Here is a 57,671-nt window from a genome sequence, read left to right as displayed (position 1 = left end):
TCCGACAATTGTCGTCGGGTGGTGTGCCGCAGCAGGAGGCGGGCAGGCGGGCAGGCGGTCGTGCGGGACGGTGGGCCGGGCGCGCGGTGCACGCCACTTGCGTCGAGGGGCGGCGGTACGGCTCCGGTGGTGCAGGGGCGACGGCATCCCCCCCGGGGGGGGCGCCCGAACGTCTTGTGCGCCGCGTCGGCGTCGTCGGCTCCTGGGGGCTGGGGTGCGGGGACACCGTCGTCCGTAGGGCCTCATAGGGGTTGCCAGACCCGGGCGAGTGCCGGGGGAGTGAGGAGTTGCTCGGGGTGCCCCTGGCCTACCAGGCGGCCCTCGCGCAGCAGGAGGCAGGCGTCGGCCGAGCGGGCGGCGGCCAGGTCGTGTGTGGCGTGGACGACGGTGACGCCGTCGTCGGCCAGGTCCGTCAGCAGTGTCGCCATGCGTTCCCTGGCCTCGGGGTCGAGTCCGGTGGTCGGCTCGTCCAGCAGGAGCAGGTCCGACTCCTGCGCGAGTCCTTGGGCGATCAGGGCGCGCTGCCTCTGTCCGCCGGACAGTTCACCGAGCTGCCGTGCGGCCAGGTCGGCGATGCCGAGGCGGTCCAGGGCCGAGTCCACCGCCACCCGGTCCCGACGGGTGAGCCGGCGCCACGGACCGCGTTCGCCCCAGCGTCCCATCTCCACGGTCTGGCGGACCGTCAGCGGCAGCGTGTCGCCGACGGCGCCGCGCTGGGGAACGAACGCCGGTGGCCGACCACCGAAGTGACGGAGTGTGCCGGCCGTGGGCTGGATCACACCAGCCAGTACGCCGAGCAGGGTGGACTTTCCGCTGCCGTTGGGACCGACGAGTGCGGTGGTGGCCAATGCGCTTATTTCACCGTTGAGTTGATGAAGCACGGGGTGGCCGGCGTAGCCCGCGGACAGCTCCGTGAAGCGGATGCGGAGAGTCGCGTCCTCGGCGGTGACGGGCAGGGGGCCGTGGCGAGTGAACATGATTTTCATTGTAGTGTGCTCCGCATGGAGTGGTTGACAGGCCCTTTCGAGGTGACCTTCGTGCAACGGGCGCTGTGGGGCGGCGTCCTGGTGTCGGCGATCTGCGCCCTGGCGGGAACCTGGGTGGTGCTCAGAGGGATGGCCTTCCTCGGCGACGCCATGTCCCACGGGCTGCTGCCCGGAGTCGCACTCGCCTCGCTGCTGGGAGGGAACCTGCTGGTAGGGGCGTTGCTCAGCGCGGCCGTCATGACGGCCGGCGTCACCGCCCTCGGCCGCAGACCGCGGCTGTCGGAGGACACCGGGATCGGGCTGCTCTTCGTGGGAATGCTGTCGCTCGGCGTCATCGTCGTGTCGCGATCGCAGTCCTTCGCGGTGGACCTGACCGGCTTCCTCTTCGGCGACGTCCTCGCCGTCCGTGAGCAGGACCTGGTGCTGCTGGGCGGGGCGCTGCTGCTGGCACTGGCCGTGTCGGTCCTCGGCCACCGGGCCTTCCTGGCCCTGGCCTTCGACCCGCGCAAGGCCCGGACGCTCGGCCTGCGGCCCCGCCTGGCCCACGCCGTGCTGCTCGGCCTGTTGGCGCTGGCCATCGTCGCCTCGTTCCACATCGTGGGGACGCTGCTGGTCCTGGGCCTGCTCATCGCTCCGCCGGCGGCCGCGCTGCCGTGGGCGCGGAGCGTGCGGGGCGTGATGGTGCTCGCGGCGCTGATCGGTGTGACCGCCACGTTCGGCGGCCTGCTGCTGTCCTGGCACCTGAGCACCGCCGCCGGTGCGACCGTCTCGGCCCTCGCGGTGGCCCTGTTCTTCCTGTCCCACCTGGCATCCGGCATCCGCCACCGTCGCCGCGTCCACTCGACCGGCATCCGTCCGGCGACAACCGACTGAGAAAGACCTGAGGCGATGTCCTTGTTCGTTCGAAGAAACGTCACTTCATGGGGGCCTGCCGCGCTCGCGGCCCTCGCGCTCCTCACCACGAGCTGTGCGGGACAGGACGGCGAGGCGTCCGCATCGAGGCAGAGCCCGTCCGCCTCCGCCACCCCGCACGGTTACGTCGAGGGAGCGCGGGAAGCGGCCGAGCAGCAGTCCCGGCTGCTGCTCAACGATCCGGACACCGGCGACACCCGGGTGCTGGACCTGATCACCGGGAAGGCGCACGAGGTGTCCCGGACCACCGGTGCCTCGGGGCTCACCACGGACGGCCGGTTCGGTTACCTCCACACCGCAAACGGCACCCGTGTCCTGGACGGCGGTGCCTGGACGGTGGACCACGGCGACCACGTGCACTACTACCGCGCCGCGATACGCGACGCCGGCCGCATACCCGCCGGCACCGGCGCGCGGATCCGCAGCGACGCCGCCGTGACCGCCGTGACCGGCGGGGACGGCCGGGCCGCCCTCTACCGGCGGAACGAGCTGGAGAAGGGCGAGGTGGGCAACCCCCGCACGCTGCCCGGAACCCACGCGAGCGCCGTCGTGCCGTACGCGGAACACCTCCTCGCCCTCACGGCCGACGGAGGCGGAGCCGTGAAGGTCGTGGTGCGCGACCGGAAGGGCAGGCGGGTCGCCGCGCCGGAGGCGGAGTGCGAGAGCCCGCGCGGCGACGCCGTCACCCGGCGCGGAGTCGTCTTCGGCTGCGCGGACGGAGCCCTGCTGATCAGTGAGGACGACGGCGGCTTCGCGGCCGAGAAGATCTCGTACGGCGCCGACGTCCCCGCGCGGGAACGCGCCGCGTCCTTCCACCACCGGGCGGGGAGCGACACGCTCACGGCGCGGGCCGGAAGGGGTGCCGTGTGGGTGCTGGACGTCACCGAACGCACCTGGACGCGGGTGAGGACCGGACCCGTCGTCGCCGTCAACACCGCGGGCGAGGGCTCACCGCTGCTCGTCCTCCAGGACGACGGAGCCCTGCACGGCTACGACATCACCACGGGCAAGCGGGTGTCCAGGACCGAGCGGCTCCTGACCGACGTCCCCGAGGCCCGTACCGACGGCACCGCAGGCCCCGCCATCGAGGTCGACCGCAGCCGCGCCTACCTCAACGACCCCGCAGGCAACCGCGTGTACGAGATCGACTACAACGACAACCTGCGCGTCGCCCGCACCTTCGGCCTCGACATGGAGCCGACGCTGATGGCGGAGACCGGACGATGACGACACCGAAGCGAACCGCTCTGCGGTTGCGCCGCCTGCTGCCGTCCCTGCTCGCCCTCGCCTGCGCCGCCACGGCCACCGCCTGCACGAGCACCGAGGACCAGCCCAGGGTCGTGGTGACGACCAACATCCTCGGCGACATCACCCGGGAGATCGTCGGCGACGAGGCCGACGTCACGGTGTTGATGAAACCGAACGCCGACCCGCACTCCTTCGGCCTGTCGGCCGTGCAGGCCGCCGAACTGGAGCGGGCCGACCTCGTGGTCTTCAACGGACTGGGCCTGGAGGAGAACGTGCTGCGGCACGTCGACGCCGCCCGCGAGTCCGGCGTGGCCACCTTCGAGGCCGGCCGCGCGGTGGACCCCCTCACCTTCCGGGCGCACGACGACGGCGGCCCCGAGGAGGAGGGCGGGCAACCCGACCCGCACTTCTGGACCGACCCCGACCGCGTCCGCAAGGCCGCCGGCCTGATCGCCGACCAGGTGATCGAGAACGTGGACGGCGTGAACGAAGAGACGATCCGCGCCAACACCGACCGCTACGACGGACAGCTCGCCGATCTCACCGCCTGGATGGAGAAGTCCTTCGCCCGCATCCCCGAGGAGAAGCGGGCACTGGTGACGAACCACCACGTCTTCGGCTACCTCGCCGACCGCTTCGGCTTCCGTGTGATCGGCGCGGTCGTCCCCAGCGGCACCACCCTGGCCTCACCCAGCTCCTCCGACCTGCGCTCGCTCACCCAGGCCATGCGCGAAGCGGGGGTGCGCACCGTCTTCGCCGATTCCTCCCAGCCCAAGCGGCTGGCCGAGGTCCTGCGCACGGAACTCGGCGGCCGGGTACGGGTCGTCGAGCTGTACTCCGAGTCATTGACCGAGAAGGGCAAGGGCGCCGGCACCTACCTGCAGATGATGCGCGCCAACACCACCGCTATGACCGACGGCCTGACCACCGGCTGAACCCGCGTCACCGCGCCGACACCGGCACGGCCCGCCGCCGTCACCCGACACATCGACACCGCGTCCGCGCGGCCCGAGAGGAACACGCACAGTGAACAAGAAGATACGCAACAGAGCTTTCGCCGGAGCCGCCCTCGCCCTCGCGGTCTCCGCGGTCCTGACCGCCTGCGGGGGAGGGGACGGCGCCTCCTCCGGTACGAAGGCGGCGAAGGCGACACCCGGCGCTACACCCGCCGACGTCAAGGACCCGCTGGTCGCCACCTTCGACGGCGGCCTGTACGTCCTGGACGGCGAGAGCCTGAAGCTGGCCAGGACGATCGAGCTGCCCGGCTTCAACCGCGTCAACCCCGCCGGAGACGACGACCACGTCATCGTCTCCACCGACGCCGGCTTCCGCGTACTGAACGCCGCCGAGCAGACCTTCACCGACATCACCTACGAGGGAGCCAAGCCCGGCCACGTCGTCCGGCACGCCGGCAGGACGGCCCTGTTCACCGACGGCACCGGCCAGGTCAACGTCTTCGACCCCGCCGACCTCGCCGGCGGAGAGAAGCCCGAAGGCCGCACCTACACCTCCGCCGAGGCGCACCACGGCGTCGCCATCGAACTGAGCAACGGCGAACTCCTCAGCACCCTCGGCACCGAGGAGAAGCGCACCGGTGCCCTCGTGCTGGACAAGAACAACAAGGAGATCGCGCGCAACGAGGACTGCCCCGGCGTCCACGGCGAAGCCGCCGCCAAGGGCGAAGCCGTCGCCGTCGGCTGCGAGGACGGCATCCTGATCTACAAGGACGGCAAGTTCACCAAGGTCGACGCCCCCGACGACTACGGCCGCATCGGCAACCAGGCCGGCAGCGACACCTCCCCGGTCCTCCTGGGCGACTACAAGACCGACCCCGACGCCGAACTGGAGCGGCCCACCCGCATCTCCCTCATCGACACCGAAACCGCGAAGCTGCGCCTCGTGGACCTGGGCACCAGCTACTCCTTCCGCTCGCTCGGCCGCGGCCCGCACGGCGAGGCCCTCGTCCTCGGCACCAACGGCACCCTCCACGTCATCGACCCGGAAACGGGCAAGGTCGAGAAGAAGATCCCCGTCGTGGACAAGTGGCAGGAGCCGCTGGACTGGCAGCAGGCCCGGCCCACCCTCTTCGTCCGCGACCACACCGCGTACGTCTCCGAGCCGGGCAAGCGCAAGCTGCACGCCGTGGACATCGAGACCGGCGAGAAGCTCGCGTCGGTGACCCTGCCGAAGAGCACGAACGAACTCTCCGGCGTCGTCGCAGGCCACTGATCCCGGCCTCGGCGAGGCCTCGGCACCCGGTCCGCCGGTCCACTCCGGCGCGACCGGGTGCCGCGGCCCACCCCGGTACTCCCGGACGGCCCGCGCAGCGAGCGGTCGGCGCGCGGATGCTCTGCGGAGCAATGCTTCGCCCAGCGGTCCGCGCCGTTATCAGGTGGGCGGCGGTGGCCGACCCGAGGTCCCGGAAGATATGCCCGTCCGTCGGGCTACCGATCGCCGCCCTCTGCCACCCATGGTGGATCGGCTCCATCGAAGCGGATGCCCCTCGCGCCGTCGGCCTCCACCTCGTCAGGTGGCCGGCGTGAGTCACCGGCGACCACGCGAGGCTCGCCAGGGACCACATGGACGGCGGTGCGCCGGACCCGCCATCGTCCACGTCGCTTCGGCGACCGTCGCGGATCCCGGTGAGCTCCGGGGCGTGCCCGACGTCCGCGAAGCCCGTGGACCGGACGACGTCGGCGACCCAGTGCTCGACCACGTCAGCGTCCAGGAGCTGGGTGCGGCGGCAGCGACGACAGATGAGGTGACGGCGGTGGCCGGAGCCCGGGCGGTGCCGGTGGAGCCTTTCGCCGACGTCGTCCCGTACGACGTCGGCGGCACCGGCCCGCTCCAGGTCCTGCAGCGCCCGGTACGCGGTGGTGAGCCCCACGCGGACACCCGCCTCGCCCATGAGCACGTGGAGTTCCCGGGCGGAGACGAAGCCGGGGCAGTCGGCGAGGGCCTGTCCGACGGCGGCGCGCCGGCGTGTCATGCGCCGGTCGGTCTCCGCCCCTGTGACCATCACAACTGACTCCCTGACGAACGCTGTTCCTGCGGTACGACGCCGGGGCCTACGGAGCGTGTCGCACGGCTCGCAGGCCCCGGCTCGATGACGTCGCACGTGGTGTGCGGGGCGTGCGACGGGACCTCAGTCCGTCGTGGGCGGAGGAGTGGACCGGGCCACCGTCCGAGCGAGGACGAGCGCCACGAGCGTCAGCCCGCCCAGCACCACTGACGTACCGGGGTAGCCGCCGAGCGAGAGCCCCACGCCGCCGAGTCCGGCCCCGAGGAAGACGCCGAAGCTCATGCCGGCGGCGTTGATGCTCAGCGCCGTGCCGCGCAGGGAGCCGCAGCGGCGTACGAGCAGTGTGGTGACGCAGGCCGCCACCGTCGCGTGTCCCGCGCCGACCAGCGCCGTCAGAGGAAGGGCGAGGAACAGCGACTCCGTGAAGAAGACGCAGACCAGGGCGGACAGCGCCACCAGCAGTGCCAGTGCCATCAGGCGTTCGCTGGAGATCCTCGGCCGGTCGGCGCTCAGCAACCGCCCGGCGAACAGGTTCCCCAGGAAGAACGACGTGCCGCTGAGCGTCCACACGACCGCGAACGTTTCGGGTCCGAGGCCGAAGCGGTCGTCGTAGAAGGCGGCGAGGTAGGCGAGGTAGCCCATGAAGGCCGCCGTCCGCAGCATGGCGACCAGCAGCAGCGGGACCACTCCGGGCAGGGCTCCCAGCAGCCGGAACGACTCCAGGTATCCCGGCTTCTCCACCCGGTCCGCCGACTCCGCGGCCTCACCGTCCGCATCATGGCGACGGCGGCCCCGGAGGAGGAAGTACAGGGCCAGTACGGACGAGATCGCGGCGACGGCCCACAGATCGCCCTGCCAGCCCCACAGCAGGGCCGGCAGCGCGACCAGCGGCGCCGCGAGGAGGGCGGTCAGCGACTGGGTGGCGGTGATCAGGGTCGCCGCACGACCCGCGGCGGCGTCGTTGTCGAAGCGGTCGGCGGCGGCCGCCGTCAGTGCGGGGTTCAGTACCGCCGTACCGGCGCCGACGAGCAGGCAGAAGGCCGCCAGCATCAGGAAGTCGCCGCTCGCGCCGAGTGCGGCGGAGGCGGCCAGGACGGCGAGTCCGCCCGCCGCCGCCCACTCCTTGCGCACGCGGTCGATCAGCGGCGCCAGCGCGGTGCCCACGGCCAGGGCCGCGAGCCCGCCGAGACCGCGCAGCTGGCCGAGTGCGGCGACGCCGCCGTCCGCCGCGTGGGCGATGGGCACGAGGAAGGTGCTGTAGATGGTGAAGGGCACCAGCCCGACGGCCGAGGCGAGCATGAACGGCCAGAGGAGGCGGGTCATCCTGAGATCGCCCGGTACGGCTCCGTCGCCCGTCACGGCCTGCCCCACGGCTGTGCCGGCGGCCTTACCGGGAGCCTCGGGCGAGGCTGCGGCGCCCTGGGTCTCGCTGCTCATGCCTGCTCCGCCCGGTACCGGTACAGCGCGGTGGCGTCGGCGCTGAACTGGGAGAAGGGGAAGGGCTCGGCGGAGAGCGCGGTCACGCCGGCGCCCAGGAAGGCGCGCGCGACGGCGCTGCCGGTCTGGGCGTACACCACCAGAGGGAGTTCCTGCTTGCGGCAGTGCTCGAGGATCTGGTCGAAGCTGCCGTTGCTGAGGGTCATGCCGGTGGCGACCACGGCGTCCGCCTCGGCGAGCACCTGCGTCATGTCGTCGGTGACGGGGTCGCCCCAGTTGGTGGTGCGCAGGTTGAAGTCGCAGGGCAGCGGGACACCGCCCCGCTCGCGTATCGCGGCGACGAGCGGGTTGACGACACCGATGAGGGCGACCTTCTCCCCGGGGTCGATGTCGAGGAGCCCGGCGACGGCCGCGTCCCTGGCCTGCGCGCGCTTCTCCGGTGTTCCGGTGGGCAGGGTGACGGTCTCGGCGTTCGCGGCACTGCGGTGCGGCTGGACGCGCCCGAGGTAGGCGTCGAGCGCGGCGATGCGCACCGGCGCCGAGTCGTGCCGGATGAGGGTGTCGAGGGTGTGCCCGGAGGCGTCGGCGCAGAAGTCGGGGGTGATCTCGCCGGCTTCGAAGGAGCAGGCGCCGAAGGCGTCGCCGGACCTCATCAACAGGTAGCTGTTGCGGTAGGTGACCTGGCTGCCGGCGAGCCGGGTGGTGTGGTGGAGCCAGAAGGCGCTGGTGACGGCCAGTTCCTGCGGGCTGGGACCGAAGGAGCCGTCGAGGACGGCCTGCTGGAGCTCGGTTACGGAGTACGGCTGCGAGGGAGGCATGTCGGTTCTTTCTCACAGGTGTTGATGATCGGGACGGGAAGTCGGGGGAAGGGCGGTGGGTTGTTCCGCCCGATGGGGGAGTGCCGGGAGTCCGGGGTGTCCGGCGGGTCGGGAACGCAACGGAGAAGAACGCCGGTCCCAGGCCGCCCGGTCCGGGCCGGAGCGATGCACGGTGAGTCCGGGAGGCATCAGGACGGGGCGACGGGTGCCTCGGCGGTCACCGTGCCGCTCGCATCGGTGCGCGCGGCGTCCGCCGGGAGGCCGGTGGGCTCGGACTCCCGCGGGCTCGAAGTCGAATCGGAGGTGAACGGACCGAGCCGTTCGCTTCTCACGATGTGCTGTACGGGGCCGGTGATCCGGTCGTCCGTCCACAGGGCCTCCAGTGCCGGGTCCAGACGCGCGACCGGTGCCGGGCCGCGTACCGCGGACGGACGGGCGTCCGGATCCCAGCGGACGGTGGTGCCGCCCACCCTCTCCAGCCGGGACCCGTCCGGCCGCACGGTGACGTCGGCCACCCCGTCCGGTGTTCTCTCGGTCGCGCGTGCGAGCACGGCTTCCGCGGCTTCGCCCAGGGCTGCCGTCCCGGCGGCGTCGAGGAGGCGCGGCAGGAGGACGAAGCCTTGGGGGAGCTGCTCGTCGAGGGGCACGACGGGGCACCTTCCGGTAGGACGAGGGCGGCATGAAGGGGCGATCGGTGTGCCCGGCGGCGCTAGGCCCGCTCGGGCACCGGAACAGAACCGCCGCGCAGCAGCGCACTGTCGGCCGGCGGCCAGTCCATCGCGGACCACGGGTGCCGCAGTTCGTCCTGGGCCGTGACCTCGTGGGGGCGCATGGCTCCGAGGCCCTTGGCCGAGGGGTGGTTGGCGTAGGCGCTGTCGACGTAGCGGTGTCCGGTGTCGGCGGCCATGAAGACGTACGTACGGTCCGCCTCGCGCTCCCGCTCCCAGAGCGTGGCGAGGTACGCGGCTCCCGCGGAGAGGCCGGCGAAGATGCCGCTGGCGCGCAGGAGTTCGACGGCGCCCGACATGGCGTAGTCGAAGTTGACCCAGTGGATGCGGTCGTAGAGACCGTGCCGGACGTTCTGGAACGGGATGGAGCTGCCGATGCCCGCGATGATCATGTCCGGATCGGAGACGTGCCCGGCGCCGAAGGTGACGCTGCCGAACGGCTGCACCCCGACGAGCGTGACGTCCCGGCCCGCCTCACGCAGGTAGGTGGCGATGGCGCCGGTGGACGCGCCCGTGCCCACGCCTCCGACGAGCGACAGCGGTCCCTCGGGGACCTCCTTGCGGATCAGGTCGGCGACATCGCGGTAGCCGAGGTAGTGGATGGCGTCGTGGTACTGCCGCATCCAGTGGTAATGCGGGTTCTCGCGCAGCAGTTCACCGATCCGCTCGACGCGGAGGTTCTGGTCCAGGCGCAGGTTCTTCGACGGGCGGACCTGCTCGAGAGTCGCGCCGAGGATCTCCAGCTGGACGCGGAGCGTGCGGTCCACGGTCGTGGAGCCGACTATGTGGCAGTTCAGGCCGTAGCGGTGACAGGCCAGGGCGAGTGCGTGGGCGTAGATGCCGCTGGAGCTGTCGACGAGGGTGTCGCCGGGCTTGACCTGGCCGGTCTCCAGCAGGTGGCGTACCGCGCCGAGCGCCGAGTACAGCTTCATGGTCTCGAAGCGCAGACAGATCGCCCCCGGCGGGACGGTCACGACGTCGGGTTCCTTGACGGCCTCGGCTATGTGCTCGTGCATGTCCTCGTCCTCCCGGATCAGGCGGCGTGGTGGCGGCTGAGCTTGAACAGGTACGCCTGGCAGTTGTCGCCCTCCCAGGTCTGGCGGTGCAGTACGTCGGGGCGGAATCCGGCGTCGATGCCGTGGCCGACGATCCGCTTGAGTTCGGCGGTGTTGGAGACGACGAGGTAGATCTCGCCGTCGGGGGCGAGCAGGTCACGGGTGACGATCTGGTCGAAGAAGCGCAGGACGATCTCGGCGCCCACGCAGACGTTGCGCACCACCGTGGGGTCGTCGCTGGTCCGCGTGGAGACGGCGGGCGGGTTGAAGGTGATGACGTCCAGTCCTGCCGAGTCGGGGAACTCCTCGAAGAGGTTGGAGACCAGTGGCCGGAAGACGGTGTCCGGCCGGTTTCCGACGATCCGCGCGTAGTGCTCCGCGGCCGCGGCGACGCTGTCCGGGTGGACGTCGGCCGCGTAGATCTCCCGCGCCCCCAGGACGCCGGCGATCACGGCCTCGACACCGAGGCCGACGCCCATTGCCGCGTACGACCTGCCCTCGACGGGGATCGTGCCGTCCAGCAGGCGGTCGTGGACGATGCGGCTGGTGTCGCCCGGCTTGAAGACGCCGGGCGGCAGGGTGAACGTCCAGCCGTTGTACTCGTACGACCGCTCGGTGTGGACGTCGGACTTGGAGCCGCCGCTGTTGATGGCGAGGATCTCGTCCCGGGGCAGCGTGTCGGGCAGCGCGTCCAGCAGGGCACGGGCATCTTCCCGGGAAGCTGCGGCGGCTGCGGTTCGGTCGGTCATGGGTCCTCCCTGGTCGGGGTGTGTGGTGGACGTTCGTGGGGCAGGGACCGGGTGCGGCCGTTGCGGCCGGATTCGTAGCCGTCAGGCCCGCGCCGAGTTCCACGGCGCACACGAGGCGCCGGGTGAGGGTGGCCCGTGGAACTCGCAACACCTGGTCGGGGGTGCCGGTTTCGACGATCTGGCCGCCGTCGATGACGACGAGGTGGTGCGCGTCGACGGCGGGGTGTTCGAGGCCGTGGCTCACCCACAGGAGCGCGGGGCCGTGCTCCTGCTGGAGCCCCGCCGGTTCGGCGGGGCCCTCATCGGTGGCCGTGGGCCCCATGCGGTCGTGATCTGGTCGCGGATGAGGATGCCGGGTGCGGCGATGGCCGCCCGCGTCGGCGCCGCGCGCTGCAACTCACCACCGGGCAGGCCATCGTGCGCCTGCCCGGACCACCGGTGAGGATCCCCGGCGTCCGGCCGGTGAACCGTTCCAGCGACGGCGGTTCCGGTGGGAGCTGCTTGCGCAGCGCCGCCACCTGCTCGGCGCCGACGTCCTCGTTGTTGCGGACGTCGGCCGCGTCGCCGGGCGGCAGCATGGTCGGCAGGGAGACCGGCACGGCGAGCAGGACAAGCCGAATCGCACCGAGCACGATGCGCTGAGATGGTCTCCTGCTCGCCGCCACCGGTGAACAGCGCGCGTAACTGGCCACCGGTGTCCGGGCTCCCCCTTGTCACCCGCCGTCGGGCTGCCGCTGCTGGATCCGGCAGCGCACCCGGTGAGCGCCAGGGCACCGACGGCGGTCCCGTGGGGGACGAGGAGATTTCGGCGGCCGTGAGGAATCGACATGCTGCTCCCATGAGGTTACATGCAGTAGTCACCGCACCGCGGTCGCTGGCCGGGGCGAAGGGTGCGGGGCCCGAGCAGCATGCAACAGTTGAAAATGATTGTCAACATCATATTACGATCGTTCAGCGGCTGTCCGTCACCGGCTCCTTGGTGGCCGGCGTGGGCGAGTTCCACCCCCTGCGGGCGTGGTGGCAAGGTCGCCGGGTTGGTTCCTCCGGATCGGAAAGGCGCCGCACCCGGGCGCCTTCGAGCAGGAGGGTCACAGCTGCGGTTCTGGCCGGGAGCTCGAAGGTGACGCAGGCGGCGGCACCGCGGAGGGGCGTCCCGTCGCCGGCGGGGCCGCTCCCCTTCCGTCACGTACTGCGTCAGCCGGATCGAGGCGCTCCAGGGTGCCGTGGCCCGGCGGACGGCGCCCAGGCCGGCTCGATCGCCCTGAGCCCCAGGAGAGCCGGTGGAACTCCTCGGCGTCGGCGAACACGTCCAGTCTCTCAGGGGGTTGGAACACGTCCCGTTGTTACGTGACGCGAGGAGACCGTGGCCGCCGGAGCGGTCGACGCGTGGCCGCGCGTGAAGTCGGCGTGGTCGGGCGGTCGTCTGCGCCTTGAGCTCGTCTTTCCCTCTTCGTCAGCCGTCACCGGTTCCGATCCCGCGCTCGGCGGAAGCGCTCACCGAGCCTTCACGGCGACTTCGGCGATGTGGCGTGACCACCGCCAGGAAGAGGGAGTGATTATCGTTTTCATGTACGCTAGTCTTGCTGTCATCCTCGGACGGGAGTGTGCATGGGATCGTGCGACGTGGTCGCCGGATCGGCAGAAGAGGCGAGGAGCTTCGGCCGACTGTTCGGCGCTTGGCCACCGATCGGTACGGCGACCGTCAAGGCCGCACGCCTACGCCCCGGTGCGCACGTGCTCGACGCGTGGTGCGGCTCGGGGACGTCCGCGATTCCGGCCGCCGAGCAGGCCGGCCCGCACGGCGTGATCGACGCGGCCGGCCTCGCGGAGTCCTCGCTTGAGCGGCGCCGCGCCGAGGACGAGGTCCGCTTCTTCGCCCATGGCACCGGTTGCTTCTCCCTCCACCCCGACGGCCGGGTCCACGCGGTGGTGTGCGAGGCGGGCGACCCGCTCTCCGTGCCGGCGGGCACCCGCCACTGGTTCGACATGGGGCCGCGCCCGGAGTTCGCCGTGATCCGCTTCTTCGAGAAGGAGGACGGCTGGGTGGGCGACTTCACCGGCGACCCCATCGCCCGGCGATTCCCCCGCCTCGACGCGCTCCTGGTACCGGAAGCGGCGACGTGATCCTGTCGACGGTGCGGGCCGTGGTCCTCGACATCGAGGGGACCACAGGTTCCGCCTCCTCCGTGCACGATGTGCTCTTCCCGTACGCGCGGGAGCGCTTCGCCGACTGGTCCGCGGCCCACCGGGGCGAGCCTGCGTGGACAGAGCTGATGGAAGAGACACGGATCCGCACCGGTGATCCTCGACTCGACGGGGGCGGAGCCGTCGCGGCGCTCACCGCCCGGTCCGACCAGGACGCCGAGGCACCCCCGCTGAAGAGGATCCAGGGGATCATCCGGGCTGAGGGCTGCGCCTGCTCCACGCTGACCGGCCACGTCTACGACGACGTGCCCGCGGCCCTGGCGCGATGGCGGCAGTCGGGTGTCGACCGTTGCGCCTGCTCCTCGGACTCGGCGACAGCTCAGCGCGACTGGTCCACGCACAGCAGCCACGGCGACCTCGGTGCGCTCCTGAACGGCCACTTCGACCCGTCCGACGCGGGCGGCAAACGGGACCCGGAGTCCTGTCGCTCCGTCACGCGTGCCATCAGCGTCCCCGCGGACGAAACGGTCTTCTTCAGCGGGCCCCCTGTGCGGTCGGCTCCCCCCAGCGCGAGTTGGGCCCGGGCACCATCGTGGTCCCCGACCGGTTGGTGGACCGGACCAGCGGCCGGATCCAGACCTCCTGCGACGAGGGCGCCGTCCATGTCCCGTTCGCCGATCCCTCCTGCGAGCACGGCCGTGCTGCGCTCCTCGAAGCAGCTGCCGCAGCCGGGATCGAGGTGGTCGACGACGGCACGATGGTCGTGGTCGAAGGGCCCAGGTCCTCCCCCCGCCGAGTCGCCGTGGTTCGCGCGGCCGGCTGGTCGCTGGTGAACATGACCGGGCGCCCCGAGGCGGTCCTGGCTCGGGAACTCGCCCTCGGTTACCCCGCCGTGGCTCGCGTGACCGGTCTGGACGCGGGCATCGACGCGGCGGAGAACGTCGTCCAGGAAGTGGTTCTCAAGGTCTTCGCGGAGAACACCCAGCGCCTCCGCCGCGTCGTGCTCGTTGTCATCGGGATGTTCCCGATGACAACGACTCCGCTTCCGCCCGCGCACTCGACTGCATGGACCTGCCCTTCGAACTGCCCTGAGCCGGTTCACACCGGGACGAGGAGGGACGAGCCATCTCAATGCCGTCGGGCCGAGTCCCGGAGGGTTCGCGGGCGCGCCCCCGGCCGGCTGTCCGGGCGTCGCCGTCGTCCTCGGTGCCCGGGCCCGTTGTGGCGCTGAGGGCCGCCGCTCCACGGCATCGCGCGGTTCAGGCCGACGAGGAAGAGGCAAGCGGCGCGCCTGCTTCCGCGTAGCCGGTGCAGTACCGGCGCCCGCCCGGGGGACGGGCGGACGCCACGCGCCTGATGAGTACGTTCCGTTCGACCTGGAAGGCCGAGTTCTATGCCACCGCCAACGATCTCCGCGCCATCGGCGAGCAGCGGCGCCGATACGTCAGCCGACGCGGCATCCCCCGGACCCGCGAGGGGGGTGAAGGGTCGGCTCGCCTCCCGCAAAGGTCTGGTGCTTGCCTGCGCCGTTCTGTCCGTCGTTCTCCTGGCCTCGGTCGTGTCGGCCATCGGCCTGGGGGCCGCCGTGATCGCGCCGGAGGAGACCGCCCGGTATCTCTGGGCGGCTGTCAGCGGCGGCCGCATCAGCGCGGACGAGGTGACCACGTACCAGATCATCTGGCAGATCCGTACGCCGCGGGTGCTGCTCGCGGCGCTCGTGGGGGCCGGGCTGAGCGCGATCGGCGTGGCCATCCAGGCCATGGTGCGCAACGCGCTCGCCGATCCCTTCGTACTGGGCGTCTCCTCGGGCGCGTCCGTCGGAGCCGTCGGTGTCACGGTCACCGGGGGACTGGCGGCACTGGGCATCTACGCGGTGTCGGCCGGTGCCTTCATCGGGGCCCTGGTCGCGTCGCTCCTGGTGTACGTCGCCTCCGCAGACCGGGGCGCGCTCTCCCCGCTGCGTCTCGTCCTGACGGGCGTGGCCATGTCGTTGGGCTTCCAAGCGGTGATGAGCCTGATCATCTACTTCGCGCCGGACAGCGAGGCGACCAGCATGGTCCTGTACTGGACGATGGGCAGCTTCGGCGCCGCGAACTGGGGTGCGCTCCCGGTCGTGTCCGTGGTCGTCATCGTCGGCCTGGTCGTGTTGTACCGGTACGGCCGGGCGCTGGACGTGCTGGCTCTCGGGGACGAGACCGCCGCGAGCCTGGGCATCAGTCCCGACCGGCACCGCAAGGCCCTGCTCGTCCTGGCCTCGCTCGTGACGGGGGTGATGGTCGCCGTCAGCGGTGCCATCGCCTTCGTCGGACTGGTCATGCCCCACCTGGTGCGCATGGTCGTCGGCGCCACCCATGCCCGCGTGCTGGCCGTGGCGCCACTGACCGGAGCGATCTTCATGGTGTGGGTCGACCTGGTGTCCCGGACGCTGGTGGCACCGCGAGAGCTGCCCCTGGGCGTCATCACCGCACTGGTCGGCGTGCCGGTGTTCATCACCCTGATGCGCCGCAAGGGCTACATGTTCGGAGGCCGCTGAGATGGACCTCAGGCTTGACGGACTCTCGGTGGTGACCGACGGCAAGAGCCTGGTACGTGACCTGTCCCTGGAGGTGGGAAGCGGCCAGGTCGTGGGGCTGGTCGGCCCGAACGGAAGTGGCAAGTCCACCGCCCTCAGATGCGTGTACCGCGCCCTCCGGCCCAGCTCCGGCACCGTCTGGGTGGGCGAGCAGCAACTCTCCTGCCTGACGATGCGCCGCTCCGCGCAGGTCATCGCGGCCATGACCCAGGACGGCGCCGTCGACCTCGACTTCACGGTCGAGGAGGTCATCGCACTCGGACGCGCGCCGCACCTCCAGGGCAACCAGGCGCTCAGCCGCCGGGAGCGGGAGTTGTGCGAGCGCGCGATGGACCGGCTGGACATCCGCCATCTCGCCCGGCGCGGAGTCCTGACGCTCTCGGGCGGGGAGCGCCAGCGTGTCCTGCTGGCCCGGGCGCTCGTCCAGGAGCCGAAGATCCTGGTGCTCGACGAGCCGACCAACCACCTCGACGTACGCCACCAGGTCGAGCTGCTCTCCCTCCTGCGCGGCTCGGGACTCACCGTCCTGGTCGTGCTGCACGATCTCAACCTCGCCGCGGCCGCCTGCGACCGTCTCGGCGTTCTGTGCGAAGGCCGCCTCGTCACCACCGGCACGCCCGAGGACGTCCTCACCACGGAACTCGTCGACGAGGTGTTCGGCGTCAAGGCCAGCATCGTGTCCCACCCGCTGACGGGTGATCCGCAGTTGTTGTATTCGCTCAATCCCTCCCCGTGAAAGGCACCACCAGGTCATGACCACGACTCGTTCTCCCCGTTCGGTGCGGCAGCGCACCGTCCTCGGCTCCGCGCTCACGGCCACGCTGCTGCTCAGCGGCTGCGGCGCCGAGGTGGAACCGGACGCCAAGGCACCCGAGAAGGTCACCGTCAAGAGGTGCGGTGAACTGGTCGAGTACACGGTCCCCAAGCGCGCCGTGGCGTACGAAGGCGGCAGCGCCGACAAGCTGTTCAGCCTCGGCCTGGTCGACCACGTGCACGGCTACGTGATGCCGCCGGCGAACCCGCCGGTGGAGGAGTCACCGTGGGCGAGCGACTACGCCAAGGTGAAGATGCTCGGTGACGATCTCCTCAACAAGGAACTCGTCGTCGAGGCCAAGTCCGATTTCGTCGTCGCCGGCTGGAACTCTGGTTTCAAGGACGAACGGGGCATCACTCCGGAGATCCTGGACAAGCTCGGGATCCAGAGCTTCATGCACAGCGAGAGCTGCTTCAACTACCCCAAGTACCCGGAAAAGCTCTCTCCGTTCGAGGCCCTCTACACCGATCTCGATCGGCTGGGCAAGATCTTCCAGGTCGAGGAGAAGGCGGACGAGGTCGTCGCCGGGCTGAAGAAGCGGGTGGAGGCCGTCGAGGCGAAGGCGCCCGAGGGCGAGCCGGTACCGGTCTTCCTCTACGACTCGGGCACCGATCAGCCCTTCACCGCGGGCAACCAGGTCCCGCCCAACGACATCATCAAGACCGCCGGCGGCAAGAACGTCTTCGACGGCCTCGACCAGAGGTGGACCCAGGTGAACTGGGAGGCCGTCGCCGAAGCGGAGCCGGAAGTCATCATGATCCTCGACTACGGGGACCTGCCCGCCCAGAAGAAGATCGACTTCCTGAAGAAATCCCCCCACACGAAGGAGCTGCCCGCCGTCAGGAAGGACAACTTCTTCATCCTCGACTACAACGAGGGCATCAGCGGGCCGCGCAACATCGACGGCCTGGAGAAGTTCGCGAAGTACCTGAGTGAGCTCCAGAGCTGACCGAGCCGCAGCCCGCCGGGGCCGTGTCCGATCCGCACGGCCCCGGCGCTCCCGGTCGCAAGCGCTGAACCCGGACGACTGCTGCGTCGGGAAAAGCGTCCCGGCGAACCCGGCGCCACCGGCCTTCGGCCACCTGCGGGCAGGAGGCGGAGGACCGGTCCCCTGACCCGCCCCTGTCTTGCTGCACCTGCCGAAACGCGACGGCCCGACGAGCAGCCCGAGCGCCTCGTGGGGCCGTTCGTCGCGGTCACTCGACGGGCCGGGTGCCGCGTGGGGGACCGTTTCGCCCACCATCGAGAAGGGACACAGATGACCAGAACCGCCGCCGGCGAGGCCGACCGCGCCGACCGAGGGCTCGGCTACGCCGTCAACGGCCCGTACTACGACACGATTTTTCCCGAGCAGGTGCGGGTCTCACTGACGGAGGCCCTGCGGCGGCTGGTGTCCGGAGCCGGCGCGGTCGCGGAGATCGGTCCCGGCACCGGGGTCTTCACCGAGATCCTGCTGGAGTTGCTCGGGCCGGACGGAGAGATCTTCGCGATCGAGCCGACACGCATCATGCGCGCCGCCCTGGTGACACGGCTGTCCCGCATACCGGCAGCCGCGGACACGGTGACCGTGCTGCCCGAGGACGCGCTGGAAGCCGAGGTGGACGTCCCGCTGGACGCCGTGGTGATGTTCAACATGATCATGCACTTCTCGCCGGAGCAGCGGGTTCGGCTCTGGCGCAAGTGGGCCCGCGCGCTCCACCCCGGCGGCCTGCTGATCATGGAGTCGCAGCATCCTCAGACGGCGACCGCGGTCCCGCCGTCGGTGATCCCCGGCGGCACGCTGGGACGGCACCGCTACGACACGCTCGCGCGGGCGGACGTGGTGGGTGAGAACCTGATCCGCTGGGTGATGACCTACCGAACCTGGCACGGCGACGACCTGCTCCGGGAAGAGGCCGCAGAATTCGACTGCCATGTCATCTCCGACGAGATGCTGGCCGCCGAACTGTCGGCGGTGGGCCTCGAACGTCACCCGACCGCGCCCGAAGGTATTCAGGCGTGGTGCAGGGTGAGGGAGCCCTGACCCCTCCAGTCTCCTCCTGGGCGTCCTGCGGCCCCACCGGCGGCGGCCCGCACTCCCGGCACCGCACACCACCCCCTTCACCTGCTTACCGGTGGCGCCGGACGCAGGAGGAGCGTTGTGAACGGCGCTGCAGGTACGCCGAGCCGGCCGGCCGGATCCGCCGGGTGCTTGAGGGACCGGGAGGGATCTGCGGATCACCCCGCATCCCCCCGTCCCGGGAAGGGAGGGCGTCCACGTCGGCGTCGGGGGAGGGCCGAGCGGCTCCTGCGTGAAGCCGGCCTCGCCGGCATCAGCCCACACCGGACGGGCGAGGGAGGGGAACGAGGGCCCAAACGCGCTTCACGGCCGAATGCGGGCGGAGGCGGTCGCCCCGTGGGCGGTGCCGCGGTAGGAGACCGCGGGGTTGCCGAGGCCGTCGAGGCCGATCTCGGCGTCGACCTCGAAGACGTCCGCCAGCCGGGCCGGGGTCAGTACGGCCGAGGGCGGTCCCGCGGCTACCAGGTGTCCCCGGTGCATGAGCAGCAGCCGGTCGCAGTAGCGGGCGGCCAGGGACAGGTCGTGCAGGGCGACGAGCACCGTCTGGTCGGTGGAGGCCAACAGCTCCATCAGCTGCAGCTGGTGCTTGATGTCCAGATGGTTGGTCGGCTCGTCGAGCAGGATGCACCAGGGCCGCTGGGCCAGCGCGCGGGCGATGTGGGTGCGCTGGCGTTCCCCGCCGGACAGCGACTTCCAGTGCCTGCCGGCGAGTTCGGTGAGCCCGGTCCGGGCGAGGGCGGCGGCGACGACGGCCCGGTCGGTGGCGCCGGGGCCACGCCACCGGTCCCGGAAGGGGGTGCGGCCGAGGCCGACGACGTCGGCCACGCGCAGGTCGCTGTCGGTGTCGGTGGCCTGTTCGACGAAGGCGACGTGCCGGGCGATCCGGCGTGCGTCCCAGTCCCGGATCGGCTCGCCGTCGTACAGCACGGTTCCGGTCGTCGGAACCCGGAGCCCGGCCAGGCAGCGCAGCAGGGAGGACTTGCCGGAGCCGTTGGGGCCGATCAGCCCGACCGTCTCCCCGGGGGCGATCTCCAGGGTCACGTCGTCGACGATCGTCCGGCCGGGCACCGACCAGCTCAGCTTTTCGGCGGCGATCCTCACAGCTCACCTCGCTTGCGCATGACCAGGAGGAACAGCGGCACGCCGAGCAGGGCGGTGAACACACCGACCGGGACCTCCTGGGGAGCGAAGGCCACCCGGGCCAGCGCATCCGTCCACACCAGGAAGACCGCGCCCACGAGTGCGGAGAACGGCAGCAGGGAGCGGTGCAGGGGCCCGACGAGGAAGCGCACCCCGTGCGGCACGATCAGCCCCACGAAGCCGATAGCGCCGACCGAGGCGACCGCCACCGCGGTCATCACCGCCGTCACCAGCAGCAGCACGCGCCGTACCGCCCGGACGTCGATTCCCAGCGACGAGGCGGTGTCGGTGCCGAAGGCGAAGGCGTCCAGGGCGGTCGAGTGCAGCCGGAAGACCACGAGCCCCACCACGCCGACCACCGCGCAGATGACCACCGGGTCCCAACGGGTCGAGGTCATCGAACCCAGCAGCCAGTGGGTGATGGCACGGATGGAGTCGGCGTCCCCGGACGCCGTCAGGACCAGGGAGGTCAGCGCCATGAAGAGCTCCGCCACGATCACGCCCGTCAGCACGATGCGTGCCGAATCGAGGCCGGTGCGCCGCAGCAGGAGCAGCAGCAGGCCGAACGACAGCAGGGCGCCCGCGAACGCCCCGCCGGTCACCCCGACCGCGCCCCCACCCACGCCGAGCACGACCACGGCCACAGCCCCGGTCGACGCCCCCGACGAGATGCCCAGCAGATAGGGATCGGCCAGGGCGTTGCGGGTGACGGCCTGCAGCACGGCCCCGCACGTGGCGAGTGAGGCGCCGACCAGCGCCGCCATGAGCACCCGCGGAACGCGCAGGTCCCAGATGAGGGAGTCGATCAGGCGGGGCAGCGGTTCGACGTCGAGGCCGAGACGGGGGCCCACCACCCGTGCCAGGTCGGTGTAGCCGACGTCGGCGACACCGATCCGTACCGACACCATCAGTGACCCGGCCAGCACCACTGTGCCGATCAGGAGCAGCACGGCCTGCGACAGGCCGGAGGGGCCGGAGACCGGTGGCGCGGGTGGCGTCTCGGCGGAGGCCGCGCGCCCGTGTTCACGGGCCGCCGGATGCAGCAGGTCCACCGTGTCCGGCACGCCGGACGGCGCGTCCGCGCTAGCGGACATACCCGAGTTCCTTCATGCCCTCGATCAGCAGCTTCAGGGTGTGCGTGGTGCGCACCGAGGGGTCCATCTCGATGCCGGGCACCTCGACGATCCGGTTCTTCCGCACCGCGGTCAGCTTGGACACCAGCGTGTCCCCACGCATCATCCTCAGCTTCTCCTCGGCGCTGTCACCGGGCGCTCCGCGCTCGGAGAGGTCGCCGACCACGATGAAGTCGGGGTCGCGGTCGGCGACCTGCTCCCAGGAGACCTCCGGCCATTCCTCGGCGATGTCGTCGAAGGCGTTCCTCGCGCCCACGAGGCGACTCATCTCGCTGGGCAGTCCGCCCTTTCCGGCCACGTACGGCAGCCCGTCGTAGACCGAGTACAGCCATACGACGGTCGGCTCGCCCTCGACCTCCTCCGCGGTCGCAGCCGCCTCGTCCACCACGGCCCGCTGCTCGGCGACCAGCTTCGCCGCCCGGTCCTCGACGCCGAAGATCCTGCCGTAGTTCTCGTAGTCGTCGAAGAGGAGGTCGAACGGGGTTTTGCCCGGGGCGTTCTGCTTCGGGCACTCCACCGCGCTCACGTAGGAGGGCAGGCCCAGTCCGGCGAGTTCCTCGCGGGTGCCGACCCGGTCCTTGGCGTAGAGGTCGTCGAAGGAGGCGACGACGAAGTCGGGGGTGGCGGCACGCAGTTGCTCGCCGGTGAGGATCTTGGGGTTGAGCACCGGTACCTCGGCGTAGGCGTCCTGGTACTCCTCGGCGATCTTCGTCTTCAGGTTCGCGGTTCCGGCCATGCGGTCCTCGAGCCCGAGCTCCAGCAGCGTCTCCGTGGCGGACTGATCCAGGGCGACAGCGCGCTCCGGCGGTTCGTCGAAGGACAGTTTCCGGCCGCAGCTCGTCACGGTCGCCGTCCGCGCGGCCGCCTTGTCCGCCGAGCCGTCGTCGGAAGACGCCCCCGACGAGGAGCAGCCGACGGCCGTGAGAGCGAACGCGGCCAGAGCGACGCCGAGTCGTAAGGGGTGACGCATGGAATTCTCCGGGCTGGAAGGAGTCGTGATGTCGGTCATGCGGGGAGCTCGGTCAGACCGGCGACTACTCTAGCGACAACGATTTTCATTACGCTAGCCCTCGGAAGGCGACGCGCGGTGGTGGGCTCGGATACTCCGCCATGTGCTGTCAGCCGCCAACGGCTCCGAGCCCGCGCGTTGTTGCCGACCGGCCCGGCAGGCCGGCGGGCCGCCCCGGAAGCCGGTCCGGTCACGGGCGCGCACGATCCGACCAGGCCCACGAACGACAGGAGCGCCACGACGTGCCGATCTCACCCATACCAACCACAGCGTCCGAGGACCTTCCCGGAAAGCAACGGCCCGTCCTGCTCGACGCCGCCTTCCTGCGGCTGTGGACGGGTGCCACGGCGTCGGGCCTGGCCACCTGGGCCCTGCCGTTCGTGCTGGGCTTCGCGGTGCTCGACCGCACGCTCACCGCAACCGACCTCGGCCTGCTGCTCGCGGCCCGCACCGCGGGGTTCCTCGCCGCCGTGCCCGTCGCCGGAGTACTGGCCGATCGGCACTCCCGCCGGGGCGTCGTGCTGTGGGCGGGACTGGCCGCGGGAGCCGCGGCACCACTGATCGCCGCCGGACTCGGCCGCTCGGTCCTGTTGGCGGCGTCGGCCGCCGCCCTGGCCGGCGCGGGACAGGGCGCCTGCCGGCCCGCCTTCCAGGCCCTGACCGCCGAGGTCGTCGACGCCGGCCGCAGGCAGCAGGCCAACGCCGCCATGACCCTCGCGGTCCGGGTGACCACCCTCACGGGCCCTTCGCTGACCGCCCTGCTCGCCGTGTTCCTCGACACCCGGGCCCTGCTGCTGGGCATCGGGCTGCTGTGGCTCGTCGCCGCCCTCGTACCCGGACCCGGTGCACATGCCGGCACCAGGACCGAGGACGCTCCTTGCGCCGAAGGCCCCGGACGGGTCTCGTTCCTGGCCGAGTTCGCCGACGGCGTCCGTGAAGCCCGCAGGCACCCGTGGTTCATCGCCGGGCTGGCAGCCCTGACGGCCGTCATAGCCACCGGCTACTCCGCGACCGGCGTCGCCCTGCCCCTGGTCAGCCGCGACGAGTACGGTACCGAGGTCGTGCTCGCGGGCGCGATGACCGCCTACACCGCCGGGGCGCTGGCCGCGGCCCTCCTGATCGCCCGCTGGCGCCCGCGGTCCCAGGGCTGGACCGCTCTGGCGGGCCTCGCCGCCTACGGCTTCGCTCCGCTGAGCCTGATGGTCCTCGTACACCCCGTGGTGGTGATGGCGGCCTACGCCGTCGCCGGCATCGGCATCGAACTGTTCAACGTGCCCTGGTTCACCGCAACCCAGCGCGAGGTCGCACCGGACAAGCTCGCCCGGGTCTCCTCCCTGGACTTCCTGCTCTCCTACGGCCTCGCCCCGGTCGGGCTCGTCCTCATCGCTCCGGCCGTCGATGCTTTCGGCACCCAGGCGGTCCTCGCGGTCTGTGCGCTGACCTGCTTCACCGCACCGGCCGTCGCCGCCCTCGTGCCCAGCGCCCGTCACTTCTCCCACAGGTCCGAAACGCCGTCCGGAGCCGAGCGAGAAGCCGGAGGGGCCGCCTGATGGGGCAGTCTCGGGTCATGCACTCACTCAGCAGCAGCACCCAGCCGCCTGCTCCCCCCGTGCTTCCGGGCGTCGTCCCCGGCCGGGTGTCCGGCGAACGTGAACAGGAGGCCCGTGCCCTCCTGTCACGGGACGGAGCCGTCGTCCTCACCGGCTACGAGAACACCGCCGACGCCCTCGTGGTCGCCGCGGCCCGCACCCTCGGCAGCCGCCTGCGCGAGCTGTACCCGCATCGCGTGCGCACCTCGCAGGACGCCGGTCCCGTCCACCTGCACGCCGACAGCTTCGACCTCGTCGTCGACGCCGGCGGCGTGCCCAGCAGGCGGCGCCACCCAGATGAGGACCACGTCCTGATCCAGTATGTCCGGCCCGCTCGCTCCGGGGGCGACTCCTTCGCGGTCGACGCGTACGGTTTCGTCGACGGCCTCGCGTCGACCGACCCCGCCCTCCTGGACTTCCTCACCGGCACCGACGTCGACCTGTACGGCGAGTGGGCGGGACTGCGCGGACTCCCCTCCACCCCGCGCGTCGCCCGGCACGTCGAGTACACCCGCACCGGCCGCCGCATCGTCCGTCGCACCGACGGGGCCGTCCCCCTGCACCGTGATCCGGACACCGACCGGGTGCGCGCCATGCTGGCCCGCTTCGACGAGACCGTGCACGCCCTCGAACCGGCCCTCCCGCGCTTCCGGCTCGTCGAGGGCGACATCCTCGTCCTCGACAACTACCGGTGCTGGCACGGCCGCGACGCGCACACCGGTGAGCGCACCGTCCGCATCCTCACCCTGCGCACGGCCGACGCCCGCTGAACCGATCCCCCGGCCCACGTCACGGGATCGTGCAGAACGCGCTCCGCATGGTCCCGACTCCTGTCACCGGTACGACTCCAGGAGATCGGCGAGCGGGCCTCTGTTGCCGAGTTCGGGACGACCGCGGTCGATAGCGCTGTCACGTTGCCGGGTGGGCCGGTGTCTGTCGGCGGGCCGGGGGCGGGGCCGGGATCCGGACTCAGGCCGCGGCGGGCCGACCGACGACGCCGGTGACCTGATCCCGGATGGTGAGGCGGGCAGTCATCTCGGCGCGGTATTCGGTGGCGGTCATCAGGTGGTGGCGGGTCCTGAAGTGGGGTGAGATGCCACTGAGAGCGGCCAGGAACTGCTGGGCTCCGCCGACGCTACGGAAGCCTTCACGGCGCGTTCGCGCCGCCGGGTGGGCTGATGACGGTTCTCCGCCCGGCTGTTCAGGCCCTTGTGGGAACGGTGCTCGACGGAGAGCACGACCTCGCGGTGGGCCGCGCCGTAAGAGCGCAGTTTGTCGGTGACGACCACCCGCGGCACCGCACCGGTCCTCTTCAGCAGCCTGCGGAAGAAGCGCCCGGCGGCGGCCTTGTCCCGCCGGCTCTGCAGGAGGATGTCGAGCACGGTGCCGCCCCGGTCGACGGCCCGCCACAGGTACTTCAGCTCGCCGTCGACCTCCACGAAGACCTCGTCCAGGGGCCGTTTGTCTCCGGGCGGGGTCGTCGGCGGCGCAGGCCGTCGGCGTAGACCTGCCCGGACTTGTACATCAGCGCCGGACGGTCTCGTGGGAGACGAGCACGCCGTGCTCGAGCATCATCTCCTCCACCTCGCGGAGCGACAGCGGGAAGCGGAAGTACAGCCGCACGCAGTGGGAGGTGATCTCCACCGGGTGCCGGTGCCCCTTGGACGACGGTGACGCGCTGTCCGCGGACGACCCCTCCCGGGATGACCCACCAGAGGATCATCCCAGGCCGGTCGACCAACGTGACAACGCCCATCCGCCTGACCGCCCCGACATCCCCCGCCGACGGACGGGTGATATGTGTCGACGAGTCCGGGCCGCTGAATCTGATGCCCGCAAGGGCAAGGCGTGGGGCCGGTGAGGCGTCCGCGCAGACTGCGGGCCACCTACAACCGGTACGGCGGCGTGCGGCACATGCTCGCCGCCCTCGACCTGGCCACCGGCAAGCTGTACTACCGCATCCGCCCGCGCAAACGGTGGCGGGAGCTCCTCGGCCTGCTCAAGGCCCTGCGCGCCCGCTGGCCCGGTCAGAAGCTGCATGTGGTGCTGGACAATTTCTCCCCGCACCAGCACGCGGCCGGGGCGGCGAAAAGGGGGATCCGTAAAAGGAGCCACCCGGCGGCATTGCCGTCGAGCCGGCCGACCACGGCCTCGGACGCTCCCGGGGCGGGCTGACGACCAGGATTCACCTTGCCGTCGAGCAGGGACAGAAGCCTCTGGCGGTGCTGATCACGGCTGGGCGGCGAGGCGACTCACCGCAGTTCGGGTCGGTCCTGTACACGATCCGGGTGCCGCGGATCGGTTCTGGCCGGCCCCGTGGACGACCGGACCGTGTGCGGGCCGACACAGCGCACGATTCCCGCCGCAACCGGGTCTACCTGCGAAGACGCGGTATCAAGGCGACCATTCCGGTCCCGGTGGACCGAGTTCGCAACCGCCAGAAGCTCGGTTCCCAAGGCGGTCGGCCGCCGAAGTCCGGCAAGACCGACTACCGCGAGCGCCACGCGGTCGAGTGCGGGATCAACCGCCTCGAGCGTCACCGGGCCGTGGCCACGAGGTACGACAAGCTCACCGTCCGTTACGAGGCGGCCGTGCTGGTGGCAGTCCTCAGCGAAGGGCTGTGAGCAGTGGCTCTCGCCGTCGACCTCAGTCTGTCGATGTCGGCATGGCGCAGGCGTCGGCGATGGCCCGGGTGTCCCAGTAGAACGGACGGACCTCGGTGATCTGCCCGTCCCTGACCGTGATCGCTTGCAGAATCGGGAAGCTGAGTTCACGGCCGGTCGCGCGAGCGCGAGCACGGACCTGTGTGAGCACGACCGCGGTCTCACCAGTGGCAAGGAACTCTTGCTCGACCATGTCGAACGACTCCCACACCTCTCCCATCGTGAGGAAGAACTGCGCCATGCCCTTGTGCCCACGCCAAGTGCCCCCATAGGGCAGAGAATCTGCTTGATGCAGCTCGACGTCCGGCGCAAAGAAGGGAGCGAGCAGGTCGAACGAAGCCTCGCCAGGGCCTCCCGCCGCCAGGTACTCCGCCTCAGCCGCGTACATGCCGGTGAGCACGGTTACTGACTCCGCAGTGGATGACATCGTCATGCCGCAAGCATGGACACCACAGCAGGACCTTGCTGGCGGCAATCAGACATCGTTGTGCTGCGCGGTCGACACTTCCGCAACATGCCCGGCGCAATGCCCGCGCGGAACCGAAGACGAACTTCGCACCCGAGTCACCGGTCCGATCATGGGCCGAATACCCGACCAGGGCCGCCTGAGCGTCTTCACGCCCCGGGTTCCTCCACGATCATCAACGTGCCACGGCTGCCAGGGCGGACAGCGTGTCGCGCGCCTGCCGGCACCCGGTACATCTCACCTGCCCCTAGGGCGACTTCGGCGCCCTCCACCAGCAGCTCCAGCCGCCCGTCAAGCACCAGCAGTACCTCATCAGCCCCGTGAGCCTCTTCCCGGACCGGTCTGCTGTCCATACGCAGGACTTTCACACAAGCCGTCCCCACCTGTCCCAAGGAGCAGGAGCTCCAGGCAGCCGGCAGCGCGGCCGCTGTCTCCACGACGTTGATCGAACTCATCACATGCCTCCCAGCGGGCTGCTCGCACCATGGTCCGAGCAGCTTGCCCGTCACATTCAGCGAATGCCGGGAAGCTATCCGAGCAGGGACGATCGTTGGTCGACCGTTCGGCAGAACCTCCCGCCGACCACACCTCGATTACCTGGCCAAGGCCGCGAGGCAAGCCGCTGAAGGGTGTGGCAGAGGGGCGTGAACAGGCGGGTCGGAGTGGTGTTCGGGTGTGTGTGGTCATGCGGCGAGGGCGAGGTCGTGCATGCGGGCGACGGCCTGGACGGCGTGGTGGAGGCCGTCGGCGCGCTGCCGGCAGTGACGGAGGATCTTGTAGTTCTTCATGCGGGAGAAGGTGTGCTCGACGCGGGCGCGGACCTTGCGATGCTGTGCGGTGTCCTCTTCCTCGCCCTTCGGCAGGGGCCGTCCGGGGCGTTCGCGGTGCGGGACGATCAGACCGGTGGTGGTGCGGGCGCCGTCGCCGAGGGCCGTCGCGCCTTCGCAGTGGGCGGCCAGGCCGGAGTTCCGCCAGGCCTCGGCGTCCGCGGTGGTGCCGGGCACCGGCCGGGCCGCGGCCGTCACCAGCCGGGTCTCGGCGTCCACGACGACCCGCACGTTCGCCGAGAACCGGTAGTCGCGCGAGGGCGTGCCGATCTTGCGGTCGCGGACCGGGACGAGGGTGCCGTCCACGATCCACAGCCGGTCGGCGGCATCGGCGGGGCCCGGGCCGGCTCGAGCGCGAGCAGCGGACCGAGCTGCCGCACGGCGAGACACCTCACTAGCCGCTCGCGGCGCCGGCGCATCCCAAGGGCCCCGGTCTGTGCGGGAGCTCAGGTGGCTCGGGCGTCGCGAGAGAGCACACCGGGCTGAGCTCGCACCACAATCACCAACGAGTGATCAAGGCGTCGGATGCTGACGCGTGGCGAGGGAGCCGGACGTCACCCCTCTGCTTCGAGACGTCGAGGTCGGAAAGGCCAGAGGCGTCCGTCCAGCGTCCACGCACCCGTGAGTGATCGTCGTGGTGGCGGACTCGGAGGTACCGGACGCCGCTCGATCTCACAAGAGCCATCAGACTGGCAGGTTCGTGCAGGGCATCCGTCCGGCGCCCACGCAACCGCCACCACGACAAGCAACGGGACTGCTCGCCGCTCCACGTGGAGGTCTCAGTGGACCGGGCTGGCCAGAGGCATCGCGGTCCCGTAGTCGAACATCCCGACACCAGCAGCACCCGCCCGGCCAGCGCAAGCCGCCGCGGACGGCCCCGCCCACACCCCTCGCCACCGCGTTCCCGCACCGCCCTCGACAGCCGGCCGAACTGATCCACCCGCAGGCCGGTGAACGTCTCCCCCCGCACCCGCTCGGCCCTCAACGCCCGAGCCATGCAACGGAGATGCCCGGTTCACGGCCTTCTGCAACACGCTTAGCCGAGCCACGCACCTACACCGTCCCAGGCCATCTCCAGTTGGCGGGCGTGCGACGGGCCGAGCTCGGCGTACACGACCGCGTGCGCCTGGCGCATGCTGTGCAGCCCGCCCATCCGCTTCAGCTCGGTGCCTATCGCCCGGGTTCGTGCATCTGCTGCGCCTGCGGTCAGGAACCCGCGGAGGACGGCAATGGCGAACAGCTCATCCAGGAGCTGGCTGGTCAAAGCCTCATTCCCAGTGGCGGCTCCGGCATGAGGGCGAGGCAGTAGACCGTGGTTGTGCCACATGGCTGCTCGGCCACCGTGGGCGTCGGGGGAGTCGTAGCCGAGGATCGCCTGCTGGCCGCCGCAGAAGTGGAGACGGCCCGCGGTGCGCCATATCCGGTAGCCGGTGAACACGCCTGCGTAGAGCGTGGAGATCTGGGCGCAGAAGCCGTCCGGGATCACCCCGACCGCAAAGTGCCTGAACCCTTGGCGGCGCAAGTCGCGCTCGAGATTGACACGGAGGATGTCGGTCGCCTCTACCACCGTTCCGCTCCACAGCCCCCTGCTGGACCATGCCTTTGCGACACTGCGGAACTCGGCCCTAAGCCTCGGCTCGTCGATCACGGGCGTGGCCGGCACTGCCTGCTCGACGAGCGTGTGAAGCGCCACCGGTACGCTGTCGGTCTGCGTCTCCTCGAAGGTCGCCTGCGCAGGTTGCGGCGGTGCCATCCCCAGGCGCGTTGCGGCCTCGTTGCGCATCGGGTTGTCCGGATTGCTGATGTGCGCGTAGACCTCAATGAGTACGGCTTCCTCGCTCATGCCCGTGACGGCCATGGCCCGGCGCATGGACACCCGCTCGCTCTTGCAGTCGACGCCCCGGCTGGAGTGACACATGCCCTTCACACCCTGCGGCATGTGGAGGACGTAGCCGCCGGCCGCGAGCGAGCCGCACACCGGGCAATACCGGAACCAGGTGTCGACGGGATCGGGATCGCCTTGAGCGGGGGACGGTTGCGCGGGCGGATCCCGGTGCTCCGGTAACTCTGGCTTGCGTCGTCTCCTGAAGCGCACCGGTCCTCCGCTCCGCCGCCGTCAGCATTCGGGCACATCACCGTAGCGCCGCAGGCTGGAGATACGACAGACCCCTCCAGCGCGCGGCGACGGTTCGCAAGACCGTCTGCCGCCGCCGCACCGGAAGAGGACAGCGGCCGACGGTGATACTCAGAGTGGCCAACCGAGGCGCTCAGCCACAGCACACCGCGGTGCGGTGACTTCCCAGCCGGCCGAGGTCCTGTGCCTGCGGGGTGAGGCTCTCGCCGTGACAGGCATGAGGTCAGATGAGGAGGGCGAAGCGGTAGGTACCGTGCTGGCCTGCTGCTGCGATCGTGCAGCCGTCACGATCCCGAGCGCACGAGTACAGCGGTCCTTCGGCTCGTGTCATGGCGACAGCGTCTTGTCCGCCGCCCACGTCCAGTACCCGATCGGCTGGTTCACCGGCTCCCCGTCCTCGTGCGCGTACTCCGTCGCACCGCCTTCCGCCTCGACCGGATTCACCTCGTGTGGTGTCCCCGGCGCCAGGCCCCTCGGACGCCATACGTCACCGGGTTCACCTCCGTCACGAGCAACCGTAGAACCTCAACTGCGGTTCGGATCACGGGGCAGCCGGTCTGGCTCCCTCGATGGTCGCGAGCCGTCCGCCCGAGCGGGGCATTGCCGTCCGGTACGACAAGACCCCGGACAGCTACCTCGCCGGCCCCTCCGCCTACGCGCCGCGATGGTCTGGCTGAAGGACCTCATCCGAACCACCCGTTGACCACGACTCAGTACGCGCCCTAGCGGCCTTCGCCGCAGTAGGCGAGGGCGCTCGAGTAGGTGCCCTCGGCGGCTCCGACCGGCAGGCCTTCACGGCCGCAGGCGGCGCGGTTGCGAAGCTCGGGCTGAGCGAGGTCCACGCCGACAAGACCGCCTTGGCCGCCCTGCGCGCCCTCATGCTCCGGATCCACGAAGCCGCCGCCCCCTTCATGCGACACGCCGACGAGCGTGTCGAAGCCACGGCGAACCAACTTCCGGCCGCCGTGCGGATATCCGGGAGACCACCCGGCTCGAGGCGGCGCTATCGGCCTTCGGGCAAGCCGTCGTGGCAGCAGCCGAGCCCCGCCCTTCCCGGCGGGCACGCCTACGCAGCCGAACGAGCCGCCGATCGGTCAGGCGTAGGACTCCCGAGACCTGATGCCGAGAAGGTCATCCACGAGCACGCCAACACCTGGCCCGGAGAGGACCTCCGCGTTGGCCGCTCCGGGAACCTCACGATCGAACGGGTGCTGCACGCCCGGTTCGGCAACCGGCGGCGACGCCAAACGCCTCGGTGACCTGTTCGGACTGAGCGTCGCTGCCCGCCACACCGCCACCCTCCAGCACCCGAGCCTGCGCGAGTAGACGCCCTGAGGCCCGGGGAACCGCGACCATGCCGTCCGCGCTCCAGAGCCGGCGGCCGGGCCCTGTACGACCCGTGCCCCGGCCCGGACGGGCGGCGACTCGTCATCTCCGGCGGAAGGCCGCGGCGCTGCGGGTGGGGGAACTCGAAGCCGAGCTGGAGCGGGTGCGGGCGGCTCTGACGTTCGAACCAGACCGAGCGCACGACCGGGTAGAGAACGGCAGGTCAGGGCCGGTAAGGGCGGTCCGGGCAGGTCGGCGACGCGGCTGGCCGATGTGGTTTTCGGTGCCGGTGTGGGGTCGGTGACGGTGGTACCGGCCCGGCCCATCGGGAACCCTGCCTGTCGTTCGGTGCCCGAGGGCGCAGCGCGGCCGCCGAAGGGCACGGCGGCCTTTCCGGATGCCCGGGCTTTCGGCTGAGGAGCCCGTGGATGTGGCTTGCCCGGCCGTCGTGGTGGGGGAGTCGTGCCGGGTGGACGACGCGGTGGACGTGTTCAGCCGACGGGCCATCCGGCCACCCGGCTTCTGGGCGGGCTCGGTTCCGAGGGCTGGACCTGTCCGTTGTGGATGGTGCCCCGCCAGGCGCCGCATTCCTGCCCGAGTCCTTCGATGAATTCTTTGAAGCGGCCGAGTTCCGCCCGGACCGCACGGGGCGACGCACCGGCTCGCGTCAGGAGACGTCCCTTGGTCCCGTGCGACTCGAAACGCATGCGCAGGACGATCTCGGTACGGTCCGGGGCCAGCTCCCGGAACGACACCTCGCCCCGGTGGCCGATCCGCCGGTCGAGGCCACGCCATGCGACCAGGGCGTCGGGACGCTGTTCCACGATCTCTGCCATGAACTCGTGGCGGACGGGACCGGCTCCGACCACCCAGCGCGTGAGGTTGGGCCGGAGCTGTTCGACCTGCTTCACCGCGGACATGAAGCGGGGGAAGGTCTTGAGCTGCGTCCACTGGTTGTAGGCGGTGCGCACGGGAACCGCGACCTCGATGGACTCTTCAACGCACTTCACGGCTGTTGCAGGCATGGCCCCGCCTGTCGTCGGGCATTGCTGTCGTCGGCACTGCTGTCCTCAGTGTCACCGCCCGTCCACCGGTCCGCCACCACACGGCCCGTGCGGCCCTCACGGCGTCCACCGGTTCCGCCGGTCGACAGCACGCTGCTCGGCATGTTTCGCCCCGGGCACCGTCACTCCCCGGCGGGGGAGCGAGCTGGGCCGGCAGTGGGCGCGCGTACTGCCGGGTACACGGTGGGTACCGGTGAAGCGGCCGAGGCCAGGACGCACCCCACCGAGCGCCTGGGCCGCCAGCGGGGGCCGACGGCCTGGCCGGACGGCGTGCCCCGGGGCCCGGCTTTCGGCACGGCCGACATGAACGAGTGGCCGGCTCGCACGCGGAACGGACCCGGGGGCCGGGGGAGCGGGGCGGGGCGGCCGCCGACGGAAGATCGTGTGGCGGCCTCCGGGCGGAGGCGCGAGACTGGGAAAACCCGAGCGTCCGCCGGTGAGAGGGAGTCCGATGTCGAAGAGGCCCGACGACGGTTCCAGGGAGCCGCTCACCGTGTCGCCGTCCAAGAAGTGGGCGGCGGGAGTGCCGGCGGTGGTGCACGCGCTGGAGTACTCCCTCGAGCAGACCTCCCCCCTGCGGACGGGGGAGACACTGCTGACGATGAACCAGGTGGACGGCATCGACTGTCCCGGCTGTGCCTGGGCCGACCCGTCTCCGGGCCACCGGCACCGCAACGAGTACTGCGAGAACGGCGCCAAGCACATCAACGACGAGGCGACCACACGGCGCATCACCCGCGATTTCTTCCTCGAGCACCCGGTCTCCGCCCTCGCCCGGCGGTCCGACATGTGGCTGAACCAGCAGGGACGGCTCACGGAACCGATGGTCAAGCGGCCCGGTTCCGACACCTACGAGCCGATCAGCTGGCACGACGCCTTCGGGCTGCTCTCCTCGGAGCTGACCTCCCTCGACTCACCCGACGAGGCGGTCTTCTACACCTCGGGCAGGGCCAGCAACGAGGCCGCCTTCGTGCTGCAGCTCTTCGCCAGGGCGTTCGGCACCAACAACCTGCCCGACTGCAGCAACATGTGTCACGAGTCCAGTGGCTTTGCCCTGCACGAGACCCTGGGCACCGGCAAGGGCACGGTCAGTCTGGAGGACATCCACCACGCCGACCTGATCTTCCTGGTGGGCCAGAACCCCGGGTCGAATCACCCACGGCAGCTCTCCGCGCTGGAACAGGCCAAACGGAACGGCGCCCGTATCATCGCGGTGAATCCGCTGCCCGAGGCCGGACTGCTGCGGTTCAGGAACCCGCAGAAGGCGCACGGGGTGATCGGGAACGGAACCCGGATCGCCGACCGGTTCCTGCACATCCGCGGCGGCGGGGACCTGGCACTGTTCCAGGGCCTGAACCGGCTGCTGCTGGAGGCCGAGGACGCCCGGCCCGGCCACGTGCTGGACCACGACTTCATCCGTACGCACACCGACGGGTTCGAGGACTTCTCGCGGCACGCCCGCACCATCGGGTGGGACGACATCCTCACGGCGACCGGTCTGACCCGCGAAGAGATCGAACGGGTCCGGGACGAGGTGCTGCGCAGCGAGCGCGTCATCGTCTGCTGGGCCATGGGACTGACACAGCACAAGCACGCCGTTCCCACCATCCGGGAGATCGTGAACTTCCTGATGCTGCGCGGCAACCTCGGCAGGGCGGGTGCCGGAGCCTGCCCCGTGCGCGGGCACAGCAACGTACAGGGCGACCGGACGATGGGCATCTGGGAGCAGATGCCGGACTCCTTCCTGGACGCACTGCGGCAGGAGTTCGGCTTCGACCCGCCGCGCGCCCACGGGCTGGACTCGGTGAACGCGATCAAGGCGATGCGCGAGGGCCGGATCAAGTTCTTCCTCTCCCTCGCCGGCAACTTCGTCCGGGCCGCGCCCGACAGCGCGGTCACCGAGGAGGCCCTGCGCTCGTGCCGCCTGACCGCCCACATCTCCACCAAGCTCAACCGGTCGCACACCGTGTGCGGCCGTACCGCGCTGATCCTGCCGGCCCTGGGCCGCACCGAACGGGACTTCCAGGCCGGCGGCGAGCAGTTCGTCACCGTGGAGAACTCGATGAGCGAGGTGCACACCTCGCGCGGACGGCTGAAGCCGGCCTCCCCCCTGCTGCTCAGCGAGGTCGCCATCCTGTGCCGGCTCGCCCGCCGCACGCTCGACGGCACGGGGAACATCCCGTGGGACGCGTTCGAGGCCGACTACGGGGAGATCCGGGACCGTGTCTCGCGCATCGTCCCGGGACTGCACGACTTCAACCGGCGCGTGGTGCGTCCCGGCGGCATCAGGCTGCCCAACACGGTCAACGAGGGCGTGTTCCAGACACCGGTCGGCAAGGCACGGTTCACCTGCAACGCCTGGGACATGCCGCGGGTTCCCGAGGGGCACCTGCTGCTGCAGACCCTGCGCTCGCACGACCAGTGGAACACCGTCCCCTACACGAGCGACGACCGCTACCGCGGCATCCACGGCAGCCGCCGGGTCGTCCTCGTCAACCGGGCGGACCTGACCGAACTGGGCTTCGTCGAAAGCGACCACGTCGACCTGGTCAGCGTGTGGACGGACGGCACCGAGCGGCGCGCCGAGGACTTCCAAGTCGTCGCCTACCCGGCCAAGCGCGGTTCCGCCGCCGCGTACTATCCCGAGACCAACGTCCTGGTGCCGCTCGACAGCGTGGCGGAAACCAGTAACCAGCCCACGTACAAGAGCATCGTCGTCCGTCTGGAGCCGACCCGTCTCCGGCCCGCCCCGGCGTCGCAGTGACGATGTCCGGCAGGGCCTGAGCGTGCCGTTCGGCCCCTGTCTTCCCTTCTGCGGGGCCCGGCCCGGTGAACGCCCGCGGGCGGGCAGGCGCGCCACAGCGGTCTTCGGGCGGGGTGCACGCGGTCCGCAGGACGGTGTGACGCGGGCGGGAACCGGGAACCCGGGCGGCATGACCGCACACGAGCAGGAGGCATCCCGGGCCGACCAGCGGGTCGTCGACCGGCTGGTGCCCGTCTGGCTGCAGGAGATGGAGCGACACGACGCCGATGAGGCACGGCGGGTGCGCGCGTACTGGCACAGCGGCACGCTGCCGGAGGAGAGCGCGCGTGACCTGACGACCTGGGTGACCGCCCGCGTCACGGACACCGGCTTCAACGAGGACGAGGGCCCGGACGTCACCGGCCCGGCGCGCATCACCCCGGCGGACAAGGAGAGCGTGCACAGGTGGCTCGCCGCGCGGGGGCACCGCCTGTGATCGCTTCCGCGGCCCCGGGACGCACCGGGGCCGGGCGCCGGCCGTGCTGCCGCCGCGGACGCCACCGTGCCGGCTCTCCAGTGGGGCGCCGGGGCGGCCGACGCACGGTCCGAGCCCACGGGAGCCTGCGCCGGCGGAGCCGGGTCGCCTCGCTCAGTACTCCTGACAAAGCTTCTGCACATGCCGGCAGGTGATCAGGCAGGCGGCGAGGCTGAGAAAGGACTCATGGACGTCGTCCCGTCGCTCCCCGCGGACGCGCGGGCGACGAAAGCCGCGGAGCCGGGGGACGGCCCGTTCGACGACTCAGCGGAAGACGCCCAGGCCGGAGCCGTGCGGGCCGGCCTCGCTCGGCGATGACCGGACGAATGCCCCGCTTCCACCACAGTCGCCGGTACTTGCCGTGATCGTAGCCGCGGTCCGTGCCCGCGACTCGTGCTCCCCACGACCCGACCACCGAGCAGACAGGCCGGCGGCCACATGATCAACAACTTTTGGCAGGGCCGGTCAGGCACCCGACTACCGGCCCGACCACGGCAGGTCGGCGCACTACAACACCTCTTTGGGGACTGTGTGCCGAGTTCCTGGCGCACGTCCAGGCAGCGCAGCCGGACACTGCGCTGCCCCGGATCCCCGTGCCGTACGGTCCGACGTCGCGGTCGCCCGCCGTCCGCAGCGGATCTCACCGGACCCGGCGGTGCCGCCGGTACGGCCGAAAGAGCCGAACCCGTACCGGGAATCAGGCCGCGACGAGCTCCTGCTCGCGCTCCGGCGTCCTGACCTTGGGCTTCCTGTTCGGCAGCGAGAGCCGGAAGACCTTGCGCCACGCGGAGAACACCTGCTTGGGCAGCGGCCCGGTGACGTACTCCAGCTCGTACTTCTCGAACAGCGCGCGCACCTTCACCGCGACCTCGGCGTACCGGTTGCTCGGCAGGTCCGGGAACAGGTGATGCTCGATCTGGTGGGACAGGTTGCCGGTCATGAAGTGCATGGCCCTGCTGCCGCTGATGTTCGCCGAGCCCATCATCTGGCGCAGGTACCACTGGCCGCGCGTCTCGCCCTCGATCGACCGGCGCTCGAAGACCTGCACGCCCTCGGGGAAGTGCCCGCACATGATCACCGAGTGGGACCAGAGGTTGCGGACCAGGTTCGCGGTGAACGTGGCGGCGAGCGTGGTGAGGAACGACGGGCCCGACAACAGCGGGTGGATCACGTAGTCCTTGAGCACCTGCTTGCGGATCTTGCGGCCCACGGCCCTGGCCCGCGCGCGGAACTCCGGGTCCTTGCGGCGGCGCTTGTGCAGGTTCTTGCCGAGCTCCAGGTCGTACGCCGCGATGCCGTACTCGAAGAAGCAGGCGTTGATGAAGTTCCACAACGGCTGGCCGAGGTGGAACGGGTGCCACTTCTGGTCCTCGTCGACGCGCATGATGCCGTAACCGAGGTCGTTGTCCTTGCCGACCACGTTGGTGTACGTGTGGTGCAGCTCGTTGTGCGAGTGCTTCCACTGATCAGACGGCGAGACGTGGTCCCACTCCCAGGTGGTGGAGTGGATCTTCGGGTCCCGCATCCAGTCCCACTGGCCGTGCAGGACGTTGTGGCCGATCTCCATGTTGTCCATGATCTTCGCCACGGACAGACCCGCGGTGCCGAGCAGCCACGCGGGCGGGAAGAACGAGAACAGCAGCACGCCCCTGCTGACCAGCTCGAGCTTGCGCTGCGCCGAGATGACCTTGCGGATGTAGGCGGCGTCTTTCTCGCCGCGGTCCGCGATCACCTCGTCGCGGATCGCGTCCAGCTCGCGGCCGAGCTCCTCGATCTGCTCCGCGGTCAGGTGGGCGGTGGGGTCGATGGCGGTCAAGGTGCTCCTACCGTTCGATGTCGCAGGGGCCCGCCGCGGCGGACACACAGGTCTGGATGAGGACGCCCGGCTCGGCCTCGGTGATCTCGCCGGTGCGCAGGTCGCGGACGGCGCCCGCCTTGAGCGGAGTGACGCAGCCGAAGCAGATGCCCATGCGGCACCCGGAAGGCATGAGCACGCCAGCCTCCTCGCCGATGTCCAGCAACGGCGTGGCGCCGTCCGCGTCGACGGTCCTGCCGGTGACGCTGAACGTGACCTCGCCGCCGTCGCCGGCGACGACGACGCCGGGGCGGAAGCGTTCGGTGTGCAGGCGCTCCCGGACGCCGTGCCCGCTCCAGTGCTCCTCGGCGGCGTCGAGCAGGCCCGCGGGCCCGCAGGCCCAGGTCTCGCGCTCGGCCCAGTCGGGCACGAGTTCGTCGAGACGGGCGATGTCGAGCATGCCGTCCGTGGCGGTGTGCACCTCGGAGAGCCGCAGCTTCTTGTCCGCGACCAGGTCGTGCAGTTCGTCGCGGAAGATCACGTCTTGCGGCCGTGGCGCACAGTGGACCATGACGACGTCGTCGAACTCGGTGTCGCGCAGCATGCCCATCACGGGCGTGATGCCGCTGCCGGCCGTCAGGTAGAGCACCTTGGCGGGCTTGGCCTGCGGCAGCACGAAGTCACCGGTCGCCTGGTCGAGCTGGATCAGCGTGCCCGGTTTCGCCCGGCGGACCAGGTGGTTGCTGACCTTGCCGTCCGGGATCGCCTTCACGGTGATCGTGACGCGGCCGTCCTGGCGGTTCGTCGGCGAGGTGATGGAGTAAGCACGCCACAGGCGCACCCCGTCGACGTCGACCCCGATCCGCACGTACTGACCGGCTCTGTGGCCGCGCCAGCCCCGTCCCGGCCTGATCACGATGGTCGCGGCGTCCCCCGTCTCGGGGCGCACGGCCTCGATGCGCCCACGCAGGTCAGCGCCCGCACGCAGCGGGCTGACCAGATCCAGGTAGTCCGACGGCAGCAACGGCGTCGTGACCATCTCCAGCAGTTTCCACGCCCTGCTGCGCAGGGCTGCACTCGTCATGACTCCAGCTTGCTGCGCCTCAAGGCGTAAAGTCCTGACCGCAGGACGTGAATCTGGTCGGCTGAATTGTTCGCAGGGAACAAAAACGTGAACCATGCAATCCGGAGGGCCAGTGAACTGGCCCTGGACGAGACGACGGTCACCGCACTTCGGGCCGCGCTGAAGACCACCGCCGACGAGGTCGTCCAGGCGATCATCGACGAGGTCCCTCCCTACGCCAACGCCCTATCGGGCCACATGGGCGCCACCATCCGCCGAGCCGTCCGCACCGCCCTGGGGCACTACCTGGACCTCGCGAGCGGGAACGCCACAGGCGGCGACGGCGGTGACGCGGCCTACGAGCTGGGCCGCGGCGAGGTGCGCGACGGCCGTTCGATGGACGCCCTGCTCAGCGCCTACCGCGTCGGCGCCCGCGTGGCCTGGCGATGCCTGGCAGCGGGTGCCGTATCCGCGGGCCTGCCCGCCGCCGAGGTCGCCAAGTTCGCCGAGCTGACCTTCGCCTACATCGACGAGCTCTCCGCCGCGAGCGCCGCGGGCCACGCCGACGAACTGGCCGCCCGGGGCAGAGCCCACGAGCGCCACCTGGAACACCTGGCCCGCGACCTCCTCGCCGGCGCGACCCCGGACGTGCTGCTGGCCTCTGCTCAACGGGCCGGGTGGCAGCCCCCGGTTTCGCTGACCGCGGTCCTGCTGCCCGCCGCCCAGGCCCGGCCCGCCTACCGCGCGCTCGACCCGAACGTCCTCGTCCTCGACGATCTGCCGGACGCCACCGGTGTGCTGCTCGTCCCCGATGCGGACCGGTCACATCTCTTGAGGCAGCTGACCGACCGCACCGCCGTGGTCGGTCCGGCCCGGCCATGGACTCGTGCGTCCGCCTCGTACGCACGAGCCGTACGCGCGCGTTCCCTCTCCTCTGACATTCGCGACACCGAGGACCACCTGCCCGAGCTGGTGCTGAGCGCCGACGCGGAGGCGTTCGCAGACCTGCGTGCCCGAGCCCTCGCACCGTTGCGGACCTTGCCTGTCGCGACCGCACTGCGGCTGGAGGAGACGTTGCGGGCGTGGCTGCTGCACCAGGGCAGGCGGGAGGAGGTGGCTGCGGCGTTGTTCGTCCATCCCCAGACGGTCCGGTACCGGATGTCGCAGCTGCGGGAGCTGTTTCCGGATCTCGCATCCCCACACCGGGTCCTTGAACTGACGCTGGCGGTCGGTCTTCGGGCCAGCTGACGAGTACTGCCTCGTTCTCGGTGCCGTCAGATGGCTCATGCGGCCCGGGGAAGAGCGGTATGAGCCAGGTTGAGACCGGGGGTTGGCGTGAAGACCGGACAAGGCCTCGGGAAGCCCGTCGGGGGCGCTGTCCCCGAGGAGCGCGGTGGCGGATACGGCTCGACTGGATCCGGTGGACGATGCGCACCGGCCCGCTCGTCGACGCGCTCATCGGGCATCTGGTCGGTGAGCTGGGACGCCATGCCCTGGAAAGCGGCTTTCACGTCGTCGTGGAGGGCGCTGTTCTGGCACGAGCCGCCCCACGGGCACGCAGCTGGGTGACCGGCGGGGCGGCCGGGCACACCGCGCGAGGGATGATGGGGACGGAACAACGGACGTGAGGTCAAGAGCTTCCACGGCGAAGCGGGTTCACCGCCCCCGTGAGAAGCGGAGTTCAATTTCATCCTTGGGACGAGCGGAGTTCCGGTCCTCGCGTACTTCACCGGGACATGGCCCAAGGCAATCGAGCCCTGCCGGGTGACGGACCTCGTCGTGGGCGGCATCGCCGACGATCGCGGCTCGGATCCGGCAGGCCGGCAAGAAACCGGGCCAGACAGCCAGCGTCACCTGCCCGGACCGGGCGCCGGCGGACATCACCGCTCAGACCCCCCAACCCGCGAACACGCAAGGCCCCCGGGGGCTCGTGCACGGCCCGTGGCCGCGGTCAGGCGGGCGGCCCAGGCGGGAAGGGGATCTCCGCGAGCACCGGGATCAGCTGCTCTTCCTCGTAGTCGAGGTGCGCCGTCAGCTCCTCGGTCATCCGCTCCAACCCGGCCCGGAACCGCTCGGGATCGGCCTGCGCGATGTCGGTGAGCAGAGCGGCGAGCTCCTGCTGGAGCCGCGCGACGGTGCGGTGCTCGGAACGCAGCCTCTCGAAGGCGTCCTTCAGACGAGGGTGCGCGGCCTCCATCGCGGGGAACATGCGCGCGTCCTCGCTCATGTGGTGGAACTCCAGCGTCTGGCAGAAGGCCAGGCAGTGCTGCCGGATCTGGAGCCCGAGCCCCGGCACCGGCTCGTCGTCCCCGTTCTGCCGGGCGGCCCGTGCCGTGAAGTAGGCGTCCGCTTCGGCCCTCACGTGCCGTAGCTGCCCGCGAAGCCAGACGTGGACCTCGATCAGCTTGTCGGCGAGGTTCCTGACCGTGCCGGGCCCCTCGCCGGGTGCCGGGTCGCTCCGCTCCAGCACCACGACGGGCAGGATCCGGTCAGTTTTCTCCTGGTACTCGCCGTAGCCGGGCTCGGCGTTCACCACGTACGAGAACAGGTGGTCGCGGTCCTCCCCCTCGGCGGGCACTGCGATGGCCTCGTACTCCTCCGTCCCGGTCTCCACCCGCACCAGCGGGGTGGCCACGAGGTTGTGGTACCAGGCAGGGTGGCAGGGCCCACCGAGGTTGGAGCCGACGACGAGCAGCCCACGCTCGTGACGGATGTAACCCAGCGGGGTGGTGCGCTCCTCACCGGATCTGGCGCCGGTTGTGGTGAGAAGCAGCAGATCGCCGCCCTCGAAGGGGCCGCCGACCTTTCCTCCGTTGGCTCGGAACTCCTCGATGACCCATTGGTTGAAGGGTGTGGACATACGAAGTGGGATCTCCTGGGTGTGGGACGCACAAGGCGCGGTACGGGGTACGGCGGGACGGTTCGCCGCAGAAACCGATTGGCTCGTCCGCCCGCACGGCGGAGGCACACGGTCCCAGTCCCGGGCAGGTCACGGCGTTGCGCCTCGGCGCGGCAGGCGAGGCCGGCCTGCCGGCACAACGAGGACGCGGGCACCCGACAGCGGGGAAGCGGCGAAAATGCGCCGGATCAGGTTTCGCCTGTGATGGATGAACGCATGGGGCTGTTCCCTGGTGACAGGTGGTCGCCCGATCGTCGGCCGGCCCAAGTCTTTTTGGCCGACGCCACGCGCCACACCTTCATTGGAACGATCAACGCTGGGCGCTGTCAAGGCGATGGGTCGGCACCGAGCGGGATTTGAGCCATCCTCAGGCGGAACGGACCGGTATGCCGCCGGTGGTCAACAAGACCGGACGAACGCAGCCGTCCGCCGCCTGTGCCGTTCAGAAACTCATCGTTGCCGGTCAAGCCGCGTATCTGTACTCATTGATGACGCCGCCGAGTACCCGGGTGCGGAGGAGCCGGTGTGCGGTCAGGTCGGTCGGGTGCTCGTGGGCGCGGGGAGGGAGTTGTCCCCGGGCCTGGTGGGGGCGATGGCCGTTGCAGTGGGGGACGTAGGCGTCGAGGGCGCGTCGAGCGTGGGCCTCGTTCAGGATCAGCGGGTGATCGGGGAACTCGCGTCGCAGTGTGCCGATGGCCCTCTCGCAGTGCGCGTTCATCCGTGGGGAACGCGGCGCGGGCTTCAGGGGCTGGATGGGCGCTGTCACGTTGTTGGGCACATGGGTACCTGACGTGGTGCCAGGGTGTGGCTGGCTCAGGCCTTCAGTCCTGATTCAAGCTGCGGTGGGCTGGCCGACGGTGCCGGTGATCCGGTCCCGGATCGCGAAGCGGAGAGTCATCTCGGTGCGGTGGCCGGGGGCGTTCACCAGGTGCCGTCGGGGGCGGAAGTGGGGCGAGATGCCGCTGAAGGCAGACAGGAACCGCTGGGCTGCGCCGACGCTGCGGAAGCCCTTCATCGCGCGTTCGCGTTGCCTGGTGGGCTGGTGGCTGTTCTCGGCCCGGTTGTTCAGGTACTTCGACTGCCGGTGCTCGACGGAGGGCATGTCCTCGCGGTGGGCCGCGCCGTAGGAGCGGAGCTTGTCGGTGACGATCACCCTGGGCACCGTGCGGGTCTTTGCGAGAAGACGGCGGAAGAAGCGCCTGGCCGCAGCCTTGTCCCGCCGGTCCTGCACGAGGATGTCGAGGACGTTCCCGTTCTGGTCGACGGCCCGCCACAGGTACTGCGGCCGCCCGTTGATCTTGATGAAGACCTCGTCCAGGTGCCACTTGTCCCCGGACTGAGGCTGCCGGCGGCGCAGCGCGTTTGCGTGAGCCTGCCCGAACTTGGCGCACCAGCGGCGGATCGTCTCATAGGAGACGACGATCCCACGCCCGAGCATCAGCTCCTCGACCTCGCGGAAGCTGAGCGGGAAGCGGTGATACAGCCACACGCAGTGGGAGATGACCTCGACCGGGTACCGGTGGCCTTTGTACGACGGCGGCGTGCTCTCCACGTACGGCTCCTCCAGCATGATCAGCCCGAAGAGCATCCCACGCCAACGGCCAACGTGACAGCGCCGTCACAACCGCTGGATCCGCTCTGCCGGAGGACCGTCCTCGTTTCCGGCGGCACCAGCGACACGGGCCTGGTGACCACACGCTTCGGGCGACTCGACCTCCCACTTCGACGAGCCCGGTGGAACGGGAGTCACCCCTCCAGGTAGGCGAGCACGGCCAGGACACGGCGGTGCCCCTCGAGGTCGGGTTCCAGGCCCAGCTTGGTGAAGATGTTGCGCACGTGCGTCTCGACGGTCTTGCCGCCCACCCCCAGACGCCGGGTGATCGATTCGTTGGTGCGTCCCTCCGCCATGAGCGCGAGCACGTCGTGCTCGCGCCGGGTGAGCGTCTCCAGGACGTTGACCGGGCGCGGCCGTTCCAGGAGACGGCGGACGACCTCTGGGTCGATGCAGGACTCGCCGTCTGCGACCCGTTTGAGGGCGTCAGTCAGCTCGTCGGGGTCGGCTATGCGGTCTTTGAGGAGGTAGCCGAAGCCTGCGGCGTCCCGGGAGAGGATCCGCATGGCGTTGCCGGTCTCCACGTACTGGGAGAGGAGCAGCACACCGGTCTCGGGGTGGCGGGAGCGTATGAGGGAGGCTGCTCGGATGCCCTCGTCGCTGTGGGTGGGGGGCATCCGGATGTCGATGACGGCGGCGTTCGGACGCAGTGCGGACACCAGGGCGAGGAGGTCGTCGGCGTCACCGACCTGGGCGACGACCTCCAGGCCGGCCTCCTGCAACAGCCGTACGAGCCCTTCACGCAGGAGAACGGAATCCTCTGCCACGATCACGCGCACGGCAGCTCCGCTCGTAGTCGGGTACCGCTCCCGGGCGGGCTGGTCACCCACAAGGCGCCGCCGGTCGCCGCGACGCGGTCGGCGAGGCCGCGCAGACCGGATCCGCCGGCCGGGGCGGCGCCGCCGATCCCGTCGTCGACGACCTCGACCACCAGGCGGTCCGCCCCCTCGTCGGTTTCGCGTCGTACGGACACGCTGACCACGTCGGCCTGGGAGTACTTCACCGCGTTGGACAGCGCCTCGCAGATGACGAAGTAGGCCGTCGACTCCGTCAGCGGGGGGAAGCGTCCCGGGTCCACCATGACGAGCAACGGAACGTGTGCCTGTGGGGCGAGTGCTCTGACCGCTGCCGCGAGCCCGTCACGGGTGAGGACGGCGGGGTGGATGCCGCGGGCGAGGTCGCGCAGTTCCTCCAAGGCCTGCCGCACCGCCTGGTCGGCTTCCGCCACCGTGCGGCGCAGGGCCGGGTCGGGGGCCCGTTCGTCACCGCGGGACAGGCCGGCATCAAGCCTGCGCAGGGTCATCAGGGCGAACACCAGCCGTGTCTGGGCGCCGTCGTGGAGGTCGCGCTCCAGTCGCCTGCGCTCCTCGTCCGCTGCCTGGAGGAGCCGTGAGCCGATGCCCGTGGCGTCCGCTGCCGTGGACCTCAGGCACAGACGTACGGAGCTGCTGACGGCGAGCAGCAGTTTCCCGTCTTCCTCCAGCGCCGCGTCGTGCACCAGCACGACCGTGGGCGTTCCGGCGGACTCGTCGACGACAGTGGTGCTCGCCCCGCTTCCGGGAGGCGGCAGCGGGAGGGCCTGGCCGGCCGGGTCCACGTAGGCCGGCCCCCGGCCCTCGCTGCTCCCGACGTCCGGTGACAGCAGGCCGAGACGGAGCGACGGATCTCCGAGCAGTCGTGCCAGAGTGTCCTGCAGCCGCTGCGGTGTCGGGTCCGCGCCGACCTCGATCACGAGATTGCCGACGTAGGCCCGGCGCAGTCGCATGCGCAGCAAGCTGATCAGGAAGGCGATCGGCACCAGGACCTGACTCGCGTCCGACGGCCAGGTCAGCACCGCGTCGGCGGTGTCCATGGCCTCGGGGGCGAGGAGGTGGACGACCTCCCAGCCGACGAAGGCCACGGCGATGGCGACCGAGACCCAGGCGGACAGCAGTACGCGGCGTCGCGCCGGACGGCTGATCCGCCAGCGGCGGACCAACGCCCCGAGGCACACGACGGTCAGCAGCGCCCCTGCCCAGCGGTAGCCGAGGTCCACCGCGTCGAACCAGCCCGGCTCCGCACGGATCAGCAGGAGATTGAGGTCCGGTCGGCAGTTCCGGCAGGAGAGGTAGGTGGCGTCCTCATGGAGTGCCGGATCGTAGAGAGCGGCCCGGACCAGCCCGCCGAAGGCCACCAGTGCGTAGCCGCTCACCACGACGGCGCGGTCCAGAGCGGTGGCGAGCCGTCCTTCGGGGAAGGCGAGCAGGAGGTGGGCCAGGACGGCCAGGTTCAGCGCCTCGCCCCACACGCCGAGGGTGAACAGCAGGGGGATGCCCGTGCCTTGCAGGTTACCGAGGAACCAGGTGAGCCCTTCGGCCAGCATGATGCGCCCGGTGGGGTTGGCGGGCCGCCGCCACCACGCGACCAGTCCGGCGCCCGCGTACGACCATCCCACCGACAGGTCGCGCGCGATGTCCGCGCCTGTCGCGCCGGCACGGCGGTAAGCCCAGGCTCCGCAGATCCCCGCGGCGAGTGCAGCCGTTGCCCAACACCACGGTGCCCAGCGGAAGACCGTTCTCCCACGGCTCCTCTTCACGGCGGTGACCATAAGCAGATGGTCGCTGCGGACTGCGTCTTTCCGGCCAGGCGGCGACGGGCCGTAGGGCCCGCCCGTGCGACACGGTGAATTCAGGGTCTGCCCTGATGCGCGCTTCCACGCCCTTCCATACCTTGTGTTTGCGACGTCGGCGGTGCAGTGGATCTGGTGGATTCCGGCCCGGGTGACTTCTCGGTCACTCATGTCGACCGACGGGTGTTTCCACTGATTTGTCATACTTATCGGCCTCTTGAAAATATGCTGAATCGAATCGCTGAGTCATGGATGCGCTCATGGCTCAGCGGCCGCCTACCGGCCGATGAGGGATGTGCACGGTGAAAGGAGCATGAAGAGGGCATCCCTTCTCGTCCCGATCGGCGGCGGACGGGGCCCGAACCGCGCCCAGGGCATGCGCAGCCGGTGAAGACCGGTGAATTCGCCGCCTCCGAGGCTTTCGGACGCGAAGTGTTTTCGTCGTGCGCGTCCTTCCGCGCGGTGAGCGCCGTCCGGTGAGAGAGGCCACTCCGGGATGTGCCTCTGCCGTCACGCCTGTTGCCACCTCGGATCAGCTGCTCCCGCTTCTCGTGAACCGGACCGACGGACGCGGTCGCACGTATCCGTGATCAAAAGGGGGATTGATGCAAGAAACGTTCTGGAGTCGACGCCGAGTGATGGGAATGCTGGCCGCTGCGGCTGCCGCGACTTCCTTACCCCTCGGGCGGGCGCCCGTCGCGCGTGCCGTCGACGACGGGGGCAGCGACGACAGCGACGCCTTCGACCTGCCGGACACTGCGCGCGGCCGAGTGGTGGAAGCGTGGATGCTGGGCGGGAAGGCCACCAAAGCGGCGGCCGGGTACGCCCTGACCGGCAGTGACACCGACATCTCGGTTTTCCTCTCCGAGACGCTGCCGAAAGTGGAAGCCGAAGACAACCGGGTCGCGATCATGGCCGTGCTGGCCGGCGGGGGAAAGGGGATGCAGCGCGACGCCGCCGCCGCCCTCGACGCCGGTGACGCGGCCATCGCCGCCTTCATCGACACCGGATACGCCGCCGGGGTCAACGAGGACCTGCGCGTGGTGACCGCCGAAGTCCTCCACGAGGGGGGCACGGCCTTGACACGGGCCGCGAACGCGGCGCTCCAGGACGGCACCACCGAGGCGCTGGAGCTGTTCCTGGCCGAGGGCCAGCACACGGCCCGTGCGGAGGACCTGAGGGTCGCGGTCGCCGCCGCCATGACCACTGCCGGTCCCGAGGTCCGAAAATACGCTGAGCGGGCTCTGAACGGCGGTGACGGCGACGTGGAGTGGTTCCTCGACATCGGCCAGCACATCGCCCGGGCCCGGGACCAGGAGGCGTCCCGGATCGAGGAACTGGTCGCCGTGGTGGAGCGCGCCGGCCGCCGGGCCCAGGCCCAGACCGACCTGGCGGCCGACGCCTCCGAGCGAGCCGTCGAGGCGGCGGGCAAGGCCAAGAACGCGGCCGAGAAGGCCGCCGCCGAGGCCAAGGAGGCACAGCAGGACGTACGGAAGTCCGCCGCGGCGGCTCGGCGGGCGTTGTCGGCGGCCAAGGGCGCCGCCGGAGCCGCGAACACCGCGATCCGGGCATCGCGGGTGGCGACGGAGGCCGCTCGACATGCCTCGCAGGCGGCGACCGCGGCACAGCACGCGGCTTCGGTGGCCGCATCGGCGGCGTCCAAGGCCTACAACGCCGCGATCGAGGCGTCGAAGAACGCCACAGTGGCGGGGGCGGCCAAGAGCGCCGCCGTGGCGGCCAGGAACGCGGCGGCCAAGGCGCGGGCCGCGGCTCTGGGCGCGGACCGGGTGGCCAAGGAGGCGGATCGGGCCAACGCTGCCAGCGGCAGGGCGGCGGCTGCCGCTCGGGGCGCCGCCGGCGCCGCCTCCGCGGCCGCAGCCGCGGCCGAGACGGCCGGTGCCGCCTCCGGCGAGGCGCGGCAGCAGGCGATCGAGGCGCGCCGGCAGGCGGACATCGCAGCCGGGGCCGCCGAGCAAGCCACGAACGCGGCGACGAGAGCCAACGCGCTCGCCGCCGCGTCCGCGACCGCCGCACGGGCGTCGAGGGACGCGGCGAACTCGGCTGCCGAACATGCCGAGCGCTCGGCGGCCGCGGCGGAGGAAGCCGTGAAGTACGCCGGTCAGGCCCGGGACTTCGCGAACAAGTCCACGGCGCACGCCGCCGAGGCAGTCAAGGCCGCCAACACCGCCACCAGGGCCGTCCAGGAGGCCACGGCGGTAGAGGCCGAGGCGCGCGAGGCGGAGGCGGCACGACTGGAGATCGAACGGCAGGAGGGCATCGCCGAGGCTCGTGAACTGGCGCGGATCGAGGACGAGGGATGGACCGCCCACGCCGGCCGCATCGCCCAGGTCCAGCAGATCAACAAGGACATCCTCGCGCTCATCGCGCAGGCCGAACAGGCCCTGGAGGACGGCGTGACGGACCTGGCCGCGTCAGCCGGCCGCAAGGCAGCCCTGGGGTTGCTGGAGGCCGCGGGGACCTTCACCCGGGAGGCCGCCCAGTTCGCCCTGGCGGGCACCGATGACGACGTCTTCGCGTGGATAGACCTGGACCGTTCGATCGCCCAGAACCAGGACGAGCGCGAGACCGCTCTCTACATCGCACAGATCGCGGGTCCGGCGGTCGCCGAGGCGGCGGTCGAAGCCCTGGCCGGCGACTCCGCCACGGCGGTGGGCGACTTCAACACCTCCGGCCGGATCCGCGCCTCGCAGGAGGACAACAGACGGGCCATCCTCAAGATCATTCACGGGAACCCCGGGGCGGCGGTCCTGCGGGAGGCCCAGAAGGCGTTGAACGACGGAACCCCGGAAGCGCTGCAGAAGTTCCTCGACGAGATCTACCCCAACGCCCTCAAGGAGGACGACAGGGTCGCCATCATGGCGACCGTCCAGACAGGAGGCGCCTACACGAAGGTCCTCGGCGAGATCGCGATGGAGGGCCCCGCGTGGATGCGGCGCCAGTTCGTCGAGCGGGTCCGCCACTTCGCCGCCCAGCTCGACCTCGACACGGCCGCGCATGTGGCCGGCATGCGCGGGGCCATCGCGGGCGCCGCACGGGTCGCCCAGGAGGCCCAGCGGGACGCGGCCCACGCCTCGCGGACCGCCGCCGTGGCCCGTAACGCGGCTGCCGAGGCCGAACGCTGGGCATCGGCAGCGAAGGCGTCGGCGGCGAGTGCCGCGAATCTGGCGATCGAGGCCCGCCGGCACGCCGATGTCGCGGACAAGGCGGCCGCCGACGCCCGGGCATCGGCGGAGAAGGCCAGGTCGGCCGCGACCGTAGCGCGGGCGGCCTCCCGGGCGGCGAATTACGCCGCCAACCGGGCATTGGACGCGGCCGAGAACGCGCAGGCCTCCGCCGACCAGGCACGGGCGTCGGCCAACCGGGCCCGCAAGTCGGCGTTGGAAGCGGGACGCAGCGCCAGGGAGGCGGCCGCCGCCGCGGCCGACGCGCGACGGATCGCCGTCGAGACACGCAAGGACGAACTGCGGGAGCAGGCCCGCCAAGCCGCCCTGGAAGCCGCTCGCAACCGTGCGAACAGCCACAACCCGGCCGACAGCCCGGACCACGACCAGGTCAAGAAGAAGGACCACTGGTGGCAGAAGCCCGCCACCTGGGCGAAGGTCGCCGGCTGGGTGTCCACGGGCACCGGCGTCATCGCGACGGGGGCGGCAGTCGTCGCTGTGGCCTTCCCGCCCGCCGCCCCCGTCGCGGGGGTGGTCGCCGGCGTCGCCGGCGGCATCTCCATCGTCTCCGGCGGAGCCGAGGCAGCCCTGACGGGCCTCAAGCACGGCTTCACCAGCCGCAAGTTCGGCCGGGCCGTGGGGTCTTACGTCCTGTCCACCCTCACTCGGGGCGCCGGGAAACGAGTCAAGGACCTCTACGACCTCGCTGCCTGACCCCCGTCCCCCTCGGGAGGCGGTGGGGGCGGGACGGTCGGTGTCCCGCCCCGGGGCGGTCGGCGCCTCGCTCCGCCCCACCTGCCGGAACCTCCTTCGAGGCGCCCCTCTGCTGACAACCTCGGCCCGGCGCCCCTTCACGGGCTCCATGCCTATCCGACACAAGGGATCTGTGTTCATGACGCACCTGCGGCGCATCGCCGCCACCCTCGCGGTCGTGGCGGCCTGCTGCGCGACCCTGCTCGCCCTCACCGCCCAGCCGCCCACCACCGACGCCCCACCGGCCGTCACAGCTCCGGTGGCCGACACACGACCCGGCCATGTGGTGGAAACCTTCGCGTACCCCGGCGCGGACAGGATCCGACAAGAGCTGGGAATCGTCCTCAAGCGCGGCGACGGGCACATCGTGCTCGCCGACTGCGCCTCCGGGACCGGGCTGCTGGAGGTCTGGGCCCGGGGCAAAAGCAAGATCTGCTTCCGTGCCACCGGCGCCACCGGCCGGCTCACCCTCGAGGTCCCCGCCGTCTACGCCATCAAGGGCGCCGCCGGTCACACCGCCGACGTGACCCTCACCGCAGCCGACAGCACACGGCAGGACATCGACGTCCCCAAGGACTCCTGGACCCCGGTGGGGGAGTCCGCCGATCCCGTGGGCCGTGACTTCGCCCTCCTCGACATCCGTACCAGCCGATGACCGGAGAGACCCATCCCATGCGCGCTTCCTTCCGCCGTGTCGGCCGAGCGGCACTGCTGACCACCGCCCTGACCCTCCTACCGGCACTGCCGGCGCACGCCGTGACGGGACCGGCCCCGTCCGACAGCACCTGGTCCTTCACGGCCCGCCTCGACATCGGAGACGGCGAACGGGCCTGCACCGGAGCCCTCATCGACCCCGAATGGCTGCTGACCGCCGCCTCGTGCTTCCTCGACGACCCGGCCGGCGCCGGCAAGGTCACCGCCGGAGCCCCCCGGCAGGCGACCAGGGCCGTCATCGGCCGCACCGACCTGACCACCACCGCGGGCGTCGAACGCACGGTGGTCGACCTCGTCCCCCGCGAGGACCGTGACCTGGTCCTGGCCCGCCTGTCCTTCCCGGTAGCCGGCATCGCGCCGGCCCGGATAGCCGCCGCCCCCGCCGACGCCGGACAGCGGCTGACCTCGACCGGTTACGGGCGGACCGCCGACGAATGGGCTCCGGTCAAGGTCCATCACGGCACCTTCACCGCCGCCGCGCCCACCGGCGTGGACGTGCCGGTGACCGGGGACGCCGGAGCATCGATCTGCGCCGGTGACGCCGGCGCGCCGCTCTTCCAGTCCTCCGGCGACACCACGAAGATCCTCGCCGTGGCGTCCCGATCCGACCAGGGTGGCTGCTTCGGCATCGCCCCGGAGCAGACCTCCACCGCCGCCGTCGGTGCCCGCACCGACGACATCGCCGACTGGGTCGACGCCACCGTCACCGCTGCCCGCGGTCGCGTCGGTGTCGTCGACTTCAACGGTGACGGCATCGAGGACGTCTCCATCGGCGACCCCAAGGCCACCGTCGCCGCCGTCGCGGAGGCCGGCGCGGTCAGAGTCGTGTACGGCGGGGGCAAGGGTACCGCCCAACTCGACCAGAGCGCCTCCTTCGTCCCCGGCGACGCCGAGGCGGGCGACCGTTTCGGACACGCGCTCGCCACCGTCGACAACAACCAGGACGGCTACACCGACCTCGTGGTCGGCGCCCCCTACGAGGACGCCACCACCACGGTGACCGACGTCGGCACGGTCACCGTGATCTACGGGGCGCCGGCCGGCCTCGGCACGGGCCGGACCTCCGACAGCTACGTCCAGGGCGACGGCAGCGGGGCCATCAAGGCGGCGAAGAAGGAGAAGGGCGACCTTCTCGGCGCCACCCTCGCCGCCGGACGAACCCGTGAGGGCTCCCCCTACATCGTCATCGGGTCCCCGGGCGACGCTGTCGGCGGGAGGGCGAACGCGGGCACCGTCTTCTACCTGCGCGGTACCAGCAGCGTGGCCATCGCCCAGGGCACCGGAATGAGCGGCGGCCCCGAGGCGGGAGACAGGGTCGGGGCCTCGGTGGCCGCCGACGCCAACAACATCGCCGTCGGCGCCCCCGGGGAGGACATCGACGCGATCGCCGACGCCGGGGCCGTCTGGGTCTTCGCCCACCCCGCCCAGACCACCGGCCAACCCCTCGAGCGCGCCAACATCAACCAGAACCTCGACAACGTCGCCGGTGGGTCCGAGGCCGGCGACGTCCTGGGAGCCTCGGTCGCCCTCGCCGAGGACGGCGCCTCCGGCAACTCCGTCCTCGCCGTGGGCGTGCCGGGCGAGGCGCTCACCGCCGGAAACGGCACGGTGGCCAAGAACGCCGGCGGCATCGTCACCTTCGACCTCCCCAGGAGCGGTTCCTGGACGGAACGCAGGGTCATCACCCAGGACTCCGAGGACGTGGTCGGCGGCATCGAGGCCGGCGACCGCTTCGGCGAGACCCTGCAGGCCGTCAACCTCTCACCCAACACCACCCCCACCTGGCAGACCCTCCAACTCGTGGCGGGTTCACCCGGCGAGGCCCAGGGCAGCGTCGCCGCTGCGGGCGCCGTCCACACCATGACCCTCGTAGGCGCCCCCGGCCCCCACAACGACGTCGTCTTCGCCGGACACAACGGACTGCCCGGCGCCCCGACCGCCAACCACCGCATCGGTCAGACCATCGCGGTCAGCTCCACCAGCGTCTACGTCGGCCTGCCCACAGCCGCCGGCGGCGGCGCCGCCTACGCCGTGCCGTGGCAGAACCTCACCTCCCGCTCCGCCACCGGCACCGACCTCCCCGTCACCACGCACCAGCCCGGCAATGGCGGCATTCCCGCCGGCGGCAAAGCCTTCGGATCCGCCATCCGCTGACCTCACCATCCCACCCAAGCCTGTCTGCCAGGCGCGGGACGACGGCGCCCACCGCCACGCCCCGCGCCGGCCAGGCGCGTCCTCACGACCAGGAGAAGACCTGCGCCATGCCACGACCCCACCGAATACGGCTGTCCACTTCACCACGCACGAGGCGGTTACTTCCCGGTCTCCTCCTCGCTCTGAGCATCAACGCCACAGGAATCGCCGCCGCCGACGGCCAGGTCACGCCCCCCGCTGCGACGGCAGCCGCGACCCCGGGCGCCGCGACCACGCAGAAGGCCCCAACGTCGAAAGCCTCCCCCCACCAGGCTTCCGGAAGCGAGCAGAGTGACTCTACCGGCGCCCCCACGCACACCAGGCCCGTCACGACGACTCCGGTGGAGGACTGCGAACCCACCCGCGCAGGCTCCCGCGAGCGCCGAGCAGGTGCCGTACAGGCTTGCGTCACCACGAGCACCAAGCCGTCGGCCGCGGCTGCCGCCGACTCGGGCGGCTGCTCCATCACGGCCCCGGGGACATGGCAGTACACCCGCTTCGGATACTGCATGTACGGCCTGACCGTGCTGTACACGCTCAGGGACGCCGGCGGCAAACCGGTCGGCACCGGAACGCTGGACGTCTGGACCAGTGCGGTCCTGCCCGCCAGGGGAACGACTTGGAGCGAACTGGTCAGGGTGACCATGACCGGCGCGACCGGGCTCGTCACGACCTTGAACGTGAAGTTCAGGTCCGCCTGTTCGGCCGGCTGCAGGGCCACCACGAGAGCGCCGTGGTACGGGAAGACGGGCGACCTGATCGTGGGCAAGTTCGCCAAGGGCACCGTGTCCTACGCCTCCACCCCGGCCCAGGGCACGACGGTCGACTTCACCACCTCCTACCAGCTGTACGTGACCGCGCCCGGCGCCGAACCCATCGACCCCAACGCCTCCTGGAGCAACCCGGAGAAGATCCGCTGTGACGACGACACCGGCACCCCCGGCCCCGGCTGCGTCGTGCCCAGCGTCATGCCGGTCATCGAGATGAGCGCCCTGCGGAACGACCCGGGCTCGCCCGCGTCAGGCGCGGGCGCCGCGGCGGCCGGCTACCTGTGGGCCCAGGACAACCTCTCCGACGGCTGGGGAAGAGACAAGCCACTGACCCGCGCCAAGAACGGCATCAGCGAACGCACGGCTCGCACCTGCGGCAACGCAGGCTCGAAGCCCTTCCGGGCCCGGACGGACCTCGTACCGGACGACAGCTGCGCCGCATTCCCCTTCGGGGCCACCCACGAGGGCGGAACCGACGGCGCTTCGTGCGCCGAGATCATCCCGCACTACAGCACCGGTGGCTGGGACTTCTCTGTGCTGACCGGCGGCACGGCGAGCCCCTGCGTCCGGGCCCACGTCCCGCTCGCCGACCTCCAGTCCGCCGAGGGACAGCTCCTCGAGGATTACGCGGACCAACGAGTGCTGGAAGCCGAAGAGTTCAAACTGGAGATCTCCGGTCCGACCGCCGAACAGCCGCAGGCCACCTGCCTGAAGAGTCGCCCGGACGGCGCGCTCACTTCCGGCAACGGCTGGATCGCGAACAGCAGCGAACCGGTCTCGCACGTCAACAAGACCACCACCCCGCTCGGTCCGGCCGGAACCCGGGCGGCCAAGGCCCAGGCCTGCCTCGGTGCTGAGCGCGGCGCCGGATCAGACGCGGAGGGGGACATCACCGGCTGGCAGGACGCCCAGCTGTTCGCCCTCGCCAACCAGCCCGGAGCACAACTCGCTCGTTGCCACCTGATCGCCAACGTCCTCGGCGGCAAGGGCGGAACAGGGGACGGCGGACCGGACAATCTCGTCCCCTGCTGGCAGGTGGGGATGAACACCGGAACGCCCAGCATGCGGTCCTACGAGGCCCTGGCGCAGAAGGCCATCACGGACAACACCGCCGTCGGACCGAACGACGCGATCTTCTACCAGGTAACACCCCACTACCAGGACGGTGACAGCACCATCCCTCTCGGCGTCACCATGAGCGCAACCATCGAGCGGGCGGACGGGACGACACGGCCGCTGTTCCCCGACGTCTACATTTCCAACACCCGGGGCAACACCGGGCTGTTCAACCTCGGAAACTAGGGTCCGTCTTCAAAGATCATTAGGTGGTGGATCATGGTGTCGTGGTACGTCGTCATGAAATCACCGATCAGGATCGGGAGTTGTTCGCTCCGCTGATACCGCGGGCCGCGACGGGCCGGCCGCGGGTGGAGGACCGGCAGGTCATCAACGGGATGGTCTGCAAGATCCGGACCGGGATCTCCTGACGTGACCTGCCGGAACGCTATGGGCCGTGGCAGACGGTCTACACCCGCTTCCGCCGCTACGCCCTGGACGGCGTGTTCACCCGGGCCCTGCGGCAGATCCAGGCCCGGGCCGACGCGGCCGGGGACATCGACTGGCCGGTGCAGATCGACTCCATCATCGTCCGGGCCCACCAGCACGCCGCCGCGACCGGCCGAAAGGGGGGATCGGCCGGCCGGACGAACCGGACGATCACGCCCTCGGCCGATCCCGGGGCGGACCGACGACGAAAGTCCGTCTCGCCTGCGACGGCAAGGGCTGCCCTCTGGCCATCCTCGTCACCCCTGGCCGGCGCCACGACAGCACCTGCGCACGGATCCTGCTCGAACGTGTCCGCGTTCCCCGCGGCGGCCCCGGCCGGCCACGCTGCCGCCCCGACCGGGTCATCGCGGACAAGGCCTACAGCTCCCGCGGGTTCCGCACCTACCTGCGACGACGCGGCATCGCCCACACCATCCCCGAGAAGGCCGACCGACAGCGCCACCGGCTGAACCGGGACCGCCGGGGCGGCAGGCCACCAGGATCCGACCGGCAGACCTACCGCCGACGCAACGCCATCGAACGCCGCTTCAACCGGCTCAAGGGCTTCCACGGCATCGCCACCCGATACGACAAGACCGCCACCTCCTGCGAAGCAGCGGTCACACTCGCGTCGTTCCTGCTCTGGGCAAGATCCGTTTGAAGACGGACCCTAGATCTCCCCGGCCGCCAGCTGCCACGTCATGAAGTCCTCGACGAGTGCGGGCGGGTTGGCGGCCTCGGTGGCATGCACCTCCCAGCCGGGGCGTGCCATGTCGAAGACGACGACCGGCAGCGGTCGGCCGAGGATGCACTCGATCACCCCGTCGGCGTGCAGATGCCGGGCCAGATCGATCACGGCGTCGCAGAAGTGCGCGCGCAGCAGTTCGGCACGGGCAGCCACGTCCTCGTCGTCCAGCAGTCTGTCCAGGTCGAACTCGCCGTCGTACCAGGCGCCGAGGCGCCGCACCTCCTCGACGTACACCTGACTGCCGACCGGGTCCTCGGGGACGTTGCCAAGCGTTTCGAAGCCCTCGAGGAGCCAGTAGGCGTAGTTCCAGCGCACCTCGCCGTCGTCGTCCGGGTAGCGCTCCCGCTCGTACTGGCTCTCGGTGTTGTAGCCGATGGCCACGTACGGGCGGCGGTCGTCGTCGTCCACCCGCCAGATACGGAAGGACAGGGCGTAGATCTCGGGCCTCAGCTCGGCGGGGAAGCGTTCGAGGACGCCGACGGCCGCGGTCCGCAGATGGGCGAGGAAGGTTTCCGGTCGATCCGTCATCCGAGGAGCATCCCACTTTTACGAGTTGGTGCGTGATGGCGGGTGGGCCGTGTCCGGCCTGGTCGTGGCCTGTCTTCAGACGTAGATGGTGCGGTCGGATACGAGGCTGGCGATGGCGCGGTAGGTGTCAGGCAGGCGGTCGCGGCGGTGGGTCCAGCGCGTCAGCTGTTTCCAGCGTTTGTGACCGGCAAGGGCGTGTTCGACGGCGATGCGGTCGGACGAGTGCCAACGGCGGTCACGTTCCCACTGTTCGACTCTGCCGGGCAGTGCTCCGGGCCGCGGTTTTCCGGGCGGTGTGACCGCTTGCCCGCGGTGGTCGCGGCTCAGGCCGAGACAGCCGTCGTCCAGGAGGACCTCAACGTCGGGGAAGTGCTGGAAGCAGACGGCAATGCCCTCGTTGCGAGCGGCCATGGCATCGTGCATACGTCCAGGGCGCAGGGCATCGGTCCATAATGTGCGGCCACGCCAGTCGGCGATCACGGTGGCCTTCGGCGTGTTCTGTTTCTTCTTGCCGGAGACGAACGCGCGCCGGCCGCTCGCCACGAGCGAGGGCATCTATGTGGCCAGCGAACTGTTTTCATCCTGTCCTGCAGGGGTGATGGTGCAGGCCGGCGGGGTGGTGTGACGAGGCGAGGCTCCTGATCGTTGCGGTGGTGTTCTCTACGCACCACGCCTCGTCCGAGGAGCCTCGCTCGGTCCCGTATCGTGCCACGCTCGACGCCCCGCATGAGCTGGTCGGGCATGTCTCATGGCTGATCTGTGCCCGAAGGTGTGAACGCGGCACGCGGTGGCGCAAGCCGGGCTGCTTCCACCAGGCCTTGCCGGCGCTGGTGCACCTGCGCGAGAACGAGACGCTGCCCCAGCTCGCGGCGGGATGCGGGATCTCCACCGCAACCGCCGCTCCCCGTGACGCTACGCCCCACAGGACGCGTCCGTCACCCCTTCGGCACCTGCCACTCCACCGGCTCGTCCAGCACGCTCGGCGAATACAGCACCCGCTCCGGTCGGCCCTCCTCCGGCACCTGGAAGACGATGTTTCCTCGCACGCAGTCCCCTGCCGCGACCTTGGCGTCCATCGGGTACAAGGGCTTCGGGAGGTCGCCCGCGTTCATGCCCGCGGACTCCACCCGCACCCCGCCCTCGTAGGCCAGAGACCACGGGAACGGAGACGCCTGGATCGGATCGCCGCCCGTGTTGCAGACCTTCACGTCCAGCACCGCCCACTTCTCCCCCGGGCTGAGCATTTCGGGGATGCCCTTGATGCCTTCGTCGCGGTAGGCGAGGGCCGCAGCGGACAACGAGCCGTGGTCCTCGTCGATGTCGACGGTGTCACCGAGCTTGAACTCCTGCTCTTCCTCCGGCGACGGGCTACTGCTCGGGCTCGGCGGCGAGCTGGTCTCGGTGGCCTTGGTGACGGCCGGCTTGTTGTCGCTGTCGCTGTCGCCGTCGTCGTTGAGGAGGAGCGCGACCCCGCCGCCGATTGCGAATGCGGCGACCGCGGCACCTGCCACGAGGGCTGTGACCTTTTTCCGACTGGTGCTCTGTGGCGTGGGCGGCGGCTGGGTCACCGGTCCTCCTCTGATGTCGATGCGTCGGCTGCATGATGCACACGGGTGCACGTCCGGTGAAGGCGCTGTGTCCAGACCGTGACAAGCAGTCACCCGCGCGTGGCCGCACGAGTGCTCTTCCCTCACCGCAGCAAGCAAGGGGGTACGCCATGAGGCGCCACATCATCACCATCGCCGTAATCGGTCTGCTGGCCGTCGGCTGCTTCAACGGCAGCGACAAGCCCGACCCGAAGCCGACTGTCGGGACTTCGGCCGAAACCACGTCGGCGCCATCGGTAAGGTGAACGTGTTACCGGCGGCGTCCTTGACCTTGTGGCCCTTCAGGTTCACGTTCGCCTGTGCCGTTCAGAAGTGTGTCGCTGCAGGTCGTAGGGGTCTGGTGGCGCTCAGGGCCGCCTGGGGCGATGCCGTGGGTGATTGAGCGTTTTCAGCGTTGACGCTTCAGGGTGAGGACGGCGGCGGCGATGACGGTCATGCGGTTGGGGCTGCAGCGGGCTCTGCGGAAGACGTGCCAGGACT

At 70.7% G+C, this 57,671-nt stretch carries 45 protein-coding genes and 10 pseudogenes; 26 read left to right on the top strand and 29 right to left on the bottom strand.

Annotation, left to right across the window (positions count from 1 at the left end; translation table 11 throughout):
- Window positions 1-242: 242 nt before the first annotated feature.
- Window positions 243-986, bottom strand: coding sequence for a zinc ABC transporter ATP-binding protein AztA (aztA, locus tag FHS37_RS32095; protein WP_184827709.1), 744 nt, complete (start codon window positions 984-986; stop codon window positions 243-245).
- Between the two features lie 15 nt (window positions 987-1,001).
- On the opposite strand from aztA, the gene aztB reads away from it, so the two are divergent.
- The 4 genes from aztB (at window position 1,002) to aztD (ending at window position 5,375) form a co-directional block, all read left to right on the top strand.
- Window positions 1,002-1,859 (top strand): zinc ABC transporter permease AztB, encoded by an 858-nt coding sequence (gene aztB, locus FHS37_RS32090; protein WP_184827707.1) that lies wholly within the window; start codon window positions 1,002-1,004, stop codon window positions 1,857-1,859.
- Between the two features lie 15 nt (window positions 1,860-1,874).
- A complete protein-coding gene (locus tag FHS37_RS32085) occupies window positions 1,875-3,125 on the top strand; it encodes a hypothetical protein (RefSeq protein ID WP_184827704.1) in 1,251 nt (416 codons plus the stop codon).
- The gene (gene aztC, locus FHS37_RS32080) at window positions 3,122-4,081 is read left to right on the top strand and encodes a zinc ABC transporter substrate-binding protein AztC (RefSeq protein ID WP_184827702.1); all 960 of its coding nucleotides are present in this window, start codon (window positions 3,122-3,124) and stop codon (window positions 4,079-4,081) included. The genes FHS37_RS32085 and aztC overlap by 4 nt, the downstream gene beginning before the upstream one ends.
- Window positions 4,082-4,172: 91 nt before the next feature.
- Entirely contained in the window at window positions 4,173-5,375 is a 1,203-nt protein-coding gene (gene aztD, locus FHS37_RS32075) for a zinc metallochaperone AztD (protein ID WP_184827700.1), read from the top strand.
- Window positions 5,376-5,859: 484 nt separating this feature from the next.
- Here the strand turns inward: aztD and FHS37_RS32070 are convergent.
- From FHS37_RS32070 to FHS37_RS32040, 7 genes and pseudogenes are all read right to left on the bottom strand, one after another.
- Window positions 5,860-6,135: pseudogene (locus FHS37_RS32070) on the bottom strand (transcriptional repressor); the annotation flags it as partial.
- A 156-nt stretch (window positions 6,136-6,291) separates the two neighbouring features.
- Window positions 6,292-7,605: an MFS transporter gene (locus FHS37_RS32065; protein WP_184827698.1), complete on the bottom strand. Its 1,314-nt coding sequence runs from the start codon at window positions 7,603-7,605 to the stop codon at window positions 6,292-6,294.
- The gene (locus tag FHS37_RS32060; protein ID WP_184827696.1) at window positions 7,602-8,423 is read right to left on the bottom strand and encodes a Rossmann-like domain-containing protein; all 822 of its coding nucleotides are present in this window, start codon (window positions 8,421-8,423) and stop codon (window positions 7,602-7,604) included. Before FHS37_RS32060 ends, FHS37_RS32065 begins: the two co-directional genes overlap by 4 nt.
- 188 nt (window positions 8,424-8,611) lie before the next feature.
- The gene (locus FHS37_RS32055) at window positions 8,612-9,070 is read right to left on the bottom strand and encodes a hypothetical protein (RefSeq protein ID WP_184827694.1); all 459 of its coding nucleotides are present in this window, start codon (window positions 9,068-9,070) and stop codon (window positions 8,612-8,614) included.
- Between the two features lie 62 nt (window positions 9,071-9,132).
- A complete protein-coding gene (locus FHS37_RS32050) occupies window positions 9,133-10,167 on the bottom strand; it encodes a pyridoxal-phosphate dependent enzyme (protein WP_184827692.1) in 1,035 nt (344 codons plus the stop codon).
- A gap of 17 nt (window positions 10,168-10,184) precedes the next feature.
- Window positions 10,185-10,955 carry a class I SAM-dependent methyltransferase gene (locus FHS37_RS32045; protein WP_184827690.1) on the bottom strand — a complete coding sequence of 257 codons (771 nt, stop codon included), beginning with the start codon at window positions 10,953-10,955 and terminating at the stop codon, window positions 10,185-10,187.
- A 299-nt stretch (window positions 10,956-11,254) separates the two neighbouring features.
- Window positions 11,255-11,587 (bottom strand): hypothetical protein, encoded by a 333-nt coding sequence (locus tag FHS37_RS32040; RefSeq protein ID WP_184827688.1) that lies wholly within the window; start codon window positions 11,585-11,587, stop codon window positions 11,255-11,257.
- A 976-nt stretch (window positions 11,588-12,563) separates the two neighbouring features.
- On the opposite strand from FHS37_RS32040, the gene FHS37_RS40100 reads away from it, so the two are divergent.
- The 7 genes and pseudogenes from FHS37_RS40100 (at window position 12,564) to FHS37_RS32010 (ending at window position 18,509) form a co-directional block, all read left to right on the top strand.
- Complete coding sequence (locus FHS37_RS40100; protein WP_229890137.1) at window positions 12,564-13,079, top strand: cupin; 516 nt, start codon at window positions 12,564-12,566, stop codon at window positions 13,077-13,079.
- Window positions 13,076-13,627: pseudogene (locus FHS37_RS40095) on the top strand (HAD family hydrolase); the annotation flags it as partial. The gene FHS37_RS40100 and the pseudogene FHS37_RS40095, both read left to right, overlap by 4 nt.
- 65 nt (window positions 13,628-13,692) lie before the next feature.
- A complete protein-coding gene (locus FHS37_RS40090) occupies window positions 13,693-14,331 on the top strand; it encodes a phosphorylase family protein (RefSeq protein ID WP_229890136.1) in 639 nt (212 codons plus the stop codon).
- Window positions 14,332-14,613: 282 nt separating this feature from the next.
- On the top strand, window positions 14,614-15,633 hold the full coding sequence (locus tag FHS37_RS32025; RefSeq protein ID WP_184827684.1) for a FecCD family ABC transporter permease: 1,020 nt from the start codon (window positions 14,614-14,616) through the stop codon (window positions 15,631-15,633).
- A gap of 1 nt (window position 15,634) precedes the next feature.
- Window positions 15,635-16,408 (top strand): ABC transporter ATP-binding protein, encoded by a 774-nt coding sequence (locus tag FHS37_RS32020; RefSeq protein WP_184827682.1) that lies wholly within the window; start codon window positions 15,635-15,637, stop codon window positions 16,406-16,408.
- 16 nt (window positions 16,409-16,424) lie between these two features.
- Window positions 16,425-17,435, top strand: coding sequence for an ABC transporter substrate-binding protein (locus FHS37_RS32015; RefSeq protein ID WP_184827680.1), 1,011 nt, complete (start codon window positions 16,425-16,427; stop codon window positions 17,433-17,435).
- A gap of 309 nt (window positions 17,436-17,744) precedes the next feature.
- Complete coding sequence (locus FHS37_RS32010; RefSeq protein WP_184827678.1) at window positions 17,745-18,509, top strand: methyltransferase; 765 nt, start codon at window positions 17,745-17,747, stop codon at window positions 18,507-18,509.
- A gap of 339 nt (window positions 18,510-18,848) precedes the next feature.
- Here FHS37_RS32010 and FHS37_RS32005 read toward each other — a convergent pair whose 3' ends face one another.
- From FHS37_RS32005 to FHS37_RS31995, 3 genes are read right to left on the bottom strand one after another with little or no spacing between them, the layout of a single operon-like run.
- On the bottom strand, window positions 18,849-19,646 hold the full coding sequence (locus FHS37_RS32005; protein ID WP_184827676.1) for an ABC transporter ATP-binding protein: 798 nt from the start codon (window positions 19,644-19,646) through the stop codon (window positions 18,849-18,851).
- Window positions 19,643-20,779: a FecCD family ABC transporter permease gene (locus FHS37_RS32000; protein WP_184827674.1), complete on the bottom strand. Its 1,137-nt coding sequence runs from the start codon at window positions 20,777-20,779 to the stop codon at window positions 19,643-19,645. Before FHS37_RS32000 ends, FHS37_RS32005 begins: the two co-directional genes overlap by 4 nt.
- Window positions 20,769-21,788, bottom strand: a complete 1,020-nt coding sequence (locus FHS37_RS31995; protein WP_184827672.1) for an ABC transporter substrate-binding protein — start codon at window positions 21,786-21,788, stop codon at window positions 20,769-20,771. Before FHS37_RS31995 ends, FHS37_RS32000 begins: the two co-directional genes overlap by 11 nt.
- 362 nt (window positions 21,789-22,150) lie before the next feature.
- On the opposite strand from FHS37_RS31995, the gene FHS37_RS31990 reads away from it, so the two are divergent.
- Together FHS37_RS31990 and FHS37_RS31985 are read left to right on the top strand one after the other, a co-directional pair.
- Complete coding sequence (locus FHS37_RS31990; protein WP_221500602.1) at window positions 22,151-23,377, top strand: MFS transporter; 1,227 nt, start codon at window positions 22,151-22,153, stop codon at window positions 23,375-23,377.
- A 17-nt stretch (window positions 23,378-23,394) separates the two neighbouring features.
- Window positions 23,395-24,186 carry a TauD/TfdA family dioxygenase gene (locus tag FHS37_RS31985; RefSeq protein WP_184827668.1) on the top strand — a complete coding sequence of 264 codons (792 nt, stop codon included), beginning with the start codon at window positions 23,395-23,397 and terminating at the stop codon, window positions 24,184-24,186.
- A 199-nt stretch (window positions 24,187-24,385) separates the two neighbouring features.
- On the opposite strand, the pseudogene FHS37_RS31980 reads toward FHS37_RS31985, so the two are convergent.
- A pseudogene (locus FHS37_RS31980) lies at window positions 24,386-25,060 on the bottom strand (IS6 family transposase).
- A 213-nt stretch (window positions 25,061-25,273) separates the two neighbouring features.
- Between FHS37_RS31980 and FHS37_RS40085 the strand changes: the two are divergent.
- Both FHS37_RS40085 and FHS37_RS31975 read left to right on the top strand, forming a co-directional pair.
- Entirely contained in the window at window positions 25,274-25,591 is a 318-nt protein-coding gene (locus FHS37_RS40085; RefSeq protein WP_229890135.1) for a hypothetical protein, read from the top strand.
- A complete protein-coding gene (locus tag FHS37_RS31975; protein ID WP_308439515.1) occupies window positions 25,540-26,040 on the top strand; it encodes a transposase in 501 nt (166 codons plus the stop codon). The genes FHS37_RS40085 and FHS37_RS31975 overlap by 52 nt, the downstream gene beginning before the upstream one ends.
- 22 nt (window positions 26,041-26,062) lie before the next feature.
- Here FHS37_RS31975 and FHS37_RS31970 read toward each other — a convergent pair whose 3' ends face one another.
- The 6 genes and pseudogenes from FHS37_RS31970 to FHS37_RS31945 form a co-directional block, all read right to left on the bottom strand.
- Complete coding sequence (locus tag FHS37_RS31970) at window positions 26,063-26,512, bottom strand: nuclear transport factor 2 family protein (protein ID WP_184827666.1); 450 nt, start codon at window positions 26,510-26,512, stop codon at window positions 26,063-26,065.
- Between the two features lie 182 nt (window positions 26,513-26,694).
- Window positions 26,695-27,000 carry a cupin domain-containing protein gene (locus tag FHS37_RS31965; RefSeq protein WP_184827664.1) on the bottom strand — a complete coding sequence of 102 codons (306 nt, stop codon included), beginning with the start codon at window positions 26,998-27,000 and terminating at the stop codon, window positions 26,695-26,697.
- 228 nt (window positions 27,001-27,228) lie between these two features.
- Window positions 27,229-27,746, bottom strand: a pseudogene (locus FHS37_RS31960) (transposase family protein); the annotation flags it as partial.
- A gap of 662 nt (window positions 27,747-28,408) precedes the next feature.
- Entirely contained in the window at window positions 28,409-29,467 is a 1,059-nt protein-coding gene (locus FHS37_RS31955) for a hypothetical protein (RefSeq protein WP_229890289.1), read from the bottom strand.
- 761 nt (window positions 29,468-30,228) lie between these two features.
- Window positions 30,229-30,426 (bottom strand): hypothetical protein, encoded by a 198-nt coding sequence (locus FHS37_RS31950; protein ID WP_184827662.1) that lies wholly within the window; start codon window positions 30,424-30,426, stop codon window positions 30,229-30,231.
- Window positions 30,427-31,323: 897 nt separating this feature from the next.
- Window positions 31,324-31,857 carry an SRPBCC family protein gene (locus FHS37_RS31945; protein ID WP_221500591.1) on the bottom strand — a complete coding sequence of 178 codons (534 nt, stop codon included), beginning with the start codon at window positions 31,855-31,857 and terminating at the stop codon, window positions 31,324-31,326.
- Between the two features lie 490 nt (window positions 31,858-32,347).
- Between FHS37_RS31945 and FHS37_RS31940 the strand changes: the two genes are divergently transcribed.
- Both FHS37_RS31940 and FHS37_RS31935 read left to right on the top strand, forming a co-directional pair.
- Complete coding sequence (locus FHS37_RS31940) at window positions 32,348-34,660, top strand: FdhF/YdeP family oxidoreductase (protein WP_184827660.1); 2,313 nt, start codon at window positions 32,348-32,350, stop codon at window positions 34,658-34,660.
- A gap of 169 nt (window positions 34,661-34,829) precedes the next feature.
- Window positions 34,830-35,135, top strand: a complete 306-nt coding sequence (locus tag FHS37_RS31935) for a hypothetical protein (protein ID WP_184827658.1) — start codon at window positions 34,830-34,832, stop codon at window positions 35,133-35,135.
- 736 nt (window positions 35,136-35,871) lie between these two features.
- Here the strand turns inward: FHS37_RS31935 and FHS37_RS31930 are convergent.
- Window positions 35,872-36,990 carry a fatty acid desaturase family protein gene (locus FHS37_RS31930; protein WP_184827656.1) on the bottom strand — a complete coding sequence of 373 codons (1,119 nt, stop codon included), beginning with the start codon at window positions 36,988-36,990 and terminating at the stop codon, window positions 35,872-35,874.
- Between the two features lie 7 nt (window positions 36,991-36,997).
- The gene (locus tag FHS37_RS31925; RefSeq protein ID WP_184827654.1) at window positions 36,998-38,053 is read right to left on the bottom strand and encodes a ferredoxin reductase; all 1,056 of its coding nucleotides are present in this window, start codon (window positions 38,051-38,053) and stop codon (window positions 36,998-37,000) included.
- A gap of 87 nt (window positions 38,054-38,140) precedes the next feature.
- On the opposite strand from FHS37_RS31925, the gene FHS37_RS31920 reads away from it, so the two are divergent.
- Together FHS37_RS31920 and FHS37_RS40075 are read left to right on the top strand one after the other, a co-directional pair.
- Complete coding sequence (locus FHS37_RS31920) at window positions 38,141-39,280, top strand: PucR family transcriptional regulator (RefSeq protein ID WP_184827652.1); 1,140 nt, start codon at window positions 38,141-38,143, stop codon at window positions 39,278-39,280.
- A 376-nt stretch (window positions 39,281-39,656) separates the two neighbouring features.
- Window positions 39,657-39,832 (top strand): annotated as a pseudogene (locus tag FHS37_RS40075) (thioredoxin family protein); the annotation flags it as partial.
- A 151-nt stretch (window positions 39,833-39,983) separates the two neighbouring features.
- Here FHS37_RS40075 and FHS37_RS31915 read toward each other — a convergent pair.
- The 5 genes and pseudogenes from FHS37_RS31915 to FHS37_RS40070 all read right to left on the bottom strand — a co-directional run bounded on the left by FHS37_RS31915 (window position 39,984) and on the right by FHS37_RS40070 (window position 44,977).
- Window positions 39,984-40,892, bottom strand: a complete 909-nt coding sequence (locus FHS37_RS31915) for a nitroreductase/quinone reductase family protein (protein ID WP_184827650.1) — start codon at window positions 40,890-40,892, stop codon at window positions 39,984-39,986.
- A gap of 502 nt (window positions 40,893-41,394) precedes the next feature.
- Window positions 41,395-41,676, bottom strand: a pseudogene (locus FHS37_RS31910) (integrase core domain-containing protein); the annotation flags it as partial.
- Between the two features lie 87 nt (window positions 41,677-41,763).
- Window positions 41,764-42,501, bottom strand: coding sequence for an IS6 family transposase (locus tag FHS37_RS31905; protein WP_184827832.1), 738 nt, complete (start codon window positions 42,499-42,501; stop codon window positions 41,764-41,766).
- Window positions 42,502-42,677: 176 nt separating this feature from the next.
- Entirely contained in the window at window positions 42,678-43,322 is a 645-nt protein-coding gene (locus tag FHS37_RS31900; protein WP_511256444.1) for a response regulator transcription factor, read from the bottom strand.
- Entirely contained in the window at window positions 43,313-44,977 is a 1,665-nt protein-coding gene (locus FHS37_RS40070; RefSeq protein WP_229890288.1) for a sensor histidine kinase, read from the bottom strand. Before FHS37_RS40070 ends, FHS37_RS31900 begins: the two co-directional genes overlap by 10 nt.
- A gap of 779 nt (window positions 44,978-45,756) precedes the next feature.
- Between FHS37_RS40070 and FHS37_RS31890 the strand changes: the two genes are divergently transcribed.
- From FHS37_RS31890 to FHS37_RS31870, 5 genes and pseudogenes are all read left to right on the top strand, one after another.
- Complete coding sequence (locus FHS37_RS31890) at window positions 45,757-49,047, top strand: ALF repeat-containing protein (RefSeq protein WP_184827644.1); 3,291 nt, start codon at window positions 45,757-45,759, stop codon at window positions 49,045-49,047.
- A gap of 178 nt (window positions 49,048-49,225) precedes the next feature.
- On the top strand, window positions 49,226-49,741 hold the full coding sequence (locus FHS37_RS31885; RefSeq protein WP_184827642.1) for a hypothetical protein: 516 nt from the start codon (window positions 49,226-49,228) through the stop codon (window positions 49,739-49,741).
- 17 nt (window positions 49,742-49,758) lie between these two features.
- Complete coding sequence (locus tag FHS37_RS40635) at window positions 49,759-51,954, top strand: trypsin-like serine protease (RefSeq protein ID WP_184827640.1); 2,196 nt, start codon at window positions 49,759-49,761, stop codon at window positions 51,952-51,954.
- A 548-nt stretch (window positions 51,955-52,502) separates the two neighbouring features.
- On the top strand, window positions 52,503-54,065 hold the full coding sequence (locus tag FHS37_RS31875; protein ID WP_184827638.1) for a DNA/RNA non-specific endonuclease: 1,563 nt from the start codon (window positions 52,503-52,505) through the stop codon (window positions 54,063-54,065).
- Between the two features lie 41 nt (window positions 54,066-54,106).
- Window positions 54,107-54,969 (top strand): annotated as a pseudogene (locus tag FHS37_RS31870) (IS5 family transposase).
- Between the two features lie 9 nt (window positions 54,970-54,978).
- On the opposite strand, the gene FHS37_RS38955 reads toward FHS37_RS31870, so the two are convergent.
- Window positions 54,979-55,584, bottom strand: coding sequence for a hypothetical protein (locus tag FHS37_RS38955; protein WP_221500589.1), 606 nt, complete (start codon window positions 55,582-55,584; stop codon window positions 54,979-54,981).
- A 75-nt stretch (window positions 55,585-55,659) separates the two neighbouring features.
- Window positions 55,660-56,121 (bottom strand): annotated as a pseudogene (locus FHS37_RS31860) (transposase family protein); the annotation flags it as partial.
- A 113-nt stretch (window positions 56,122-56,234) separates the two neighbouring features.
- Here FHS37_RS31860 and FHS37_RS31855 point away from each other — a divergent pair.
- A pseudogene (locus FHS37_RS31855) lies at window positions 56,235-56,483 on the top strand (helix-turn-helix domain-containing protein); the annotation flags it as partial.
- 36 nt (window positions 56,484-56,519) lie between these two features.
- On the opposite strand, the gene FHS37_RS40900 reads toward FHS37_RS31855, so the two are convergent.
- The gene (locus FHS37_RS40900) at window positions 56,520-57,152 is read right to left on the bottom strand and encodes a DUF4352 domain-containing protein (RefSeq protein ID WP_229890285.1); all 633 of its coding nucleotides are present in this window, start codon (window positions 57,150-57,152) and stop codon (window positions 56,520-56,522) included.
- Window positions 57,153-57,301: 149 nt separating this feature from the next.
- Between FHS37_RS40900 and FHS37_RS40630 the strand changes: the two genes are divergently transcribed.
- Window positions 57,302-57,436, top strand: coding sequence for a hypothetical protein (locus FHS37_RS40630; RefSeq protein ID WP_268254621.1), 135 nt, complete (start codon window positions 57,302-57,304; stop codon window positions 57,434-57,436).
- Between the two features lie 143 nt (window positions 57,437-57,579).
- Here the strand turns inward: FHS37_RS40630 and FHS37_RS31845 are convergent.
- Window positions 57,580-57,671 (bottom strand): annotated as a pseudogene (locus tag FHS37_RS31845) (IS5/IS1182 family transposase); the annotation flags it as partial.

Origin of the sequence: Streptomyces griseomycini (genome assembly GCF_014203535.1) — a bacterium.
GTDB lineage: Bacteria > Actinomycetota > Actinomycetes > Streptomycetales > Streptomycetaceae > Streptomyces > Streptomyces griseomycini.
This window is presented reverse-complemented; position numbering and strand designations above follow the sequence as displayed.

Excerpts from the sequence above, each read along its gene's own strand:
- FHS37_RS31945 (WP_221500591.1), bottom strand. The coding sequence starts at position 31,857 with ATGCCTGCAACAGCCGTGAAGTGCGTTGAAGAGTCCATCGAGGTCGCG.
- FHS37_RS31885 (WP_184827642.1), top strand. The coding sequence starts at position 49,226 with ATGACGCACCTGCGGCGCATCGCCGCCACCCTCGCGGTCGTGGCGGCC.
- FHS37_RS32085 (WP_184827704.1), top strand. The coding sequence starts at position 1,875 with ATGTCCTTGTTCGTTCGAAGAAACGTCACTTCATGGGGGCCTGCCGCG.
- FHS37_RS31915 (WP_184827650.1), bottom strand. The coding sequence starts at position 40,892 with ATGTCCACACCCTTCAACCAATGGGTCATCGAGGAGTTCCGAGCCAAC.
- FHS37_RS40635 (WP_184827640.1), top strand. The coding sequence starts at position 49,759 with ATGCGCGCTTCCTTCCGCCGTGTCGGCCGAGCGGCACTGCTGACCACC.
- FHS37_RS31890 (WP_184827644.1), top strand. The coding sequence starts at position 45,757 with ATGCAAGAAACGTTCTGGAGTCGACGCCGAGTGATGGGAATGCTGGCC.
- aztA (WP_184827709.1), bottom strand. The coding sequence starts at position 986 with ATGAAAATCATGTTCACTCGCCACGGCCCCCTGCCCGTCACCGCCGAG.
- FHS37_RS31905 (WP_184827832.1), bottom strand. The coding sequence starts at position 42,501 with ATGCTGGAGGAGCCGTACGTGGAGAGCACGCCGCCGTCGTACAAAGGC.
- FHS37_RS31985 (WP_184827668.1), top strand. The coding sequence starts at position 23,395 with ATGCACTCACTCAGCAGCAGCACCCAGCCGCCTGCTCCCCCCGTGCTT.
- FHS37_RS38955 (WP_221500589.1), bottom strand. The coding sequence starts at position 55,584 with ATGACGGATCGACCGGAAACCTTCCTCGCCCATCTGCGGACCGCGGCC.
- FHS37_RS31925 (WP_184827654.1), bottom strand. The coding sequence starts at position 38,053 with ATGACGAGTGCAGCCCTGCGCAGCAGGGCGTGGAAACTGCTGGAGATG.
- FHS37_RS32060 (WP_184827696.1), bottom strand. The coding sequence starts at position 8,423 with ATGCCTCCCTCGCAGCCGTACTCCGTAACCGAGCTCCAGCAGGCCGTC.
- FHS37_RS31940 (WP_184827660.1), top strand. The coding sequence starts at position 32,348 with ATGTCGAAGAGGCCCGACGACGGTTCCAGGGAGCCGCTCACCGTGTCG.
- FHS37_RS31970 (WP_184827666.1), bottom strand. The coding sequence starts at position 26,512 with ATGACGATGTCATCCACTGCGGAGTCAGTAACCGTGCTCACCGGCATG.
- FHS37_RS32015 (WP_184827680.1), top strand. The coding sequence starts at position 16,425 with ATGACCACGACTCGTTCTCCCCGTTCGGTGCGGCAGCGCACCGTCCTC.
- FHS37_RS31875 (WP_184827638.1), top strand. The coding sequence starts at position 52,503 with ATGTACGGCCTGACCGTGCTGTACACGCTCAGGGACGCCGGCGGCAAA.
- aztC (WP_184827702.1), top strand. The coding sequence starts at position 3,122 with ATGACGACACCGAAGCGAACCGCTCTGCGGTTGCGCCGCCTGCTGCCG.
- FHS37_RS32020 (WP_184827682.1), top strand. The coding sequence starts at position 15,635 with ATGGACCTCAGGCTTGACGGACTCTCGGTGGTGACCGACGGCAAGAGC.
- FHS37_RS32050 (WP_184827692.1), bottom strand. The coding sequence starts at position 10,167 with ATGCACGAGCACATAGCCGAGGCCGTCAAGGAACCCGACGTCGTGACC.
- FHS37_RS32010 (WP_184827678.1), top strand. The coding sequence starts at position 17,745 with ATGACCAGAACCGCCGCCGGCGAGGCCGACCGCGCCGACCGAGGGCTC.
- FHS37_RS40630 (WP_268254621.1), top strand. The coding sequence starts at position 57,302 with ATGAGGCGCCACATCATCACCATCGCCGTAATCGGTCTGCTGGCCGTC.
- FHS37_RS40100 (WP_229890137.1), top strand. The coding sequence starts at position 12,564 with ATGGGATCGTGCGACGTGGTCGCCGGATCGGCAGAAGAGGCGAGGAGC.
- FHS37_RS31935 (WP_184827658.1), top strand. The coding sequence starts at position 34,830 with ATGACCGCACACGAGCAGGAGGCATCCCGGGCCGACCAGCGGGTCGTC.
- FHS37_RS31965 (WP_184827664.1), bottom strand. The coding sequence starts at position 27,000 with ATGAGTTCGATCAACGTCGTGGAGACAGCGGCCGCGCTGCCGGCTGCC.
- FHS37_RS32045 (WP_184827690.1), bottom strand. The coding sequence starts at position 10,955 with ATGACCGACCGAACCGCAGCCGCCGCAGCTTCCCGGGAAGATGCCCGT.
- FHS37_RS32000 (WP_184827674.1), bottom strand. The coding sequence starts at position 20,779 with ATGTCCGCTAGCGCGGACGCGCCGTCCGGCGTGCCGGACACGGTGGAC.
- FHS37_RS31995 (WP_184827672.1), bottom strand. The coding sequence starts at position 21,788 with ATGCGTCACCCCTTACGACTCGGCGTCGCTCTGGCCGCGTTCGCTCTC.
- FHS37_RS32065 (WP_184827698.1), bottom strand. The coding sequence starts at position 7,605 with ATGAGCAGCGAGACCCAGGGCGCCGCAGCCTCGCCCGAGGCTCCCGGT.
- aztB (WP_184827707.1), top strand. The coding sequence starts at position 1,002 with ATGGAGTGGTTGACAGGCCCTTTCGAGGTGACCTTCGTGCAACGGGCG.